This is a genomic window from Bartonella sp. AP150HLJHH, from assembly GCF_042196385.1.
Classification (GTDB): domain Bacteria; phylum Pseudomonadota; class Alphaproteobacteria; order Rhizobiales; family Rhizobiaceae; genus Bartonella.
Map to the genome: position 1 here is coordinate 1 of NZ_JBHIQC010000003.1, position 57,671 is coordinate 57,671.

Here is a 57,671-nt window from a genome sequence, read left to right on the forward strand (position 1 = left end):
CCGATGTAGCGTCCCGCATAACCAATTGCTAAGCACAACAGTATAACGGCAGCAGCGATAGGGATAATCACTTTTAAATCTGTCTGTAACTCTGTTAGAGCTTTCGATGCATTTGTTAAAACGGATGGTTGGGCTTGTGCATGAGCAGAACTGTTCATAAAGAACGCAGTCATAGCAGCAGAAATTGCGATGATTTTGTTGTTATTTTTCGATTTGAGATTAATTAATTTTTGCATATTTCACTCTTATTAGAATTTAGATAATATTTTATATAAACAAACATATTGTACTTTAAAATTTACAATTAACGCCATTATGGCTTAAACAGCAGTGAAACAAGCTGGGCTGCAGAACCTGCGATGACAACACCAATTGCCCACCGTACAAATGTGTCTTTTCCGATGTAGCGTCCTGCATAACCAATTGCTAAGCATAATAGTATAATAGCAGCAGCGATAGGTATAATTTTTTGAATATCGCCTTGTAAATCCTTTAGAGCTGTCTCCGCATTTTTTAAAGTTTTTGCTTGGGCTTGTGCATGAGCTGAACTACCCATAAAAAATATGGTTAAAGCTGCAGAAAATGCAGCAATTTTATTACGAGCTGTTGTGTGAAGAATATTTAATTGTTTCATGTTCTTTATCCTGATTAAGATTAAAACTCCCACAAATGACCCCTCTTTCATGAAGAAACTTAAAGAGATATTTTGGATCAGCCCAAGTTCTTAGTTTTCCTCTTTGTGTAAGTAATGTATATTTATTTGGCTTTCCGGTGATTGGATCATCGGAAATAAACGTGAAATACCATTCCCTTTCTGAAAGCATCACGACTGTAATCTCACGTGCTGCTTTTTGACTAAATGCTATATCAACGCTGTTTTGTTCTATCATTTTCATTATCTTTGCCCTCAATTAGAAGAGATTTTGTTCAATCTTACTAATTAGAGCTTTAACATTTTCTTATCTACCTTTCATTATAATATCCTATCAAATTTCTGGAGTTTCGTGAAAATATCAGTCCTCACTCCAGCGATCTTCTCGATGAAGAAAAATCTTCAGCGGAAAAAGCATCGCGGGCGCTACTTTCTTTATGTGTAAATGCATCTTCTTCTCCTTTTGAAGAGAGAGAAAGAGAATCTACTTTAGTTGTCTGTTCTGGTTCTTCTTTTTTAAGCTTTACAGGCTCCTGCAAGTCTTCATTTTCTCGTACAGCAGCTTTTACTCCAACATATGAAGTAACTTTTTGCATACGGGTGTGGCTTGAGTTTTCTGTATTGTAAAAATTCAGCACAGACTGCAAAGTCGCTTTTTCAAAGATGCACTTTGATGTTGTTTGTTGATAGCAGTAAGTTAAAGCACTTTGTGCAGCTGTAAGATTTCTGCAAAAATCAAATGCATCAAAAAGAGAAAACAATTTCATATTTCCAACATCAATTTGCCCTAAAATTATGTTAAAATTATGTCCACGCTGTTCAGCTGTTGTGATTGTTTTCTTAAGCTGAGATGATTGATAGAACAAGTTATCTTTATCATCTGTTACATAGACATTGTCCCGCGCTTCTTGTTCGGCGATAACTGAAAATGTTATGGGAGGCGTATTGGATATGTATGCAGCAGCAAAAAATGTGAAATCTGGAACAATCATTAGCAATACACCTTATTATAAAGAATTTTATTAATACAAATGCTAATTCTGTGTTGTGCTTTTTCTCGTTGTCTTTTGATTTTATAAATTTGCAGAATGAGATTGTTTAGCTTAGAATATTCCTTGTGATTATTGCTTTGTTTTCTTCTAAGAATATTTCTAATATATGCGAATATCCAACCAACAAGATAAAAGTGTGGAATAAAATAGAGCACATTACGCCAACCAATATTATTCGAATCACGAAGAAAGGCGCTGCTTTTAAAAAATAATAATCTTTGATACTGTATTGAAGCTGCTTGTTTTATATAATCCTCTAGTTGCAAAAATCTTTTCAAAAAAAATTTATACGAAGTAAAAAGCCGTTGTGTATGAGGGGAGGTTTTCTTGTCATAATGAACTACACTATCATTATACAGAGAGGGCTTGTTCTTTGTTGCGTATTGCCATAACTTATAGAGGGACGATTTATATTTACTTTTGACTACTGATTCATAAGATTCAGAGAGGTGTGATGGCGCTTGAGCACTGCATTTAGTAGTTTCAGCAATTGAACTGAAAAAAGATGCAGTGGTGGTAATTGATATACCAATAAACAGCTCTTTGTGGTTCAAAGCACATCTCCGTCAAAGTGATATATGTATCGTAATTTTAATTTCGATAATAAATAGACAGAAATTGTCTATAATTGTGTTTAAAATATGGCAAAAAGAAATTCTTTTTTGCAAGGGGAGTAATTAAGGTGAATGATCTCAAAAATATGAATTTTGATGAGCTACAAGAGATGCGTACACAAATCGATGTGGAATTAAAAAAACGGCAAGCAAAGGAAAAGCAAAATGCGCGACGAAAAATTCTTGAAATTGCTAATGCCCATGGAATTGATATCGCTGATCTTGTGAGCAAAGAGCGCCATTATAGAAATCCCAATAACCAATGGGAATTATGGAATGGGCGTGGACGTAGACCTAAGTGGATTAAAGAGTGGTTGGAGAATGGGTATACACTTGATGAACTCGAAGTAACGTAACACGTGTGCGATCTTTACAAGATAAGGGAATACCAAGGAATGTAAATGCAAGAAGTATGCTCTTTTGGGTAATTTAATTGTATAAATATACTGAACGAATATATTAAAGTATTGAGTTACCAAATACAATGATAGGGAGCGTGAACAATTTATTTAAATGCAAAAGGTCTTGTTGTCATAATCTGGCAAGAATAATGATGATGCCAGATTGGAATATTGTAATTGCTTTTGGCATGTGAGAGAGGGGGGATATTTTACTTCTTTTTATCGTTTCATTAACGTTGCTCTTTTTAGTCTATGTAAATAAATAGTTTTATTGTTTATTTACAAAAATGGTCGAAATGAGAATAATTTATTGCATAGGGATTTTAACTCAATATGTAAAATGATAATTTTATCAATTAATATGTTAATAAATTAGCATACTTATATTTTTGAAATACTGTTCTGTAGAACAAGCCTGATGTTATAGATTTTGTTTGGTATTTTTTCTGTAAGATTATATATGAGGCATTTACTTTATTTATCGTTCGTTTAGTTGAGATGAGTGAGTGTGTAGAAAATGGAAAATTTCTATGGCTGTTATGGGTTTTATAGAATTTATGACATATTTCTGAGCGTTTGTGATTAAAATTCATTTATGAGCGTTTATGAATAATGAATAAAGAGTGTATTTGAAAATAAAAGGATTGGATCATTTCTATTGCGGTTTATCTTCTTTTATGGTGTGAAATAGGGGGGTATGCAGGTTTACAATTGTGTGTGATGGTATAGAGTACGGAATACTTTGTTATATATTGGAATATTTTTTCTAAAATATTTTTTCTAAAGTCGTGTGGTATTCCACAATAAGTTAAAGAGTTTGTCTGAGAAGCAGAATGCCCCAAACGGAATACATTTATGTTTCCAATTTACGCGCTTTTTTAAAAGAAAATTTTTCAATGCAACTAAGCTTATTTTATGGCGCTTCTCATGAATAGTATAACGTAAAAGCCCCTATGATCATATAAAATTCATTGTACACCACCATTTTTACTTCAATAAAAAGTATAAGCCGGCGTCCTTATACACTTTACTCGCCTCCAATATTGCTAAAGTCCTTAGTTCTTGAGAGAGGGAGGCTTTTGTCGCTTTGTTTAATTGTTTTATTTATACGACACTTTCGCTTGTGATGTGCAAGCGAATGATTTTGATTGCTTCAACATGAGAGAGATTTGAAATAAGGGTATTTTATGATCTTTAGATTTCTCACTCAATATGAGAACAATGAACTTATTATTATAAATAAAAGTGTTGTGTGCTAAAAAGTCTTGTTTATTTTATTATGCCGTGAAATGGCTTCTTTTAAGGTGTGGTGATATAAAGCAACAACCTCTCTGAGATATTAAACGTTTTTTCAGTGTATGGTGAATATTCTTAGAATGTAGCTTGCTTGTCGAGTTTAATGTTAAGTGAAATATGGGAGGAGGAAGTCAAGAAAAAATTACTCGACAGGAATCCGGTTTGTAAACAGATTGGATGAGATAGGAATTTTTTGTTCTTTGAAGGAGGAAGGCAAAGGTTGTAAAAAAAGTGAAATAGTATGAATTTTTGCTTAAAGTGGGAAGCCGCGTAGAAGACGTGGGGCATTTGGAGAGAGTCCGGCAGCTTCTTGAATGAAGTATTTTTTTATTTTTGGTGCTTGATTAATGATTCCAAGGCCGGTATCGCGGAGCATCCGTAAAAGAAGGCTATCATTAGAAAAGAGTTTATTAAGCCAATCATTGCTTAAAGCCATACGGACAATTTCAAAACGTCTCCAGCTTTGATAGCGCTCTAAAGCCGTGAGGGAGCCAATGTCAAGACCTAGTCGTGCTGTTTCAATAATCACTTCAGCCAGCGCAGCGCTATCGCGTAATCCTAAATTGAGTCCTTGTCCTGCAATGGGGTGGATGGTATGGGCGGCATCGCCAACGAGAGCAAAACGTGGTTTAACGCATTGACGTGTTAAAGAAAGACTCAAAGGAAAAGCTTGACGTTCGCCATCCCAAGAGAGTTTGCCTAATCGATGGCCAATGCGTCTTTCGAGTTCTGTTTCAAAAATAAGTGTATCAGCTTTGAGATAATATTGCGCAGTTTTATGATCTTCATTCCACACAATGGCGGATCGGTTGCCTTTGAGAGGGAGAAGAGCAAAAGGACCGGCAGGTAAAAAATGTTGAATTGCTTGACCATTATGGGGTTTTTCATGTTCAACTGTGCAGATGATTGCTGTTTGTTTATAGGGATGAGAAAAATTTTTCAGACCAGCTTTTTGGCGTAATTTCGAATGGGCTCCGTCAGCTGCAATAAGCAATTTTGTTTGCCAAACCTCTTCATTATTTAAAGTGACGGTTGTATGTTGATCTTCTTGATGAAAATCAATGACACGGGTGTTTGTAATAACAGGGATATTGAGACCTTTGACACGTTTTTTTAAAGTGTTGATGAGTTCTCTATGCTCTACCATAGCAGCAAAGGGCTCGCCGGGATTAATGTCGCCTTCAAAGGTTAAAAGAGTGGGTTTGACAGGATCATTTGTGCTTGTATCTGTGATGATCATTGAATGAATGGGTTGCGCATAGAGTTTTATAGATTCCCAACATTGTAATTGTTTTAACATACGAATAGAAGCAGCAGCAAGGGCAATGGTTCGTATGTTAGAAGCAGCGGGATCTCCTTGTGGAGCAGCATCAACGATTTTTATTTTCAGATTAGGGGCTGTTTGCTTGAGTGCTATCGCTAGGGTTAAACCGACAGCTGCCCCCCCTGCAATGAGCAGATCACATTGTTTAGTTTTATGAGATTTAATTTTTTTATTGGGTTGTACATTTTTATTGCGATTAGAACACACAATACTTCTTCCATTGTTTATAGTTTGCTTTCTTTTAAAAAGAATATCTTTTTACATTGCTAAAATATCTTAACCTTTACTTTTCTCTCTGCTTTACAAAAACGAGGTTTCTTTTTAGCGCCAATCTGATGACAGATTGGTTTTTCAGAGTTTTTCTGCTTAATCATTTATGTGATTCATCTTACAGATTTATCGGATAAGCTTTTTTAAATATCTTCTTCAATTCTTTTTACACTTGGTTGATAAAAAAGAAAACTAAAAATAAACAAAGATGGTTGTGTATTTTTTTAGTTGTGTGAGTTTCTTCAGTATGCTTGTCCTGAAAGGGGCCATTTCGTTAGTATGATAGATAAAAATTGTGGTCATTCGTGATGGTTAAAACAGTATTCATATTTTGCCGTTATCATGGTGTAGCGTAAAAAATATTATTTGTTTAGGAAGGTGCCTATAGCACCCATGTAACACTTTACACATGAGGTGTTTTTTGGTTGATCGTTTGATAAATATTCAGGGAGAGCTTTTTGTGCGCCTTATGAACGATTGTCTCTTAGGGTGGTGGGTATATGAATGATATGAAGTGGTTAGAAGGTAGAACGCGCTAGATAAGAAGTCGGATTGTTTACAGGCGATTTGTTTACAAATCGGCACAGAGTTTAAGCTTCATTCTTTTTTAAGAGAGAGAGGGAGTTATAACTCTTTAAAATATGAAAGTTTTGTATTTGGAATTGATAGATGCACCGAAGTTCTTCTCCTTATGATTCATTAGAAGTGCGAAATTCTCAAGGTTCGCGTCTTATTGAGATGTTTTTACGTCAGATAGGAGTATTTATTGGGCTCGGGCTTTTGGGCTTTATTATTTTTTGTGTGTTTGCTTTGGCGACGTGGAATGTTGCGGATCCATCTTTAACCCATGCAAGTACAAATGAGGTTACAAACCTTATGGGGTGGATGGGGGCAATTTTTTCAGATTTTATTATGCAGTTTTTTGGCTTGGCAAGTCTTTCTGTTTTGTTGCCACCGTTATTTTGGTCTTTTCTCTTGTTGGCGCAAAAGAATATCTACAATTTGACTTTGCGCTTTTTTTTATGGGTGCTATCAACGATTTGTTTTTTAATTGCTTTTGCCCTTATGTCACCTGTTGCTTCTTTTACTTATTGGCCATTGCCAATGGGATTGGGAGGGGTTTTAGGAGATAAAGTTTTAAGTGTTGCTTCTTCAGTCTTTCCTCTTTTTCTTTCTCCTCCTTACACGGTGTTTTTCAGTGTTGTTTTTATTCTTTTAGGTTTTTTCACCGCTGCTTTTGCTGGTAATGTGATATGGCGGCGTCGAACAAAGAAAAGAAAAGAAAAAAGCATTCCAAAAGACGAAATCGTTAATCCAGTCTTTGAGTTGGAAGAAGATACGGAATATGCCGCAGAGGAGGATCGTGAAAATCATGGTTTTTTTGCGACAACTTGTGGCGCTCTTTTGCATCTTTTTTATTTTTTACAAGCGCGTTTTTTTCGTTTATTCTGTTTCAAAAGGCGTTTTCAGAGTAAAGGGCAAGGAAAGCCATTTGATCGGATTGAGCCAACTTTTTTAGGTGAAAAAGTAAAGTGTGAGGAAAATCAAAATAAAGCCTATGTTTCTCCTGTTAAAAATCGAAAGTCTTTAACAGCTTCTTCAAAGGGTGGTTTTGTTCTTCCTCTTGTAGATTATCTTTCGGTTCCACCACCGTCTGTTAAGGATGCAAAACTTTCTCCTGCTGTTTTAAGAGCAAATTCTCAGGAGCTTGAAGGGGTTTTGTTAGATTTTGGGGTCAAAGGAAAAATTATAGATGCTTGTCCTGGACCGGTGGTAACTTTGTATGAATTTGAACCGGCTGCAGGCATTAAGTCTTCCCGTATCATTGGTTTGGCAGATGATATTGCACGCTCGATGCGTGCGATTTCGGCGCGTGTTGCGGTGGTTCCAGGACGTAATGTTATTGGAATAGAACTGCCTAATGCAAAGCGTGAGATGGTTTATTTACGAGAAATGTTGCAGGCGCAAGAATTTATTGACAGCAAAGCAAAGCTAGGACTTGCTTTGGGTAAGACAATCGGGGGGGAAGCTGTTGTTGCAGATTTAGCAAAAATGCCCCATCTTTTGGTTGCTGGTACAACAGGATCGGGAAAGTCTGTTGCTATCAATACAATGATTTTATCATTGCTTTATCGTATGACACCTGAACAATGTCGTCTCATTATGGTGGACCCGAAAATGCTTGAGCTTTCGGTTTACGATGGCATTCCCCATTTATTAACACCCGTGGTGACAGATCCTAAAAAAGCCGTGATTGCTTTAAAGTGGGCTGTTCGTGAAATGGAAGAACGCTATAGTAAAATGTCAAAACTAGGCGTTCGTAATATTGATGGGTTTAATGCACGTCTTAGGGAAGCTGCAAGTCAGGGAGAGACAATGGTGCGGACAATTCAAGTTGGATTTGATCGCGAGACTGGTGAGCCTCTTTATGAAACGGAAACACTTGATTTTAGTCCTATGCCCTATATTGTTGTCATTATTGATGAAATGGCTGATTTGATGATGGTTGCTGGTAAAGATATTGAAGGAGCGGTTCAACGTTTAGCACAAATGGCACGTGCTGCCGGTATCCATGTAATTATGGCGACACAGCGTCCTTCCGTCGATGTTATTACTGGGACGATCAAAGCCAATTTTCCTACACGTATTTCTTTTTCTGTGAGTTCAAAAATTGATAGCCGAACAATTTTAGGCGAACAGGGGGCCGAGCAATTATTGGGACAAGGAGATATGCTCTTTATGATGGGAGGAGGACGTATTCAGCGTGTGCATGGGCCTTTTGTTGCGGATGATGAAGTGGAGCAGGTTGTTGCGCATCTCAAAGAGCAAGCACGACCTGATTATTTAGAAACAATTACGCAAGAAGTTGAAGAGGATGGTGCTGATGTTTCTTTGTCTTCTCCTTCAGAAGATGATCCCTATAGTCAAGCTGTTGCTATTGTGCTTCGTGATCGTAAGGCTTCAACCTCTTATATTCAACGCCGTTTAGGCATTGGTTATAACCGCGCTGCGACATTGATTGAGAGGATGGAAGAAGAAGGTATTATTAGTCCAGCAAATCACGCAGGGAAACGAGAAATTTTAGTGCCTGCTGAAGAAGAGCGCTTTTGAAAAATCTTTATAGTTGTTTTTTATAATACCTTATAAAATAAGTGTTTATCCTATTGTATCGTAGAAAGTCTGCATTTTCATATACCAGCTCTCAATTTGCGATAGCTCCTTGGTACTTAAGACTCCTTATAAGGGGATTCTTTATCTTATATAACTTTTATCCATACACCAACCTTGCTTGTAATGTGCAAGCAAATGATTTGAATTGATTTAATATGAGAGAGTATGTGATGAGAGAATCTTATTGTATTTGGCGTTATGATTTAAGTTAAAAAGATAAATTGTTATAAATCAATATCTTGGTATAAAATAATGTCATTGCGAGTGTAGAGGGGGTAAAAGCATGTAAGGTTTGGTATTTAAGTGTCTTTTTAAGTGCGCTCTAAATATTTAGGGCAAGGCTGATCTGTCGAGTCTTAATATAAATGAATTATATGGGGTGGGAAGCTAAGTGAAATTTGCTAAACTCCAAACTGTTTACAGAGTGGTTCGGATGAAGATTTTTATTCTTTTGGGTGGGAAGGAAGTCAAAAAAGCATTTTTGACACTTAAAAGAGCTTTCAGGTTCGCGAGTAATATGTTTAGTCCTTAATCCATTATGTCTTGACTATAATTTATGTTGCTTCATAGATTAGGGGTGGGAAAGAATATATTATGCGTTTAGAAAATCAGCAGAAAAGCAGGAAAATTTGATGATTTCGGAAACTTAAACGCAGACTGGTTATTTGGAAACGATACCGCAAGAAATAAAAAAGGATGTTTCTTTAGCTTTTTCTTTAGCAGATGATTCCTATTGTCAAGCTGTTGCTATTATGCTTCGTGATCGTAAGGCTTCAACTTCTTATATTCAATGTTGTTTAGGCATTGGTTATAATCGTGCCGCCACATTGATCGAAAGGATGGAAGAAGAAGGCACCATTAGTCCAGCTAATGATATGGGTAAGCGAAAAGTTTTGGAGACTGTCGAAGAAGAATACTTTTAAAAATCTTTTGATATTTTTTTCAAACAATATCTTTATCTTATAAAGAAGGGTATTTATTCGTCGTTGATCACTTAAGTTATGAATTATAAAGTCAATTAAGTATTGCTTGGGAGCATTTTTTATGAAAACGTCTTTTTTACTGCAAAGAAGAGTCTTTGGGTTGGTGGGAATTATTATCTTTTGGTGTTTAACTGTTCCTGTTTTTTCGCAAGCATCTAATAAAGTGATAAAGGCGCAAAATGTTGTGAATCACTTTGCGGCAATCAAAACAATGACAGGTGATTTTATTCAGTTTAGTCCAAAGGGAAAAATGTCTCAGGGGACATTTTATTTAGAGCGCCCAGGGAAAATTCGTTTCATTTACAAAAAAATGCCTTTACAGATTATTTCAGATGGCCAATTTGTGGGTATTAACAATCGGGCTTTGAATACTTGGAACTTTTCACAACTTTCGCAAACGCCAATGAAATTTTTGTTGGATGATAAAATTGATGTATCTTCTGGGCGCTTGTTCGCATTTCGCGAAGATCCAGGGGCTGTAACGATTGTTCTGCGTGATAAAACGATTGGGGCAGGGCAAATAAGGATGGTTTTTGATTCTAAAGGCTCTGCTTTGCGACAGTGGACAATTGTTGACCAACAAAATTTGGAAACTACTGTGCAGATTATGAATGTGCGGACAGACGTCCGGTTCGCTAATGGGATGTTTGCACTTCCTTCGAAGAAATGAAGAAAGAGTGTTACGTCATTGGGATTAAAACAAATGTTCTTTCGTATTGCGACTTGGAATATTAATTCTATTCGTTTGCGTCTTGCACAGGTTTTTCAGTATTTGGAACTCTTTTCCACAGATGTTTTGTGTCTACAGGAAACAAAATGTCCAGATGCTTTATTTCCAGTGGAGGCTTTTGAAGCAGCGGGTTATAAGCATATCGCATTGAGTGGACAAAAATCTTATAACGGGGTGGCTATTGTTTCTCGTTTGCCTTTTAAAAAGGTAGAAAAACGTTTTTTTTGTCAAAACCAAGATTGCCGTTATATCTCAGTTATTGTGGAAGCCCATGGGAGAAGCTTGCGGATTCATAATTTTTATGTTCCTGCTGGGGGAGATATCCCTGATGCTGATGTGAATGAAAAGTTTCGTCATAAGCTTGATTTTTTAGAAGGAATGTCCTCCATTCGTGCGGATCAAGGCGATGGTCTTTCTTCTCTTTTGGTGGGAGATTTAAATATTGCTCCTTTGGCAGAGGATGTTTGGTCTCATCAGCAATTGTTGAAGGTTGTAAGCCATACTCCCATTGAAACCGAGCGTTTACAGGATTTGTGTTGTCAAGGTGGATGGGTTGATCTGATGCGGTTGCATATTCCTGTTCCTACCAAGCTTTACACATGGTGGAGTTATCGTGCTCGCGATTGGGCATTTACCGATTATGGGCGGCGGCTTGACCATGTTTGGTCTTCTCAAGATTTAGCCCCTTTTGTTGTAGATCTTTCGATTTTTCGTGATGCGCGCGGATGGGAACGTCCTTCAGATCATATTCCTGTGCAAACTGTATTTGATTTTTCACGTCAAGTTTGAAATAAGAGGTAAATAAAGTATTAATATTAAATAATGATTCTGAAAGAATGCGGGAGACTGGATGTATATCAGAAATCTCAAATGGGGCGCTTCTCGTGGATTATTTTTTAGTGTCTTGTTGTGTTTGCTTTTGTCAGGATGTATGGTTGGTCCTAATTACCAGAAAACATCTTTTCGTGTTCCAGCAGTTTGGGGAGAAAAATCTGCACAGACTGCAGGGCAGCCCATTGCGCTTGCCGGATGGTGGCGGCATTTGAATGATCCTGTTCTAGATGCGTTAATGGATTACGCGATTTCTGGAAATAATAATGTTGCTGTTGCCAAAGCTCGGGTACGTGAGGCGCGTGCGGGTTTAGGACAGGTTGTGGGAACTCTTTTGCCAAATGTGTCCAATTCAATTTCAGGAACCCGTAGTCGTTCTGGACAGTCTGATGCATTGTTCAACCAGTATAGTAGTGGTTTTGATGCAAGCTGGGAGCTTGATTTTTTTGGTGGGCATAAACGTGCGGTTGAAGCGGCGCGTTATGGCCTTGATGCGGCTGTGGAAGATATGCGCGCTACCATGGTGACATTACTGGGAGATGTGGCAACAAATTATGTGCAAATGCGTGGCTGGCAACAAAAGTTGTTTATTGTGCGGCAAATTGCTGTATCACAACGTAAAACTTATGAACTGATGCGCGCTAGATTAACAGCTGGTGATGTTTCTGAGCTTGATGTTTCAAATGCGCAAGCACAAATGGCAAATACAGAAGCAGATATATCACAGATGGAAGCGAATTTAGCAATGAGCGTTCATCGCCTTTCTGTCTTAACTGGTCGTGTGCCTACGGCATTGAAGGATCTTTTACAAAAAAATGCTAAGCATGCAAAGATTCCACAACCACGCTGGCCGATACCAGCAGGAATTCCAGCCGATATTTTGTTAACACGTCCAGATTTGCGACGGGCAGAGCGTCAATATGCGCAAGCGACAGCACGGATTGGTCAACGTGAAGCAGATCGTTATCCATCACTTACTTTAACAGGTAATATTTCGACAGCAGCAACGGCAATTGATCAATTATGGAAAAATTCAACGATTGGCTGGTCTTTTGGACCTGGTCTTCGTTTTCCTCTTTTTAATGGAGGTCAGGTCGAGGCTTCTATTGCGGTAGCGCGCGCGCAGCGTGATCAAGCTTTTATTACTTATCGAGCTGCTGTGTTGGAAGCTTTAGAAGATGTAGAAAATGCGCTTGTAAGATTAACGAAGGAACATCAACGCTTAGAAAAGCTAATCGTTGCGAATAAAGCTTCTCTTCATTCCTTAAAACTTTCACGGAACCTTTTTGAGAATGGAAATACTAGTTTTCTTGAATTGTTAAATGCTGATCGCTCTTATTATTCTGCACAAATGGCGCTTAAAGATAGCCGTGTTTCTTTGGTTACGCAATATATCACGTTGATGAAAGCATTGGGGGGGGGCTGGGATGGCGTTGTTGATGTATCGCGTCCAGAAGTCGTTGATAATGCACCTCGTTCGCGTGCAAAGGTAGGGAAATGAAAAAAAACTTACTCAAAAATTTCATTACAAAACACAAAAAACTTTCCTTCTTTTTAACTGCTATATTTCTCATTCTCTTGCTGTTATGGTTACGTTCTGTTTTTTTTGGAACATCTACTCCAACTTATATAACAGCGGTGGTGAAACGTGGGGATATTGAGGAAAGTGTTTTAGCTTCTGGTCTTGTACGTCCTTACCGGTTGGTGGCTGTTGGTGCGCGAGCAACAGGGCGTGTGGTGTCAATGCATGTTTCCCCTGGGAGTGTTGTGAAAGAAGGCGATCTCTTGGCAGAAATTGATCCTACAGATCAGGAAAATGATTTAAAAAGAAAAAAAGCAGCATTATCGCATTATTATGCGAGTTTGGTAGAACAAGAAGCCTATCTTTCTCTTGCACAGAAAAATTTAGAGCGTCAGAAAAAAATGATTGAAACACGGGCGATTTCACGGGCGAACCTCGATGAGGCTGCGACACAGGTGAAAATACGCGAGGCGCAAATTGAACAACTTCGTCAGCAGATTGTGCAAGCACAAATTGATGTGGAGAGTGCAGAGGTTAATTTAGGTTATACACGCATCACTGCCCCTGCAGCGGGAACGGTTTTGGCAACAGTTGTGGAAGAAGGGCAGAATGTGAATGCGGTTCAGTCGGCGCCAACAATTGTTATTTTGGGTGATTTATCAAAGATGACGATTAAGGCGCAAATCTCAGAAGCAGATATTCTTAAAGTCCGAGCTGGACAACCACTTTATTTTACAGTTTTAGGTAATTCACAGCGTCGTTATGAAGGCGTTTTAGAAAAAGTAGAGCCGGCTCCTGAAACAATTCGTGCTGATGTGAGTATTAATCCTGGTATGGTGAGTGGTTCTAGTGCTTTAATATCATCGGCTATCTATTACAATGGAATTCTACATGTTGATAATGCGGACAATTTTTTGCGAACCTATATGACTGCTCAAGTTCATATTATCTTAGGGCGCGCACAGAATGTCTTGTTGGTTCCAAGTAATGCTTTACGCGATGAGACAAGAGAGCGTAAAGCATGGGTTTCTGTTTTGGTGGGGGAAAATAAGTTGGTTACTAAACAGGTGAGCGTTGGGTTGAATAATAAGGTTATGGCAGAGATTATTTCAGGACTTAACGAGGGTGATGTCGTCGTCACCAGTTCGTCTGATGGATTGATGCCCGAGTCTTCTAACATGCATAGCGAAGACGAGAGTTAAAGCATGAGCACAAATCAAGCAGATGCTGTCTTCGTCTTGGAAAATATTGTGCGCAAATTTCCTGCGGGCGAAGCGTTTGTTACCGTTTTGAAAAACATCAATCTTACCATTAAACGTGGTGAAATGGTGGCAATTGTAGGTGCTTCCGGTTCAGGTAAATCTACCTTGATGAATATTTTAGGCTGTCTTGACCGCCCAACTTCTGGCCGTTATTGGATCTCTGGTAAAGAAATAGCTTCCCTTTCTGCGGATGAATTGTCGGCTTTGCGACGTAATCATTTTGGTTTTATTTTTCAGCGTTACCATTTGTTGAATGAATTGACAGCTCTTGGTAATGTTGAAATTCCGGCTATTTATGCGGGAAGTGCCGTGGAAGCAAGGAAACAGCGGGCACAGGATCTTTTAACACGTTTGGGCATGGGTGATCGGATAAATCATCGTCCAAATCAGCTGTCCGGTGGTCAGCAACAACGTGTTTCTATTGCTCGGGCGCTCATGAATAATGCGGAGGTCATTCTTGCAGATGAACCAACTGGTGCATTGGACAAAAAGAGTGGGCAAGAAGTATTGCATATTTTGGATGAACTTCATCAAGAGGGACGTACTATTATCATTGTAACCCATGATATGCAGGTGGCTGAAAGAGCAGAGCGTATTATCGAAATTAGTGATGGGGAAATTATTGCTGATAAGCGGTCAAGGGTTGCAAAAACAAAAGTTGGTGGAAAATCTCTTCAGGAACAACAAAATCTAAAAGGCCAACAAAAACTAGGCTTTTTTCGTTCTTTTGTTGAGCGATTCCGTGAGGCGTTTGTGATGGCTCTGTTGGCAATGAATGCACATCGCATGCGGACTTTTCTAACAATGCTTGGGGTGATTATCGGTATTGGGGCGATTATTGCTATGGTGGCTTTAGGGAATGGTACACGAGAGAAAATTCTGGAAAATTTTAAAAGTTTGGGTGCTAATACATTAACCATTTTTCCTGGCAAAAGTTTTTCTGATCCACAAGCAGAAAAAATAACCAGTTTGGTTGAAGCTGATGCAGAAGCCTTGTCTGGGTTACCTTATGTTTCTGGTGTAACACCTCAGATTTCAACAAGCTCAAAAGTGCGTTTTGGTGCAGTTGAAGTCAATGCTGTCATTGTGGGGGTGGGAGAACAATTCTTTCAGATACAGGGGCTTAAAGTTTTCAAAGGACAGTTTTTTGATCAAAAAAGTGTCCATGATCGGGCGGTTGATCTCGTGATTGAAAAAGAAGCATTGTCTGTTCTTTTTCCCCATAGCCATGAAAGCCCTCTTGGCAAAGTGGTGCATGTGGGTAATGTTCCAGCGCGTATTATTGGTGTTGTTGATTCGCAAAATCACGCAAATGGAAATGCATCAAATACATTACAGCTTTATTTGCCCTATACAACAGTGCAAACGCGTTTTCTTGGTACAACAGAAGTTCGTGCAATTACTGTTAGGATTGCTGATGATGTCGATTCACATTTAGCGGAAAACATGGTGAAACGTTTTCTCATTATGCGGCATGGTGGAGAAGATTTTTTCATTAGAAATTCAGAATTCTTTCGTGAACGTATCATGGAGAGTACACATATCTTAACACTTTTAATTTCTTCAATTGCAGCGATTTCCCTGATTGTAGGTGGTATTGGGGTGATGAATATTATGCTGGTCACCGTTTCTGAGCGGATCAATGAAATTGGTGTGCGTATGGCAGTTGGTGCACGCCAAAGTGATATTTTGCAGCAGTTTCTCATTGAAGCGGTGTTGGTTTGTGTCATTGGTGGTGGTTTGGGGATCTTGCTTGGGCTTTCTATCGGTGGCTTGTTTCTTCTGTTTAAGGCACCTATCCATCTTATCTATACCATTGAATCGATCATTATGTCTCTTACTTTTTCAACCCTCATAGGAATATGTTTTGGCTTTTCTCCAGCGCGGCAAGCTTCACGGCTTGACCCTGTTGTCGCTCTTTCACGCGATTAAGCTTTATCAATTGGGGCATGTTTGTTCGTGATGCTTTCCACTGGATGAAGCATTTATGAAGCGAAACATGAATGGAAAAAGTTTGGCATTATTTGCTGCTCTATTTTAGAAAACGCTTTGTTCATTAAGTGGAGCGTACCACTAGAGGTGAACGTTTTATAGGGCACCCCATCATGTGAGATATGGTAGGCATATAAGCCTTATTGAGGCATTAAATGTTTTGAGAATGCATGATGAATATTTTTAAATCTTTCTTGTCGAGTCTTATGGAAGTAAATCCTATTAAGGAGAAGTTAAATGGAACCCGTTAGAATGAGATTGCTTGCAGACTGAATTTTGTTAAAAATTCTCGTCTTCTGAGATGTGAAGAGGAGAACAAATGAAATATACTGCGCGACGATTCTTAAGATTTAATCTAAAAAGAGGCGGGGGAAGTGAATAGTATATTTGCTAACAAACAAAAGAACAAAAAAGAAGGTTGATGCCAAAAACAGCTTAAACCTCCGTTCTTCCAAAAAAATGAACTGATATCGAGATAGTTGAGCAGTTTAAGAGGTTTCGTTTAGTCTTTTTAAGATTTTCGGAAAAGAGGTTATGAGGATTTCTCACTTTTAGTTTTGCAGAGGGTGGTGCAAATTATAGGTGTTTAGGTTTATGCAAATAAATTATGATCGTGCTCAAGTTTTAAAATGTGACCTAAGACACAGCCATTTTCTGTTCCTTTATGCGAGTAACTTAGCTTTCTTTAGAATATTTTGTTTAAGGCATCGCTTTTTTCTGCCTTATCTCATGATTTTGAAGCTGAAGGATAAACAAGCCATTTGAGTTTCTAGGGTAAGGATGCCGTCAGATACTCGGTAGGGGGCGTGATCTTAAGAACTAATACCGTGAGATGCGGGTTTGATTTCATGAGTTTGGTGAGGAAGACAAAAAGTTTGAGAGGCGGATAGCTTCTTATTTTGAATGATGTATGAATGAAAAGGGTTTTCATTCATTGAATAAAGAATAAGCTCATATTCAGCAGGTGTGAGATGAAGTAAGAGCATCGTAATACCAAGCTGCAGTTATGTTGCTAAAGAATATAATGGCCGCTAGTGATGAGCAATGGTATGTCTAGTTGGTATGGTATTCTCCCTCCTGCTACAAGTCCGATACGGAGCGCCATTGTGTTGCACATTGACACTCTTGTTTTAAAGAAACCTTTCTCAAGGTATCCAAGCCTATTTTGCGACGCTGTTCATGGTAAATCTATTGAGCACCTCCATCTTTACGCTTATGAAGTAATAAGCCGGACACCATCATTATATTTGCCAGCTCGTGGGTGTTGCGATAGACCTTGCATTAAGACGGTTCATAAGAGCCATTTTTAGTCATTTCTTGTACAGTTTTTCTCCACACACTCATCCCGCTTGTGATGTGCAAGCGGGTGGTTTTGATTGATTCAAGATAAACAGATTTGAAATGAGAAAATCTTACGTTATTCAGAGTTCTAATTTAATATGAATGACGCTATATTATCATTATAAATCAATATATTGTACATATAAAAAAGAATTCTAAAACCACCCGCTATAAAGTATAAGAAGCGAATAATTAATCTACGAAAGAACAAAAGACAAAAAAATATTTCAAAAATCAATATTTTGAATATCACAACTAATATTTTGCGTATTTATAGTGAAATTATATGCATGATCGTTCGTAAAATGCGCTGTTTTGTGTGTGGAGTTTCTTCCTTGGTATCTTGTGTGTTCGCAGGTGTCCTATCCATTTCCTCCTCTCATTCTTAAGCTAAATCCTAAAATTATTGCGCACTTTATTGTGTATTCTTAACAAAAGGCAAAAAATATTTTCAAAATCATCACGCCTTACCGTTTATTTCCATAGGGATATAGACATCAATAAATGCATCATATGATTTGGGGGATACTCAAAAAGATCAAAAGATTCTCTCTTGTTGATTTAATTAAGCATAGAAGAAATGTCTTAAAATCAAGCAATTTTAAGCTTTTTTAAGTTTTTTGGGTAGAACAAGAGGCATTGACGAATTGGTTTAGATTCGATAGTTGAAGGTATTTTTCATTGGGGAGAAGCATGACGCTGCAATCGCTTTTACAGACATATCGTGATGAAGCGCGTACCGAACGAGATAAAGGTACATATTTTGAGCGTTTTGCTCTTGCTTATCTGATACATGATCCTCTTCAGTCTGGGTGTTATGAGAAGGTTCAAACCTTTAAAGATTGGGCTCGTGAAAATGCTTGGGATGGTCGGGATACCGGTATTGATCTTGTGGCAAAGCTTCGTGATGAAGAGGGATTTGCAGCAATCCAATGTAAATTTTATGATGCAGCTTATCGGATTAGAAAAGCAGATATTGATAGTTTTATTTCGGCATCAGGGAAAGCTCCATTCAAGCGGCGTGTTATTATAGATAGTACTGAAAGTACTTGGAGTGATAACGCTGAAACAATGATACGGGGGCAGGATATTCCTGTTATACGGATTAATCTTTCCGATATACAACAAAGTCCGATCCGTTGGGAAACTTTTGCAGCCCAGGGCAAAGTTGTTTTGGAGGATAAAAAGAAGTTGCGTCCACATCAATTGGAAGCATTGCGTGATGTGCGTGCTGGGCTTGCTCAAGCAGATCGGGGGAAGCTTATTATGGCTTGTGGTACTGGTAAGACATTTACCAGTCTTAAAATTGCTGAGGATTTGGCGGGTGAAGGCAAGTTTGTTTTGTTTCTTGTTCCTTCCTTGGCACTGATGTCACAGACGGTTCGTGAATGGACAACGGATGCAGGAATCGGATTGAGATCTTTTGCTGTTTGTTCCGATACACAAGTAGGAAAGCGTCGTAAAAATAGTGATGATGTTGCTGAAATTGATGTGTTTGATCTTGCTTTTCCGGCGACAACCGATGCTGCTAAATTTGCAGAACAGGTGGCGAAGAGTGTTGCAGATAAGATGACCGTGGTGTTTGCAACCTATCAATCTATTCAGGTGATTGCGGATGCTCAGAAAAACTATGGTTTGCCAACATTTGATCTTATCATTTGTGATGAAGCGCACCGTACAACAGGGGCAACGCTGGTGGGCGAGGATGAATCCAATTTTGTTAAGGTGCATTCTAATGATGTTATTTGCGCCAAGAAACGCCTTTATATGACAGCGACACCACGCATTTTTGGTGATAACGCAAAAAGTCGCGCGAATGAAGTTAATGCCGTTCTTGCTTCGATGGATGATGAAAAGCTTTTTGGTAAAACACTTTTTTATCGGGGTTTTTCATGGGCAGTACAAAATGATCTTTTAACAGATTATAAGGTTATTGTCTTAGCAATGGACGAAAAATTGGTCAGTTCCGCTGTTCAGAAGCGCCTTAGTGATAGCGATACTGAGCTTATTCTTGATGATGCAACAAAGATTATTGGCTGTTATAAGGCTTTGACAAAACAAAATATGAAGGCTGATGTTGGTGCGGATTTATATCCTATGCATCGTGCTTTAGCGTTTTGTAAAACTATTAAAAGTTCTGAACTTGTGCGTGATGAGTTTTCTACGGTTGTTAGAGAATATCTTGATTATACGAAAGAGGATACAGAAAATGAGCATTTTCTGAAGTGTGAAATTGAGCATGTTGATGGCACTTTTAATGCGAAGGATCGTGGTGCATTACTTGACTGGTTGAAAGCTGATAGTGGTGAGGATGTTTGTCGTATTTTGACCAATGCTCGGTGTTTGTCTGAGGGGGTGGATGTTCCGGCTCTTGATGCGATCATGTTTTTAAATCCACGCAAAAGCCAGATTGATGTTGTGCAAGCGGTTGGGCGGGTGATGCGTCGCTCTGAAGGTAAAAAGATGGGATATGTCATTTTGCCAATTGGTATTCCTCCTGATACTCCAGTGGAACAGGCTTTGAACAACAATGATAAATATCGGGTTATCTGGCAAATTTTAAATGCTTTGCGTGCGCATGATGATCGTTTTGATGCGACGATTAATAAGGCATCCCTCGGGCAAGATATCAGCAATGTGATTGAGATTATTGGTGTCACGCAGAGCACTGAGTTACAGGCTGTTACGGCTGTTGTAGACAATCTTCCGGTTCGCTCACAGCCTGCACGAGCGGGAATTGGAAGTCTGGAGCATGATTGCTTTCTTACAGAGCAGGTAAACGAGGAGTTTTCTTTCTGCGTAGATGAACTTTCTCGTGCGATTTTGGCAAAGATCGTTAAGAAATGTGGGACACGTGATTATTGGGAGGATTGGGCGAGCAATATTGCTGAAATTGCTAAGAATCATATCACGCGCTTAACAGGCATTCTGGCAGAGCCAAATACTGAGGCGCGTCAAGCCTTTGACAGGTTTGTGGCAGAACTGCGTGATGACTTAAATGATGCTGTTACAGAAGCTGATGCGATTGAGATGTTGGCACAGCATATTATCACGCGTCCTGTCTTTCAGGTGTTGTTTGAAGGCTATCAGTTCACACGTGAGAATCCTGTCTCGCGTGCTATGCAGCGTATGCTTGATGTGCTTGATGAGGCAAATCTTGATAAGGAATCCAAAGATCTGGAAAAATTTTACGCAAGTGTAAAATTACGAGCCAGTGGCATTACGGATCCAAAAGCAAAACAGAGGTTGATTGTAGAGCTTTATGATAAGTTTTTTCGTTATGCTTTTCCACGCACTGTAGAAAAACTAGGCATTGTTTATACCCCCGTCGAGGTTGTGGATTTTATTTTGCACTCTGTCAATGATGTCTTAGAGCAAGAATTTGGGCAAACGCTTGGCTCACCGGGTGTGCACATCATGGATCCTTTTACTGGAACGGGTACTTTTATCACGCGGCTTTTACAATCGGGTCTGATAAAGCCAGAAGAAGTGAAACACAAATTTTGTCGTGAAATTCATGCCAATGAAATTGTGCTTTTAGCCTATTATATTGCAGCCATTAATATTGAGACGACCTATCATGGTCTGATGGGGGGCGATTATGTTCCGTTTGAGGGAATTTGTTTGACCGATACATTCCAGCTTTATGAGCAAGATAAAGACCTGATCAGTGATTTGCTGGTGGATAACAGTACACGTCGGGCGCACCAGAAGGAACTGGATATTCGTGTTATTGTTGGCAACCCCCCTTATTCTTCTGGACAAAAAAGTGAAAACGACAATGCGCAGAATATTGGCTATCCTAAATTGGATCGTCGCATTCGTGAAACCTATGCCGCTCAATCTAAAGCAAGCAATGTTAATGGACTTTATGACAGTTATATTCGTGCCATTCGTTGGGCAAGTGATCGCATAAAAGACTGTGGTGTTATTGGTTTTGTGACTGGTTCGGGTTATGTTGAAAAATTAGCAATGGATGGTCTCAGAAAAAATTTGAATGAGGAATTTTCGAGCATTTATGTTCTCAATTTACGTGGTGATATTCGCAAAAATATGTTGAGCAAAGGGCTTGCTCAAGAAGGACAAAATGTTTTCGGAAGTGGAAGCATGACAGGCATTGCTGTGACAGTGTTTATCAAAAATCCAAATGTCACTGAGCAGTGTGAAATTTACTATTATGACATTGGTGATAATCTCACGACAAAGGAGAAATTATCTCAACTTCAGCGGTTGGGTAGTGTTGGTGGTATCAAGCGTGAACACGGCTGGCAGATGATTACGCCAGATGAATATGGCGATTGGCTGAATCAGCGCAACAGTGATTTTAAAAAATTTCTGGCCTTAGGTGATAAGAAAGGCAGTGATAAAAAGCTCTTTGAAAATTTTTCTGGTGGGATACAAACTAGTCGTGATGCGTGGACATATAATTTTAGTCGTGAAGCTTTAGCAAAAAATATGAGCAATATGATTACTTTTTATAACAGTGAAGTAGAGCGTTTTAATAATGCCTACATACACGCTGATCGCAAGGCGCGTGCGAATGCTGTGAACGATTTTGTTGATACAGATACCCAAAAAATCAGTTGGAGCAGTAGTCTTAAAGAGGAATTGGTAAGAGGAAAGTTTTCTGAATTTGAAAGTAATTGCTTAGTTCAAAGTCTTTATCGTCCTTTTACACAGCAATGGCTCTATTATAATCGTATTTTTAACCATAGAGTTTTACAAATGCCGCGTATATTTCCATTAGAAAAAGCGGTTGAAAATAAGGTAATACAAGTTACAGGCAGAGGAGCAAGGAGTGGTTTTTCTGTTCTGATGACTAAGAATTTACCCAGTTTGGATGCAATGGAGAAAAATCAATGTTTTCCACGGTATGTTTATGAAGATGCTGTGTCCTTGAAAAATAAGGAGGGGGATCAGGTTCATTTGTTTGCAAATTTTGCAGAGGAAAGCAAAGAAACTGGTTTAGAGCGGCGTGATGCTCTTACGGACGAAGGGTTGGCTTATTTTAAGGCAGCTTATCCTGGTGAAATGATAACAAAGGATGATTTGTTTTATTATGTTTATGGGATTTTGCATTCTGAAGATTATCGTGCTCGTTATGCGCATAATCTGTCTAAACAATTGCCGCGTATTCCAACAGTTAAAAAGGTAGAGGATTTTTGGGCTTTTGTTACAGCGGGGCGCAAGCTTGGTGATTTGCATATGAATTATGAAGAGGTTGAACCCTATCCCGTTACCTATAAACAGGGTGATCCAAGAACTTGGGTGATTTCTGATGAGAAGGGTTTTTATCGTGTTGAAGCAATGAAATTTGCTGGTAAGCGTGGTGCTATTGACAAAACCACCGTGGTTTATAATGCGAATATCACGATGCAGAATATTCCTCTTGAAGCTTATGAGTATGTGATCAATGGCAGGCCTGCTCTTGAATGGGTTATGGAGCGGCAGGTTGTCAAAACGGATAAAGCGAGTGGGATTGTGAATGATGCCAATCGCTATGCTGTTGAAACGGTGGGTAATCCAGCTTATCCATTGGAATTGTTTCAGCGGGTTATTACTGTAAGCTTGGAAACAATGAAAATTGTGCGCAACCTGCCAAAATTGGAAGTGAGAGAAACTGAAAAGGTTAAATTATCCATTGTGCGGTAAAATAGCGCTGTGTCGTAACAAACTGGCACTATCACACACCTTGTCAGCTCGTGGGTATTGCGACAGCCCTTGGCACTTGAGACAAGTCCATAAGAGGCATGTCTTTCTTGTACAGTTTTACGCTGCGCAGGCTCTCTTCCTTTGTGATGTGCAAGTCCTATGTGATGTGCAAGAAAATGGTTTTGATTGATTTAATAGAGAGCAGATTTGAAATGAGAGAATCTGATGATATTGAGAGCTCTCATTCAAGTTGTAGCGTAATAAATTTTCATTATAAATCAATATATTGTATGTGATAAAGCACCTTAGGCAGTGAGGTCGCTAAAATTATGACGCATGAGCTTTAGCGGTAGTGATGAATATTCTCAGGCAGGGTTTTCTTGTCTAGCTTTATGTGAGTAAACCATATAAATGGGGAAGCTGAGTGGAACCTGTCCAGAGAAAGTGGATTGTTTACAAATCGTTGCTAATAAGAATCGTCGCCTTTTGAGATGTTGAGAGGAAATGAAAATTCTCATGAAATCTGTCTTTTGAGGTGTTCTGATATTGAAGTGAGCAGGTGGAACGCGTTAGACAAGAAGCTGAGTTATTATTGTTTACAGATCAATAGAGTTTAAAAATTTTCGTTCTTTTTGGGGATGAAACCAGACAAAAGGTGATCTTAGAGAGCGAAATGATTTCAAAAAAGATTGCGATAAAAAACGTAGGGTATTTGTCGCGGTGTGCGTTTTGAGCTTATTCCTATCTGTGATCTAAAATGCTCTTATGAAGACGCTTTGTATAATGAAGAGATTGTTTCTAATGTATTGATTTATAATGATAGTTTAACCTTCTCTCTGTTGAATGAGAAATCTAACTATTATAAATTTTCTTATTTTAAATCTATTAAAATTATTTTTTTGCATGTCATACAAGGTTGGTATGTTCGTGTTTAAGAAAGGGGTAATGCATGCCTCTTACCAATCATCCCAAGAGGTTTAAGAGCTATCGTAATACTTGGGGGGTGGCAAAATATAGGGTGAGGCGGTTTGCATTTTTTATGAAGGGTAAGACAGTGGTATAAATAGATTTTTATGACAAGTCTGGAAATCTTATGGCTGTCTGGGGGCTCTATTTACAAGAGCTTATATATTGGGATGGTATGTACAGATCCGCGCTGTGAGATATGTTTGGGATGTAAGAGATGTTTTGGGTGAACGTGCAAATACAGTGACACGTGCATTGGGATGTTCTGCGTTGTATGAGGGTAAGCTCTGTCGAGCTTTTATAGAGGCAACTCGTGTGGAAGGGTATGAAGCGGTTCGTGGGTGGCAAGGTTTTTAAAAAGTCAGAAGGATAAAGATTAGAATGCGGTTCTGATATAGACTTGGAGCGTTTTAATATATTGGAATATAAGAATGCGGATTTGATTGATCTGTTGTATTGCGCTTTCAGCATTGTTCTTTTTAACAGGATAGGCAATGAAATGGATATCAGGCATTAAATATTTAAGTTCTCGCATTGAGCGCCACACATGGTAATCATGGGTGACGATATAAAGGGTTCTATAGTGGTGTTTTTTGATCCAAGCGGCGCTTTCTTCGGCGTTTCCTCTGGTGTTAATCGCTTGATGCCCAATGTCAATACAACAGGAGATAAGCCGTGGGGTAATATGCATGTTGTGCATGAGACTTTTCAGATTGGTTGTGGTGTTTACGCCACTGATGAGGAGACGTGAACCAAACCCCCTTTGTAAGAGATTAAGTCCTGTCTCTATTCGGTTTTCTCCACCTGTAAGCACGATAATGGCATCCGCTTTGGGGAGAGGTGTTGGGGGAGAAAGTCGTTCAGTTTTTTCAGAAAAAATGATAAAACCGCTCCAGAAAATGAAAACAATGATTGAAAGAGTAAGGGTTGTCGGTGGAAAATAGCGAAATAAAAAGCAGGGAGACCAACTATTATAGTGGGGCCGTTTTGGAAGAGGACGTTCTAAATTTTTTTGCATCAATGAGTTGGGGCTGTTGTGAGTCATAAAATTAAAATAAACCGTTTTCACATTGATCGATTTTTTTCAGTTGCGCTAAAATAGTCATGCGGTTGGTAAGGGTGGTGAGAAAAGAAACGAAAATAATAAGAAAAATGATTTTTCCGTAGGGGATGGAACTTATGGAAAGATGTCCAAACAAAGCTGTTACTTGGCTAGCTTCTACTCTTCCCAAGTTATAATTCGTCCAGAGACAAAAGGCTGAAAACAGAAAGATGCTTGTGAGACCACCATATAAAGCACCACGCAGCGCAGTTTTAAAAAAATGCCAGTCAAATTGGCGCGCAATGAAAAGAGTTTCAGTACCAAGGAAATATAAGACATTGATAATATGTGTATTTTCTGCCAATGCATTGCGGGTGGCAAAAATGATGGTGAGGATAAGAGAGCCTAAAACCAATGCTAAAATTGAAAAACCAATGAAAACAGTGGTGTGTGCCATGGTCGCAAAACGATGAACCCAAACACGGTGATCATCAAATTGACCTCCTGGAATTTGGGTTTTAATGGCGTGATTAATGGCTGCAAAATTGATTTTTTCATCTCTCTTCAGGGTCACAATGATGAGGCGGGGAAGGGGTAGTTCATTGACATTGAAGCCTGTTCCAAGCCATGGCTCCAGTAACTTTTCTGTAGCTTTTTGGTCAACAATTTTTGCATCTTGTACACCAGAAAATGTTTTAACCAATTGTACGGCATCACGGAGTGCTTTGTTGATATCAACATTGTCAATGGGGCGTATTTGTATTGTTGCTTCATAGCTAATCTGATTACTCCAATTTTGGGCGGCACGTTGGACCAAATCAACACCGATTAAGGTGAGGCTTGAAAGAAATGTCATAATAGCAATCACGGCAACTAATGCTTTTCCAGAAATATTACCACTGGGAATAATCGCTGTTGTATTTTTTTTATTGCTTGTAAAAATGGGGAAAGACTTATTCATGAATCGTCATCCGTCCGTTATGGAGAAGCATACGCCGTGCTGCAACTTGTTCCATTAAGGCAATATCATGGGTGGCAATGATAACAGCCGTTCCAAAACGGTTTAATTCAATAAACAAACGGAGGAGGCGTTTTGCCAAGGGCGGATCGACATTTCCGGTGGGTTCATCGGCAAGTAGAATTTCAGGTTGATCAATGAGTGCGCGTGCAATGGCTACCCTTTGTTTTTCCCCACCGGAAAGAACCGGTGGTAAAACATGAATATGATCTCCAAGACCTACCCAACAGAGAAGATCTTCCACTTCACTGCGATAGGTTGCTTCTTCTTGTCCTTTAATGCGTAAAGGTAAGGAGACATTTTCATAAGTGGTCATGTGGTCGAGTAAACGAAAATCTTGAAAAACCACCCCAATACGTTGTCGCAGCGCAGGGAGCTCTTGTCGTTTGAGTAATGCTGTGTCTGTTCCAAAGAGATCAATATGACCGCGGGTGGGTTTGAGTGCCAAAAACATAAGACGCATCAGCGACGTTTTCCCTGCTCCAGAGGCACCTGTGAGAAATTGAAATGATCCAGGAGGAATATGAAAGCTAATATCACGAAGGACCTCAGGGCCCATTCCATAGCGTAGGCCGACATTTTCAAAATGAATCACTTTTTATTATTACTCCTGATTTTATATTGCATCATTTATTCTAAAAACTCTTACTTTCATTGCTTTAGATTTTTGTTGTAAGCTTGTTTATTTTAGATTTCATGGTTTTCAATATTTTTTATACACCCTCGTTATAGATAAATATTTTTGCTCAAGAATATTATCACTTATACTTTCTTTTTTTAGCCTTATTTATGATTTTAGCAGGAATTTCAAAGGGATTCTAGCATAAACATCAGAACTATTTTTCCTTCTTACTCAGAAGCTTTTTTTGCACTGAGTGGACATTGGGTGATTTTAAAAAGCTATGTTGCTCTTTTTATCTTACTTTCTTATTCTTGTTCGTATCCCAATCCTGAGGTTTTGGCTTAAATTATTTCTTACCTCTCATGAAGAAAAGCGTTTGTTGTTAGAATGATTGAGCTTTTCATGAATTGTTTTGTTTTTTATTATCCTCGGTGGTTTTCGTAATAATGCTGAGATAATTTTAGCAAAAAACAAAAACCACCGTATGTTGTATTTCGTCGTGTTTTTTAGTTTTGTCGGTTGGCAATCAGATCTTCAACAACTTGTGGTTCGGCAAGAGTTGAAATATCTCCGAGAGTATCAAAATCGTTTTCAGCGATTTTTCGTAAAATACGTCTCATAATTTTCCCTGATCGCGTTTTGGGAAGCTGCGGAGCAAACTGAATTTTATCCAATATGGCAATAGAGCCTATTTCTTGTCTCACATGCTTGATAAGGTCTTTTTGCAATTCTTCACTTGGCGCTGTTCCTTCCATGAGGGTCACAAAACTATAAATTCCTTGTCCTTTAATGGGATGCGGGTAACCCACAATAGCTGCTTCTGATACAGAGGGATGAGAAACAAGAGCCGATTCAATTTCAGCGGTTCCTAATCTGTGCCCCGAGACATTGAGAATGTCATCAACTCGTCCTGTGATCCAATAATAACCGTCGCTATCGCGCCTACAGCTATCGCCTGAAAAATATTTTCCTTTATAGGAGGAAAAATAAGTTTGAATAAAGCGTTCATGATCCTTATAAAGTGTGCGCATTTGTCCGGGCCATGAATCACTGATACAAAGAGTGCCTTCTGCTTCACCTTCTAAAACATTGCCTTGGGCATCAACAATTTGGGGTTGAACACCAAAGAAAGGACGTGTGGCCGATCCTGCTTTGAGGGGGGTTGCACCAGGCAAGGGTGTGATCATATGCCCTCCTGTTTCCGTTTGCCACCATGTATCGAGAATCGGACAACGGTCATTTCCAATTATATGATAAAACCATTCCCATGCTTCTGGGTTAATCGGTTCGCCTACCGTGCCTAAAAGACGCAACGACGTCCTGTCTGAGTGTTCAACAAACGAATTTCCTGCTCCCATTAAGGCGCGGATAGCTGTTGGTGCGGTGTAGAGTGTATTGACTTGATGCTTGTCGACAATTTCCCAGAATCTGCCTTTGTCAGGAAAGGTTGGTGTGCCTTCAAACATTAAAGTGGTCGCACCATTACATAAAGGTCCATAAACCAAGTAAGAATGGCCGGTTATCCAACCAATATCAGCCGTACACCAGTAAACTTCATCGGGGTGGTAATCAAAAACATATTGGTGAGTCATCGAGGCAAAAACAAGATAGCCTGCTGTGGTATGCAAAACACCTTTAGGTTTGCCGGTGGAGCCTGAAGTATAAAGAATAAAAAGCGGATCTTCAGCATTCATGGGTTCTGCTGGACAAGCTGTTTTGGCATGAGCTATCTCTTCGTGGTACCAAAAATCACGCCCCTCTACCCATTGAATGGGTCCACAAGTCCGCCGTATAACCATGACTTGGTCCACCTGCACGTTTTGGCGCGCGGCTATCTCAATGGCATGGTCAACGTTGTCTTTTAAGTTGATCCGTTTGCCGCCACGCAAGCCGTGATCAGCGGTAATCATAAAGGTTGATTCACAATCGACAAGGCGTCCTGCTATTGCTTCAGCAGAAAAGCCAGCAAAAATAACCGAATGAATAGCTCCAATGCGAGCACAAGCAAGCATGGCATAGGCTGCTTCGGGAATCATAGGAAGATAAATGGTTACTTTATCGCCTTTCTTAATGCCACGACTTTTCAAAAGATTAGCAAAACGACAAACATGTTCATAAAGCTCGTTATAGGTTATTTTTTTATCATGATAAGGATTATCTCCTTCCCAAATGAGCGCGATTTTGTCTCCATGGGTTTTCAGGTGGCGATCAATGCAATTATAGGTAACATTTGTTATCCCATCTTCGTACCATTGAATGGAGACATCTCCGTTAAAAGAAGTGTTTTTTACTTTTGTAAAAGGTTTAAACCATTCAATGCGTTGACCATGTTTTGCCCAGAAGCTTTCTGGATCATCGATGCTTTCTCGATACCATTGTTGATAAGTTTCCTCATCGAGTAAAGTATTTTTTTTGATCTCTTCTGATATTGGATAAATTTTTTCAGTCATGTTTCCCTCTTTTTATTGTTTGGAAAAATCTGCCTCTGTATTTTTGTATGGTTATATTTGTGGCAGAGTTTTCCCAAAAGCTTTTCATTGTGAGGTTAGACTAAATGACAAAGATTAGAATAGTCAATTTTTAAAATCTGATACGTTTTTCTTAAAAAGGTATTTTATGCTTTTAGGATATTCAAATATGGCAAAGACTATTGCGGTATAGAGCTTTTTATAAACGCACAAAGGCACTAAAAAATATCATATAAAAAGGGAGATGAAGGTGCTTTATTGATTATCGCTTTAAATGTTTTTTATTTTGTATTCCCTTATTAAAAAAAGAATAAGTTTATTAATAATTAATTAAACCAAAATATCAAAAATAATGAAAAGAATTACTGTATATAAAGTTTATTTTATAGTTACTTTCCAACTGTAACTACCACTTTTAAAAACCAATAGCATATATAGGGATAAAGACAATGAGAATACAAAACATTCTTACGATTTCATAACAAATATTCATTATAAAAAAATCCTGATTATAAGATGTGATCCACAATAGATATCTCTGAAAATTATTTTATGCACAGATGTAGATATTTAATTTTGGTATATTCTTACAAATATACTTACAAAATTATTTAATTTCAGAGATATCTTTGTCGCCATATGACCGAATGTGTTGAATGAACCAAAAATATTAATTCTCCTTAATTATCCACATTAAAAGTAGTATCACAATGATACATTTCAAATGGTTATTACGTATTTTAGATCATTGTCAAAGATAAATTTTAAAAATGGAAATAAAAATACTATATAAATCATATATATGTTATGTATATATTAATATTTTTCTTAAAAAGATAATAATATTATTTACAATATTTTAAAATATAAGAAATACCCCATGGTTTTTCTTAATTAAAGTTTAAAATCAGAAAAATTGCGCATATGAAAAGTTGAAGTTTTTCTCTTTGTTTACGAGAAAGATAAAGAAATATCGTTATTGGGATCGATCTCATTGCCATTGTTTTGCCTACATGTATTATGCGCACATGCGTGAGATTCGTTCTTTTATTTTTCAGGCGAATATTGACCGTATGTTATGCTTTGTAGAGCATGGAAAGCCTCTATGCTATCGTTGATCTTATAGATTGCTAGCATGTTGTTTAGCGCGGCTCTTGGTGCTCTATTGAGCATTTAAGATGTTTATTTTGCTCAAGTGACTTACATGAAAGAGTTTTGTTACTGTATTATGCAGCCATAAGCCTCTTTTGCCTGCTTTACGCCATTGGCATGCGGGGAAATTGTTTACGCATGTTGGAGAAGTTAAGAGAATGCGTGATTTTCAATGAAAATCATTGCGATAATCGTATTCAATATTCTTTTGCTATTAGTGATTTTGCGACAGTTTTTTCATTCATGCTCAACGCCCCTCTTATCATTTTGCTTTTATATAAGGATTTATTTTTTATGTTGCTTTTGCTGGAGAGGCGTTCAGAGGGGAGTAAAGTAGAGCCAATATGCGAGAATATGAGAGCCAAATTGTAATGCTATTTTGAAGCTATTGTACGTGTTGTGGATGTGCCGGTGAGAAATTTGAGAAGACCAGCTTTTTTGCTTATTTTGCTAACAGGATGAAAGAAGGACTGAAATCTTTTTTGCTAGAATTGCTCTTTTATTGATATTGAAGGAAATATTTTTTCTCATTTCTGCTGTTTTTGGCTTGTTCGTAGAATTTTCAATGGGAATTTATATGAGGGGAAATTGCTTTACACAGGGCGTTTTCCAAATAAAGCGGAGCCAATGCGAAGGACATTAGAGCCAAACTGTAGAGCGGTTTTGAAGTCACTGGACATACCCATGGAAAGCTTTGGAAGACCTGCTTGTTTTGCTAATTTTGCTAAGAGCGCGAAATAGGGGCCGGGGTTTTCGTCGACAGGGGGAATGCCCATAAGTCCGATGATATCAAGTCCATAATTGTTTTTGCATTGAGAAACAAAAGGGATCACTTCTTGTGGTGCGATACCACTTTTTTGCGGTTCTAAGCCAATATTGACTTGAACATAGCAGGGAAGATGCCTTTTTTGCTTTTGCATTTCTTCCATCAAAACTTTGGCTATTTTTTCACGATCAACCGTTTGGATGACATCAAAAAGTTTGACAGCTTCAGCGGCTTTATTCGATTGTAGGGGACCGATGAGATGGAGTTTAATATTTTCAAATTGTTGACGTAACCCGAGCCATTTTTGTGCTGCTTCTTGTACGCGGTTTTCTGCAAACAAAGATTGGCCTGCTTGCAAAAGGGGTCGTATATCAATAGCAGAAACAGTTTTTGAAACAGCGATAAGTTCAATTTCTTCTACAGGGCGTTGTAACTCTTGACATGTTTCAGCAATGTCTTTTTGAAGGTTTTGCCATGCTTCAATGGAAGGGGCATCGAGGGGCGTTTGTGTATTCATGTTTTTGTGCTTTACCTTTTTTGTTCAAGAGTTGGTCGTTTTTTTTTAAAGTTTTATAAAATACTTAGGGAAATATTTCACGAAAATGTTGACGATGAGGTTAATCCATGGTCAAGCATAATAAAACAAGTTTTTTGGTTCAGTTTTATTAAAAGAGTATAATGGGAATGACGATTGAGCATTATAAGATAGGCGAACGCTATAATCCACGTGCGAGAGAAAAAAAATGGCAAGAAATTTGGGATGAAAAGAAAATTTTTCAGACTGTCCAAGAAGATGCTCGTGAAAAATATTATGTTTTAGAGATGTTTCCTTACCCTTCTGGGCGCATTCACATGGGGCATGTGCGCAATTATGCCATGGGGGATGTGGTTGCACGCTATAAACGCGCCAAGGGGTTTAATGTCCTTCATCCCATGGGGTGGGACGCTTTTGGGATGCCGGCTGAAAATGCTGCTATGCAAAATAAAGTGCACCCTAAAACTTGGACTTATCAAAATATTGCGGTGATGCGTGGGCAATTAAAGCAATTAGGGCTCTCGATAGATTGGACTCGGGAATTTGCGACTTGTGATGTGGAATATTACCACCGCCAACAAATGTTGTTCCTTGATTTCTATCAAAAGGGGTTGGTAGCACGTAAAGTGGCTAAGGTGAATTGGGATCCTGTTGATCATACTGTTTTGGCCAATGAACAGGTTGTTGATGGGCGGGGATGGCGTTCTGGTGCGTTGGTGGAACAACGTGAGTTGACGCAGTGGTTTTTCAAAATTAGCGACTTTAGTGAAGATCTCTTGGCAGGGCTTGAAGAGCTGAACCAATGGCCGGAAAAAGTTCGCACCATGCAAAAAAATTGGATTGGAAAATCACAAGGTTTGCTGATTCGTTGGGCTTTAAAGTCGGCGGGTGATGCTGATGATGTTTGTGAGAAATTTGATGAGGTTGTTTGTTATTCAACGCGTCCTGATACACTGTTTGGCGCTTCCTTTTTGGCTCTGTCTGTTGATCATCCTATTGCACAAGCTTTGGCAAAAAAAGACAAAGCGTTGAGTGTTTTTATTGAAAATTGTCGGTGTGGTGGAACGACAACGGCAGCACTTGAAACAGCTGAAAAACAAGGGTTTCTCACGCCCCTTTTGGCTGTTCATCCTTTCGATTCAACAGTACATATTCCCGTTTATATCGCGAATTTTGTGCTTATGGATTATGGAACAGGGGTTGTTTTTGGTTGTCCAGCTCATGATCAGAGAGATTTCGATTTTGCGCGTAAATATGATCTTCCAATAAAACCCGTGGTTTTGCCAAAAGGAGAGCAAGCAGAAGATTTTGTTATTACTGAAACACCTTATACGGGTGATGGGGTGATGATCAATTCTAGTTTTTTGGATGGTTTGACACCCCGACAAGCTTTTGAAGAAGCTGCTAAAAAGCTTGAAAAACAAATGCTCAATGGGCAACCGCAAGGGAAGAAAACAGTGCAATTTCGTTTGCGTGATTGGGGGATTTCGCGTCAACGTTATTGGGGGTGCCCCATTCCGATGATCCATTGTACAACTTGTGGGGTTGTTCCTGTTCCACGTGCTAATTTACCGGTTGTGTTGCCTGATGATGTTACTTTTGATCAACCAGGAAATCCTCTTGCACGACATGAAACATGGCAGAATGTTACTTGTCCTTCCTGTGGTCAACCTGCCAAACGCGAAACCGATACCATGGATACATTTGTTGACTCTTCTTGGTATTATGCACGCTTTACGGCTCCTTTTGCGCAGGGACCTGTTGACAAACAAGCAACAGCTGAATGGTTGCCTGTGCAACAATATATTGGTGGAATTGAGCATGCCATTTTGCATCTTCTTTATGCACGCTTTTTTATGCGTGCTATGAAATTGGTCGGTCATGTGACGGTAGATGAGCCTTTTAAGGGGCTTTTTACCCAAGGTATGGTGGTGCATGAAACCTATCGAGATGGTAAAGGGTGGGTTTCTCCAGCAGAAATTTCGATTGTTGAAAAAGATGGAAAGCGGTGTGCTTATAAATTAACCGATCAAAGTGAAGTGACGATTGGTTTGATTGAGAAAATGTCAAAATCAAAAAAGAATGTCGTTGATCCTGATGATATTATTGCATCTTATGGCGCTGATACTGTGCGTTGGTTTGTGTTGTCAGATTCTCCTCCCGAGCGGGATGTCATTTGGACAGAATCTGGTGTTGAAGGTGCACATCGCTTTGTACAGCGTGTTTGGCGCCATGTGGCTGTGAGTGCTTCTATTTTAAAGGATGTGGCGCCTTGTGCAGGGCATCAGGGAGCGGCTTTGGAACTCTCAAAGGTCGCACATCGCACGCTTTGCGCTGTAGAAGATGATTTGGAAAAATTCGCTTTTAATCGGGCTATTGCACGCCTTTATGAATTCTTGAATATTATGGCGCCGTTGTTAAATAGGATAGAAAGTGTTGACGATGAAATGAAAGCTTCTTTACGTCAAGCTATGGATTTTTTTCTTGCTATGATTGCACCCATGATGCCCCATTTAGCAGAAGAATGTCATGCTGCTTTAGGGGGAAAAAATTTAATATCTGCGCTTGCTTGGCCTATTTATGATCCCACGTTAACCGTTGCGGAATGCTATACTTTGCCAGTACAAATTAATGGTAAAAAACGTGGTGAGGTGAGCGTTGCAGCAACTGCTGATGAGGTGATGATTAAAGAAGCGGTTTTGGCGTTAGATTTTGTAAAGGCGCAGCTGATTGAAAAGCCTGTGAAAAAAATCATTGTTGTTCCACAAAGGATTGTGAATGTCGTTTTTTAGAAGTTCTATTCTTGTCATTTTAGCTGGTGTATTCACACTGTTGTGTGGATGCAAAGTTGAACCGCTTTACCGTCAAGAGTTGCAGAGTGCAATGACAATGGATTCTGCTTCTTATGGGAATCCTGCTTCTGGGCACCCTTCTGGACAAGCTTCTTTGGGATTAGCGCAAAAGCTTGCTTCTATTGTTGTGGAAGAACCTTCGGATCGTTTTGGACAAATGGTGCGCAATCATCTTCTATTTCTTTTGTATGGAAATGGTGCTAAACCTTCTCTACCTGCTTATCAATTGGCATTGCAGATATCCGTCTTTACCAGAGAATCGATGCAGATAGAGGTTGATTTCGAGAAAAAGAGAAAGGGACGACCTTCTGTTGGAACTGTTATGAGCAGAGCTTCTTACACTTTGCAGGATATGAAAAATACTCTTGTTGCAAAAGGAACAGCAATGATGAATGCATCTTTTGAGCGACTTCGTCAAGAATATGCAACGCTGCAAGCAGAAGAAGATGCAAAAAAACGTGTTGCGGAAGAGTTGGCTGAACAGATCTTTTTGTTACTTTCAAAAGATCTTTCCAATAAAAATTCTAGATATTAAGCAATATTTTGTCCTGTTTTTTTCCAGTCGTCGAGGAATATTTGCAACCCTTTGTCGGTGAGAGGGTGTTTGACCAGTGCTTTTAAGATTGCTGGTGGAACTGTTGCAATGTCAGCACCACTGAGTGCTGCTTCTTTGACATGATTAACGGTGCGGATTGAAGCGGCCAAGATTTGTGTTTCAAAGTTATAGTTATCATAAATTGTGCGAATTTCATGAAGCAGTTCACTTCCATCATTTCCACAATCATCAAGTCTACCAATAAAAGGTGAAACGAATGTTGCGCCTGCTTTGGCGGCTAATAAGGCTTGATTGGCAGAAAAACAAAGTGTGAGATTTGTTTTTAGTCCTGCTGCTGTGAGGGCTTTACAGGCTTTTAATCCATCGAGTGTTAAAGGAAGCTTGATACAAATATTGTCGGCAACCTTTGCTAAAACAGCTGCTTCTTTCATCATGTTTTCAAATTCTGTTGCTGCAACTTCAGCAGAAACAGGTCCGCTAACGAGAGCACAAATTTCTTTTGTAACATCAAGAATATTGCGTCCTGATTTTAGGATAAGAGAGGGATTGGTTGTGACACCATCAACAAGGCTTAAATTCTGTAACTCTTGAATTTCTTCAATATTGGCGCTATCCACAAAAAATTTCATCTCTAACCTCTTCTTTTTAGCTTTATCCTATTTTTTGTTATGCGCTATTGTTGACTGCAAAAGCAAGAGAAAGAATTAATATCTGTGTAAAGAACAAGAATGCTATGGTGTTAATCATGTACCCGTTTTCGGTAAAGAAATATGATTTATCGTTTCCACACCTATTTCATAGTGTTGCTCGTGATAAGGCATAGAATTCATTGCGTACCAACATTTTTGCGTATTGGCATCTTTGCGTAGCGGTGTTTTTATATTTATGGAAATAAGCTAGCATTATCAAACACTTTGCTCATTTCCTATTTGCGATTGCTCTTGATATTTGAGAGTGCATCATAAGATACCTTCCTTTTTTAGGGGGTATGTTTAACTTTGTTTTTGATGAAAGCGGATGGATTTATTTTGTCGTAAAACACTGTTGAAGAACGCCTGTAAAATTTTACGCATGAAGGGTTTTTTATGGTCAATTACATTGATTTATTCTGTGTTCTCCATTCTTCAACAATACGCTTTTGTGCTGCTTGTATTGTTGCTTGATTCTCAATCAAGCTGAAAGATGTATACACGTGTTTTCACGTTTTGGCACAAAGCCAAGGTGAATATTGTAACGGCTCCATTTGCAATATTATTCTCCCTATAATTAAAATCATGGGATACTCTTTACATCAATAAGGATTTACAAATGTTCCTCGATGGGGTTGAAATGAGAAAAATTCATCGTATTGAGGGTTTTATTACAATAGGTAAAATGATGATTATATCTTTATAAATCAGTTTGTTGAAGATAAATTGAGATATGAGGCGGTAAAAAAATAAACGTGTGTGTTGGGAAGAGGTCACACTATGGGATCGCTTTGTTGAAGGATGCACTTAACCGATAGCATGTTGAATGCTTAATAGTGATGCGCTTTATTTACACAGAAGAATGGCGCTGGTTTTTTTGCTATAGAGTTTTTTGTTATAGACGATGAGATTGGTTCTTTTACTGGCACTTTGGTGATGAAATGAGTATTAAAAAGAATTTTTGTTAGAAAAGTGTTGTAATCGGGGGGATTGAATCCTGCAATGAATTTTATAAGAGTGTTTAAAGATTAAGGTTTAGGCCTGTTGGTGCTCAATAGGTCGTAGATTGGTTTAAAAGATGAATTCAAACATGATAGAGGAAAAGATTGTATCCGTATTGGTTCCTCTTCCTGTTGCTCACGCTTATAGTTATAAAGTTCCATCTTCTATGGAGGTGAACGTTGGTTCCTTTGTTCGGGTTCCGTTGATGGGGCGTGAGCTTTGCGGTTTTGTTGTGGATGTTGGAGAGCAGACAGCCGATGGGCAAAAGTCTGCTCCTGTGGCGCGTGAAAAATTACGCTTTCTTCTTCATGTTTTTGATTGTCCCCCATTAAAGGCAGAAATGATCACATTTTTGCGTTTTGTTAGTCGCTATACAATGGCACCTTTTGGTCTTGTAGCACGATTGGTTTTGTCGGTACCGGCTGCTTTAGAGCCGGAAGCGCAGATGCTGGGTTTGCGATATTGTGGTGGAAATGTAGAACGTCTCACACCAGCGCGATCACGGGTTTTGGAATTGGTGCGTAATGAGAAGATATGGACAGGTTCTGGTCTGGCACATGCGGCTGGAACTTCGGTTTCTGTTGTTGAAGGTTTAAAAGCGCTAGGAATTTTTGAAGATGTTAAGGTTCCTGCTCCTGATCTTGTGGCAATGCCTGATCCTGATTTTTGTCCCCCTCAGTTGCAGGGAGCGCAAAGTGAAGCAGCAACATTATTGCGGGAAGGTGTTTTATCTTCTCAGTTTCAAGTTTTTTTGCTTGATGGTGTTACGGGATCAGGAAAGACAGAAGTTTATTTTGAAGCGGTCGCTCAAGCTTTCAAAGGGGGCAAGCAGGTTTTAATTTTATTGCCGGAAATTGCTTTAACACAGCAGTTTTTAGATCGTTTTTATGCACGTTTTGGCGCTGTGGCAGCAGAATGGCATTCTGATTTGACGCCACGTCGTAGAGAACGCGTCTGGCGGCAAGTTGCAGAAGGGCGGGTGCGTGTCGTTGCGGGGGCTCGTTCAGCACTTTTTCTTCCCTTTCATGAGCTTGGCTTGATTGTTGTCGATGAAGAGCACGATAGCGCTTATAAACAAGAAGAGCGCATTTTTTATCATGCGCGTGATATGGCTGTTGCACGGGGCTCTTTTGAGCATTTTCCTGTTATTTTATCTTCAGCCACACCGTCGATTGAAAGCCAAGCCAATGTTTTAAAAGGGCGTTATCAAAAGGTGCATTTACCTTCCCGTTTTAAAGAAGCTGCACTTCCACAGTTGCGGGTGGTTGATATGCGCCAAGGAGGGGTGCAAAAGGGGCGCTTTATTTCCTTTGCTCTTGAAAGGGCTTTAAAACAAACGCTTGATAAGGGCGAACAAGCTCTTCTTTTTCTTAATCGTCGTGGTTATGCACCTTTGACTTTATGCCGAATTTGCGGACATCGTTTTCATTGTACCGATTGTTCAAGTTGGTTGGTAGAACATCGTGCGCAAGGGCAACTGAAATGTCATCATTGTGGATATCATGAACCACTTCCTGAAGCCTGTCCTGAATGCGGAACCTTAGATCATCTCGTGGCTTGTGGACCGGGTGTGGAAAGAATTGCCGAAGAAACACAAATGCTTTTTCCTCAAGCGCGATCATTGATCCTTTCAACAGATCTCAAAGGAGGGATTGGGAAGTTGCGAAGCGAATTACAAGCCATTGCAAATGGCGATATGGACATTATTATTGGAACACAGTTGGTTGCTAAAGGACATCATTTTCCCAAGCTCTCTCTGGTTGGCGTTATTGATGCTGATCTTGGTCTTGCCAATGGCGATTTACGCGCAAGTGAACGTACCTATCAGCTGCTTTCTCAAGTTACCGGAAGAGCAGGGCGTGTGGGATTGAAAAGTTTAGGATTATTGCAAACTTATCAACCAGATCATCCGGTCATCAAAGCCTTACTTGCATGCCAGCCAGAAGATTTTTACACACGTGAGATTGCAGCACGTCAGCATTATCATTTGCCTCCCTATGGGCGGCTTGCCTCTTTGATCGTGTCTGCACAACAGCGCCAAGCAGCAGAACATTATGCGCGCGCATTGCGTCAGGCAGCGCCACGGGAAAAAAATATCTCGGTTATGGGACCAGCAGAAGCGCCTTTGGCTTTGGTTCGGGGGCGTTATCGTTTTCGGCTTTTGCTGCAAGGACAGCGTTCTTTTGATATACAAGGGTTTATACGTGCAATGCTTAGCGGTACACCCAAAATGCCCAGTTCCGTTCGGGTTCAAATTGATATTGATCCGCAAAGTTTTTTCTAAAACCAGTATCGCATAAAGTGAAGGTCTCTTTGCTTAAGGTGCTTTACTTGAACTCTTATATTATTCAGAATAAGCATCCAAGCAGCAAAATATGATACATGTATTGCATTAAGTGGAGCCACGGGAAAAAATATCTTTGTTATAGAACCAGCAGAAGGGCCTCTCTTCTTCGAGGGCACTATCATTTCGGCTTTTACTTCTTTTTTGTATGAGGGACAGTATTCTTTTGATAGGCGGATTCTTTTTATAAGGGCTGAAAATGCTTAGCTGTACACCCAAAATACCCAATTCTATTCGCGTTCAAATTGATATTGATCTATGTTTCTTCTAAAATCAGTGCAATATAGTGCCATATAAAGTGAAGCTACGCGGGCTTAATGAAGGGCGTGATTTTGATAAAAAAATTTGAAAAGAGAGAATTTGTCGATATTTGAAGCTTGTCCGGTATGAAAAATGATATATTATCATTATAAATCAATGTTTTGTATATTTAAAGAGTGTGCTTACAAGAAAATATTACTTGGTGAAATTTTTTAAAAGGAGTGGGTATTTGAAGAAAAAAGAGCAATGTTTTCTTTAATTTTTAGGAGGATATTCATTATTTTTTCTTTCTTATCAGTTTGAAATAATAGACTTTTTCAATCGCAGCTGCATCTCATTAAAGGTCTTGTGGTGATAAAGGGAGTGTTTTTTTATGGTGACAAGAGCGTTTGGTGGCAAGGGCATTTGAAGAAAAATCAAAGAGAGTGAAAAAATCGCTCAGAGAATGTCAAAAAGAGGCATAAAAAAACTGTGATGCCATCCTGTATATCTAAAAAAAATGCTTTTCAAAAATATTTTGAATATTTTATTAAAATTTTTAAAAAGCAGCGATTTGTGGTGTTGCGAGTCGGCTATGTCTATGCTAGAAATCAAGTGATTTTTGTTCTAGGTTTTAAGAAAAAGATTCTTAAGATTGAGAATGTCTGTTTCATTTCATCTGATAACTATCAGAGAGTCGCTCAAGGGAAAGAGGCGGTATTTCGTGTCGGATTCATTTTCTCTCATACCGCTGCCGTTGGTAGATCAACGCTATGCGCAAGCGCTTTTTGATTGCGTTCAAGAAGCCGGAAACGTTGAAAAGGTTGAAAAGGCAGTAGAGGATCTTTTACTTGTTTTGGAGCATAAGGATTTAAAACGCTTTGTGCTTAGTCCATTCTTTTCAGTTAAAGAGCAAATTAAGGTGATGCAATCTGTTTGTGCAAACATCAAATTTGCTGATAAAAACGCAGGGCAGGTCATTGGTAATTTTTTACGCGTTATTGCAACAAACCGTAGGCTTAGTGCCGTATTTGGTATTTTGCGTGCTTTCCAGCATTGTGTTGCACGCGCTCGTAGGCAGGTTACTGCGCAAATTGTTTCTGCGCGCCCTTTAAGTTCTCAACAAAGACAAGAGTTGTGTGAGGCTTTGGAAGGTGTTGTTGGAGGAAAAGTCTTGCTGCACATCATTGTGGATCCAACAATTCTTGGTGGATTAATCGTTCGTGTGGGGTCGTCTCAAATTGATACGTCTCTTCTCACAAAATTGTCTTCACTTAAGCTTGCATTGAAAAAAGAGGTCAGCTGATGGATATTAGACCATCTGAAATTTCAAAAATTCTAAAAGAGCAAATCAAAAACTTTGACCAAAAGGCTGAGGTTTCAGAAATTGGTTGGGTTCTCTCTGTAGGGGATGGTATTGCTCGCGTTTATGGTTTGGATAATGTCCAAGCAGGGGAAATGGTCGCCTTTCCAAACGGTGTGCGTGGTATGGCACTCAATTTGGAAGTTGATAATGTTGGTGTGGTCATTTTTGGCTCAGATCGTGATATTCGTGAAGGTGATTGTGTAAAGCGGTTAGGTGCTATCGTCGATGTTCCTGTGGGGCCGGCTTTGCTTGGGCGTGTGGTTGATGCGTTGGGAAACCCTATCGATGGTAAGGGGCCCATTAAAGCAACAGAGCGTCGTCGTGTCGATGTTAAGGCTCCTGGAATTATTCCGCGTCAGTCTGTCCATGAACCGATGTCGACCGGATTGAAAGCGATTGACGCACTCATCCCTATTGGACGGGGGCAGCGTGAATTGGTGATTGGTGATCGCCAAACAGGAAAAACAGCAATTTTGCTCGATACATTTTTAAACCAAAAACCTTTTCATGAAAAAGGGGCTGGACGAGAGCAAGACAAAGTTTATTGTATTTATGTGGCTATCGGTCAAAAACGTTCGACTGTGGCACAATTCGTTAAAGTTTTAGAAGAACGTGGAGCGCTGGAATATTCTATTATTGTTGCAGCGACCGCTTCTGATCCAGCACCACTGCAATTTATTGCACCTCTTGCTGGGTGTGCTATGGGTGAGTATTTCCGTGATAATGGGCAACATGCTTTGATTGGTTATGATGACTTGTCAAAACAGGCGGTGGCGTATCGTCAAATGTCTCTTTTATTGCGTCGTCCTCCAGGTCGTGAAGCTTATCCGGGAGATGTTTTCTATCTGCATTCGCGTCTTTTAGAGCGGGCTGCGAAGTTGAATGCGGAAAATGGATCTGGGTCGTTGACAGCTTTGCCAGTTATTGAAACGCAAGCAAATGATGTTTCTGCCTATATTCCTACAAATGTGATTTCGATTACTGATGGACAAATTTTTCTAGAGACTAATTTGTTTTATCAAGGAATTCGTCCTGCTGTAAATGTTGGTCTTTCTGTATCGCGTGTTGGTTCTGCTGCACAAATTAAGGCGATGAAGCAAGTTGCTGGCTCGATTAAAGGTGAATTGGCGCAATATCGTGAAATGGCAGCTTTTGCGCAGTTTGGCTCTGATTTGGATGCGTCAACCCAGCGTTTGTTAAATCGGGGTGCGCGCTTGACAGAGCTGTTGAAGCAGCCACAATTTTCTCCACTCAAAACAGAAGAACAGGTGGTGGTTATTTTCGCGGGTGTGAATGGCTATCTTGATGCTTTGGCGGTTTCTGATGTTGCGCGGTTTGAGCAGGGGCTTTTGGTGCTTTTGCGGAGTGATTATCAAGATCTCTTAAAGGCAATTGCTGAGCAAAAGCAAATAACAGATGAGCTGAAAGATAAGTTGATAACTGTTCTTGATACTTATGCGAAAAATTTCTCGTGATGAATTGATGGAATGCTTGAATGGCTTCACTAAAAGATCTTAGAGACCGTATCGCTTCGGTTAAAGCAACACAAAAGATTACCAAAGCTATGCAAATGGTTGCAGCGGCAAGGTTGCATCGTGCTCAAGAGGCAGCGCAGTCTGCACGTCCTTATGCGAAGAGAATGGCTGATATTTTGACCAGTGTTGCTGCTGATGTAGATGGTGTTGATGCGCCTACTCTTATGCGTGGTACGGGGCGCGATGATGTACATCTTTTGGTGGTGTGTACTGCTGAGCGCGGTTTGTGTGGTGCTTTTAACGTGCAAATTGCTCGTCGTGCACGTGAACAGATTAAGGCATTGTTGGCGACTGATAAAATAGTAAAAATTATCACTGTGGGTAAAAAAGGCGCGGATATTTTATCGCGTGATTACAAAGGCTTGATAATTGATCATATCGATTTGCATGCTGTAAAGCGAATTGGTTTTGCAGAGGCAGTGATGATTAGTCAACGGATTGTTGATTTATTCAATGAAGGCGCTTTCGATGTTTGTACGCTGTTTTATTCTGAATTTGTTTCCGTAATTAATCAGCGTCCAACAGCTTTGGATTTGATTCCAATGGTTGCTCCAAAAGCAGCTGTTGGGGCAATAGATATTGTGGAGCAAATCGATCATAACAAAGGTTCACAATCGATTGTTTATGAATATGAACCTGATGCTGCGTCTCTTTTAGAGGCCCTTGTACCACGTAATCTTTCGGTGCAAATCTTTCGGGCTTTGCTAGAAAATGTTGCTGGTGAAATGGGCGCCAAGATGACAGCTATGGATAATGCATCGCGCAATGCGGGTGAAATGATTAGTAAATTGACGGTGGCTTATAATCGTCAACGTCAAGCACAGATTACGACAGAATTGATCGAAATTATTGCGGGCGCTGAAGCGCTTTAAATGGAGAAGGTAAAGATTGATGGTAAAAGCAGTAACCTCAAGCAAAGGAACAGAAAAAGGTGAAAAAAAGAAACCAGCTGCTCGTTCCAGCGTGAAAAAAGCCGCTTCGAAATCTCAAGTGGATGTAAAGGCTTCCTCTGTACCTGCGCGTGATGCAGCTAAAGATACACCTGTAAAAAAAGATACATCTGCAAAAAAAGAAGAGCATGCAAAAGGCGCTGTTGGTGAAATCAAGCAGATTATTGGTGCTGTCGTTGATGTGCAATTTGAAGGTGAATTGCCAAAAATTCTCAACGCTTTGGAAACAGAGAATTTAGGCAATCGCTTGGTATTAGAAGTTGCGCAGCATTTGGGTGAAAATACTGTGCGTACGATTGCTATGGATACGACTGATGGTTTGATGCGGGGCCAAAAGGTTGTGGATACAGGCACACAAATTAGCGTTCCTGTAGGAGAAGCAACGTTGGGACGTATTATGAATGTGATTGGAGAACCGGTGGATAATGTGGGACCAATCGCTTCAACCAAAACACGTTCTATTCACCAAGAGGCACCTGAATATGTTGAACAATCGACTGTTTCGGAAATTCTCGTAACCGGTATTAAAGTCGTGGATTTGTTAGCCCCTTATTCTAAAGGGGGTAAAATTGGCTTGTTTGGTGGTGCTGGTGTTGGAAAAACCGTTCTCATTATGGAGCTTATAAACAATATTGCAAAGGCACATGGTGGCTATTCTGTATTTGCTGGTGTGGGAGAACGTACACGTGAAGGAAATGATCTTTATTATGAAATGATCGAAAGCCGCGTGAATGTGAATCCAAAAGAGAATAATGGTTCAACGGAAGGGTCAAAGTGTGCCCTTGTTTACGGGCAAATGAATGAACCACCAGGAGCGCGTGCGCGTGTGGCTCTTTCAGGATTGACAATTGCAGAAAGTTTCCGTGATGAAGGACAAGATGTTCTCTTCTTTGTGGATAATATTTTCCGTTTCACGCAAGCAGGAGCTGAGGTATCTGCTCTTTTAGGGCGTATTCCTTCTGCTGTTGGGTATCAGCCGACTTTGGCAACGGATATGGGGGCGTTGCAAGAACGTATTACCAGTACAAAAACAGGCTCTATTACTTCCGTTCAGGCAATTTATGTTCCGGCAGATGACTTGACGGATCCGGCGCCGGCAGCGTCTTTTGCTCATTTGGATGCAACAACTGTTCTTTCGCGCTCTATTGCGGAAAAGGGGATTTATCCAGCGGTTGATCCGCTTGACTCTTTCTCGCGTATGTTGGATCCATTGATTGTGGGGGAAGAGCATTACACGGTTGCTTGTCAAGTGCAAACCATTTTACAACGTTATAGAGCGCTTCAGGATATTATTGCTATTCTTGGAATGGATGAACTTTCTGAAGATGACAAATTGCTGGTGGGGCGGGCGCGTAAAATTGAACGTTTCCTTTCGCAACCTTTCCATGTTGCGGAAGCCTTTACTGGTTCGCCGGGGAAACTCGTTCCTTTGGAAGAGACAATCAAAGGCTTTAAGGGGCTTTGTGCTGGCGATTACGATGATTTACCAGAAGCTGCTTTTTATATGGTTGGTTCGATTGATGAAGCACTTGAAAAAGGAAAGCGTCTCATGGCAGAGGCTTCTTAGTAAGAAGCTTCTTATTCAAGAGAAAACTGTCATGGGTATTTTTCGTTAAAAAGGACGAGTCGTTGGAGAAAACGGAGAGTCCTTATATCGGGTATTGTGGAGACTTTTGTGGAAAACAATAGAGAAGAGCATTTTTTATTTGAGCTTGTATCGCCTGAAAAAATTGTGTTTTCAGAGCAGGTCGTGTCTGTTGTTCTTCCTTCAGCCTCAGGTTATTTGACAGTTATGGCGCATCATGCGCCATTGGTGGCAAGTATTGTGTTGGGCAGTGTTCGTGTTCGCACCTCTGTGGGTGAAAAATTATTTGTTGTATGCGGGGGTGTTGCAAATATTACCTTTTCAGGCTGCTCTTTATTGGTAGAGCACGTTGTGGCTGTAGAGAATCTTTCTTTTGATGTATTAGAACAGCAGATTTTGCAGATTCAAGCGACGTTAGAAGGAGGGACAAGTGATGAGGACAATCATAAAATAGAGGCTTTTTTCCAGCAGTTGTCAGCTGATGGTGCTGTGTTGATAGAAGCGTAGCAGAGTATACAGGAAAAGATGACATGAGCGGAAAAAAGAGTACGGTTGTGTCTGCTAAAAGGAGTGCAAAACCTTTTCCTCATCCTGGTCGTGTCTTTGCGGGACCTTTGCCAAAGTGCTTTGTTTATATTTTTGCTTCTCTTATTTTGCAATGGGCTTATGGTTTAGGGGCTAATATTGTTCAGTCTAACATTGTCCATCTTACGGGTGATTTTCATGCAACTTTGGCCGAGACGACATGGCTGGTAGCGGCTTATATGGCGCCAAATGTGAGTGTAGCGATTATGTTGATCAAAATCCGCTATCAATTTGGGCTGCGCGCTTTTGCTGAATTATCAATTCTTGGCTTTGTTTTGGTTTGCGTGTTGCAGCTCTTTGTTACGGATTTGCGTTCTGCATTGATTATTCGCTTTTTTGCTGGGATTGCTGCTGCTCCTTTGGCTTCGCTTGCGCTGCTTTATATGATGGAGGCTTTTGCTCCAGCAAAGAAGTTTACTGTTGGTCTTAGTTTGAATTATATGAATGCGGCTTTAGCGGCACCTTTATCACGTTTGATTTCTCCTGATTTGCTGGAAAATGGTGGTTTTTCCAGTCTTTCCGCTCTGGAAATGGGGTTGGTTCTTATCAGCTTGGTCTGTATCTATACTTTGCCTCTTACTCCTGTTGTGCGTAGTAAGGTTATTCAAAAATTAGATTGGATAAGCTATGGTTTGATTGCTCTTGGTCTTGGATTAAATGCTGTGATCATGTCTGTTGGCATATTGTATTGGTGGTATGAAGCACCATGGATTGGTTGGGGGCTCGCACTTGCTATTTTCTCGTTGGCTATTGCTATTATTATTGAGCTTAATAGAGAAAAACCGTTGATTGATCTCCGTTGGATTTTCAGTAAAGAAATGGTCCAATCTGTTTTTATTTTATTTATTTTTCATGTTTTTTTATTGGAGCGGTCAAATTTGCCCGTAGGGTTTTTTAATCTTTTTGGTTTGCTCAATCGTGAGATGGCGCCCATGTATCTTGCGGTGACATTAGGGATTCTGTTAGGGGGGGCTGTTTGTGTCTTTTTTTTACGGGCGGGGCGTGAGGATTATTTTTATTTGTTGTCTTTGGGTTGTTTGGCGTTAGGAGCTTATTTAGATAGTCATGTAAACCATTTAACGCGCCCACAAGATATGATGTTGAGCCAAGGGTTGGTGAGTTTTAGTTATGCACTTTTTTTGCCTCCTGCTCTTTTCAAAGGGTTTGTGATCGCTGGTGAGCGAGGACCGCGTTACGTTTTAAGTTTTATTGCTGTTTTTTTGCTAACGCAAGTGACAGGGGGATTGATGGGGTCGGCTTTTTTTGGCAGCCTTCAGTTTTATTTTGCCCATAAGAACTTTGAGTCCTTAACACAAAATATTATTATTACTGATCCGCTTATTTCTGGTGAGATGAATACTTTATTTTCGCCTTCTTATGGTGTTTCTGTTCCCAATGGCTTGAGAAGTGAGCAGGGTACTTCTATGTTGATAGAGAAATTTAAGTTAACAGCAAATATTTTTGCTTATGATGACGTTTTTCGGCTTTATTTTTATATTTCAATGGTTGTATTCGTTATTTTTCTTGCCACAATGATTGTTAAGTCATGTTCTTTGCGTGCATTAGAAAAGTAGAGTAATGTCATAAAAAGAGGGGTGCAAAAAAAATGATAAAAAAATTACGGTCAAAAGCTACGATTGTTGCATTCCTATCGGGCATTACGGGTGTTTTGCTGATTTTGTGGGCTTGGAGGCTTCCTCCTTTTGTGAGTAACATTCAAATAACGGATAATGCTTCTATTAAGGGCAATGTTACTCTGGTTAGTTCACAGATCTCTGGGGTAATCGCACGGATTTATGTGCAAGATTATCAACGCGTTGAAAAGGGAATGCTGCTTTTTGAGCTCGATGATTCTCTTTTTCGGCAGCAGCTTGCACGGGCACAGGCTGTTCTCGATTCAAAAAATGCAAAACTGGCAAGTATTGAATTACAAGCACAGCTTTTGCAGGGCGAAATTAATACAGCAGAGGTGGAATTGGCGCGTTCACGAGCATTTTCCAATGTTGTTCCAGATAGTAAAAAGTTAGGTTTTGGTGATGCGGCAAGTTCTGTTTCGCGTCCTCTTTCACAACTCTTGACAGCTCTCGAAACAAAACGCCAATTGCAAAAACAATTGGATCTTGAACGGCAAAGTTTACAGTCAGAAATTGCGGGAGCGAAGGTGAGTGTTGAGTTGGCAAAACTTAATCTCGATCACACAAAGATTTTATCTCCTCGAACAGGCTATATTGGATTAGTTGGAGCGCGGGTAGGGCAATATGTTATGCCAGGGACACAATTGGTCTCTGTTATTTCTGATGATATTTGGATTATTGCTAATTATAAGGAAACGCAACTTTCTCAGATGCGTGTGGGACAACCGGTTGTTTTTTCTGTTGATGCATTGAACAACAAAAAGTTAACAGGGCGTGTGGTTCGTTTTGCACCTGCTACAGGCTCAGAATTTTCATTGTTAAAAACGGATACGACAATTGGTAATTTTATCAAAATTGCGCAACGTATTTCAGTACGGATTGCTTTAGATCCTGGGCAGGAAGGGATTGAAAAACTCATTCCTGGCATGTCCGTAGTTACCTATGTAGATACTTCGCAGCGAGTCGATTCTGGAGGATGAAATTTTGGGTTTTTTCAGTTTAATTTTTGCGTCATTTACTTATAGCAAGTGGTTGTTTACATTGGAAGATTTCGTTTGGTTTGCTATACTACATGTTTTAAAGCTCTTAGGCTTCTTATACTTTTATGTCATGATGTAAAATAATGTTCCTTAGAATATTAAAGCGCATGCATCTTTACTCACTTCCATTTCTTTTGAACTAACTCAGTAGGGGGGGTGGAGTATTGGAAGCTTTGCTTGTGGTTTTGCACAACACTGTCCTTTGAGGTGTGGTGTCACCGCATGTTTGGAAGATGGGGGTAGGGGGAAGCCAGATAAAAAATTGGATTATAGACTGGGTCGGATGGGAAACTTATCCTTTTGGGTGAGGGCGTAAAGTTAGGAGGAAGACGTAAAGTTTATATTTTGTAAACCATAAAAATGCCCGTTTTAAGGCGGGCATTAAAAGGGAAGGTTATTGGTTGTGTTATTAATTTTTACGGATCAGTAAGAAGCTTACTAAAACGACTCCTGCTGCTAATGCGAGGGTTTTTTTAGGATTTTCTTTCGCTTTTTTCTTTAATTCTGTAGCATGTTCGTTGAGGTGATAAAGTGCGTGACGGCCTTTTTGTTTCCATGTGTTAAACAGCTCAGAAATGTTTTCAAAGCTATCATTTTGAAAACTCCAATGATTTACGGGGACCAGCTCTCTTTTTAATTGTGCTATACGTTTTTTAATTTTAGCATTTTTTCTATGGGGTGAAAATAGACACATTTATTGACTCCTTCATGTGTTAAATTGTTGCGTGACAGTTGGAATTGTGTTTGGGGTTTTGCTATAACGGCTTGAACATTGAAAGGTTGCATTGATAATGCCGCGCGTGGGTGAGATAAGAATTAAAAGTTTGGGTTTAATGAGGCATTTCTTAATGTACTTGAGTTCATTTCGTGATGGTGTTTGTTAAGGATGTAAGGTAAAAATTTTTACAAAATGGTGTAAGATTCATTCATAAAGATGGTGGGCGATGTCTTCATTTTTTTGTTTGTTTAAAGTGTTGGGATAGCTTTTGGCACTTGAAATAGTTTATAAGGAGTTTTTATCTATCTATTCTCTTGTGGCTGTAGGGAGTGGTATTGATTGATTCAATTAAGAAGATTTAAAATGAGGAAATCTTACGATATTTGGGGTTGCTATTCAAATTTGTAAAAAATAGATTATTATAAATCAATATGTTGGATTAATTTGGCGATGTCTTTCATGCATTTTTAAAAATTGCGCTTTGATAGGCGTTATCTGTTGTGTTGTAAAACATTGTTTTGTGGTGACGTTGATTAAGGTATCGGCATGCAACTTAAAAATACAGTATTGTCTCTGTTTTGTTTCAGTTTCTTTTTGAAGCAACCAAGTGTAGAAGTATAAACTTGAACAGAAGTAGTAGAACTTATCCGGTGCGTCTATAGAATGAATCTACCTATGAATTGTATTGCATCAGTGTTAGTAGGTAGAACCTTTTGAGAGCAATCTGTTAAGATTGGTGGGCGGTGTAATTTTCGTCCTTTGAAGCGCGGAGGAAGTCAATGTAAATAATGATTGATAGCGCAGGTTTTAAAAATTTGAGGACTTGATGAGTACGACTTATTTTTTATCTAAACCACTTGAGCGTCGTCGATCTGTTGGTGTTGCTGTTGGTGATGTGATTATTGGGGGGCAGAGCCCGATAGTTGTACAGTCAATGACTAATACAGATACCGCTGATGTTGATGCAACTGTTTCTCAAGTAGCTGCTCTTTGGCAAGCTGGTTCACAATTGGTTCGAATTACTGTTGATCGCGATGAAGCGGCGGCGGCTGTACCAAAAATACGGGAGCGATTGGAGAGGTTAGGATTTTTTGTACCATTGGTTGGGGATTTTCATTATATTGGTCATAAGCTTTTATCTGAGCATCCTGCGTGTGCTGAGGCGCTTGCAAAATATCGCATCAATCCTGGAAATGTTGGTTTTGGCGCAAAAAAAGATCGTCAATTTGCAGAAATTATAGAGATTGCTTGTCGGTATCATAAACCTATTCGCATTGGCGTGAATTGGGGTTCTCTTGATAATGCGTTGTTAACACGGCTTATGGATGAAAATGCACAGCAAGAAAAACCCTTATCTGTGGCTGAAGTGATGCGGGAAACTGTTGTTCAGTCGGCTTTGCTTTCGGCTGCTTTAGCAGAAGAGTTAGGATTGGGGCGTGATAAAATTATTCTTTCTGCTAAAGTGAGTGATGTCCAAGATCTTATTGCTGTCTATACCACCTTGGCGGCGCGTTGTGATTATGCTCTTCATTTGGGATTAACGGAAGCTGGGATGGGAACAAAGGGCATTGTTGCTTCTTCGGTGGCTTTGGGTATTTTATTACAGCAAGGGATTGGCGATACGATACGAATTTCCTTAACACCAAAACCTGGTGGTGATCGGACACGAGAAGTAAAGGTGGGGCAAGAACTTTTGCAAGTGATGGGGTTTCGCCAATTTTTGCCTGTTGTTGCGGCTTGTCCTGGTTGTGGGCGCACAACTTCTACGGTCTTTCAACAATTGGCGCAAAAAATTGAAGCAGATTTATACAAAAATATGCCTGTTTGGCGTGAAAAATACCCTGGCGTTGAAAGTTTGAAGGTGGCTGTGATGGGATGTATCGTCAATGGACCGGGGGAGTCAAAACATGCGGATATTGGAATCTCTTTGCCTGGAGTGGGGGAAAGTCCAGCGGCACCTGTTTTTATTGAGGGACAAAAGGTAAAAACTTTGCGGGGTGATCACATTGCTGAAGAATTTGAAGCGCTTTTGAGTGATTATATTCATACACGCTTTGGGCAAGGTTGAGGTAAAAATCGCATAAGGTTGAAGTAAAAAGGGTGTGTCGTTTTTTTTAAACAAGCTGTCTTCAATGTGAAGAGGGTGCTGTTGTATGCTGCTTTAGCTATGGTCAATACTGTTGTTGGTTGCTTATTATTTTAGGTAAAACCAGATGATATGCCTGTTTTAGAATCAGAAGCTTATGAAGGATATTAATGAGTTTGAGTGTGTTAAGACTATTAAGCAAAACGATATGAATACTTTAAATGGATCCGTAAATGTTGTTGCTGGTTTTTGGCTGCTCTTGAGACAGTAAAATATTTAACGGATTCTTCAAATATCAAATTATAGAAAGAACATTGTTTATTGATTTTTCAGGCATTTTCCCAGCATTTTTTGGGGTATCAAATTGATAGGATTGGAAATCCTTATAGCGATTATAGTCCTATTTGTCGTAAAATGTAAGCTTTTATATGGATATAAAATGATGTATACGGGTGCCTTTTTTGGCGTTATTGGGGGAGTGCATGACAAGTATATTAGCGTTTGGCTTTTTATTTAATGGTATAAGGATTTTAACTGGCGCCTTTATTGTCTTTTATATGCTTGAAAAAGGCTTAACGCTTATTGATATTGGTGTCATTAAGTCGTTTCAGGCTTTTATTATGATGGTTACCGATATTCCTCTGGGATATTTTGCTGATCGAAAAAGTTACAAAATATCGATCGTTTTGGCAGCGGCTTTTGCTGCCACATGGCTCTTTCTCATGGGATTTTCTACAAGCTTTTATGGTTTTCTTTTGGCAGAAACTTTTAATGCCTTATCGCTGACATTAATTGCTGGAGCCTATAATGCTTTACTTGTTCAATATGCAAAAGAAAAATTGACATCTACTAAAAAAGTGCTTGGTTCCAGCTCTCAATATAATTACATCGGCATGTTTATATTCAGTTTAATCGGGGCATATTTTGCTGATTATTCTAGCCAATATATATGGTATATCGCGGCGTTTTTAATGTTGATGACGACACTATTTGGTTTGTTTTTTCTTGATGACTTGAAGGGGGAGAAAAAACCAAATAAAGTGAATTCTCTCATTTGTGAAGCTAAGGAGATGTTGTCTATTTTTATTAAAGTTCCTTATATCTCTTTATGCTTTTATTTTTCATTGATCTTTTTCAATATATTCTCGCAGTATTGGCAGTGGATATTTAAAGATCATAATATTAATGTCACTTATTTTGATCTTGGTGTGACATTTTCACTTATATTGTTCTCTCAGCTCTTGGCTAGTCTTCTCTTTACAAAACTAAGTGAAAGAGTGAATTTTATTTTACTGTTGTTTCTTTCGGCTTCACTGATTTTTACCGTTGCTTTCTTTGAACCAAGAAAAGAAATGGCTGTCATTTTAGTCTGTATGATTTTTTATCTCATTAAGTATACATATCTTCGTGTAGAAGTTGTTTTGCATGATAGTATTAGTGATTATTTCAGGGCTACATATGAATCTTTCTTGTCAACTGTTGGGAGATTTAGCTTATTGGTATTTTTTTACATGAGTGCGTATATGGTCAATATATTTGGCTTTTTCTCACTCGTTTATATTTTTGCTATTTATTTATTGATTTACTTGTTAGCAGTATTTTTTTTAGAAGGAACTCTCAAAAAAGTTCAGTGAAAATATTAACTTATTACGATACGTATTTTATAGGGTTTCATAGTGGGGCAAGGCTTTTATTTATTAAGGCGCATCGTTGTTTTTGCATGTTGAATGAGAAAGCTGAATAGTCTCAGTTATTCTTATTTAAAATCTATGTATGTTGAAGTAATCAAAGTCATCTGCTTGTACATTATAAGTGGGCTTGGCATAATAATCGTTAAAAAGGAAATAAAAATGCTGCTCATGAATATTGCACAAAGAGTTGCTGATAAGATTGGACGCTGATAAAGAAAATGATTGTGCCAGATTATATGCTTATTAAGGAATGGTGATGAAGCAGTTTTCCCCATTTTCATTGGTTCCTTGCTGGTAACCCTTTATCTCATTAGAGCTAATTTAAGCAGTCGGACAATTTATAGCCTGTCCTCATAAGAATTCCCGTATGATCGATTTTGATATTTTGATGATCTATTTTATTGTTGGTATATTTAGCGGATTTTACCATTGCCTCCTTTAAAATATCAATCATCTTGTTGAGATAATTTTTTTACGTTGTTCATTCTCGTTTTTGAGTATTTTCTCTTTGATTGTGGCGTTAGCTCTGTATTTTCTGATGTTAGAAAATTTCTGATCCAGATAATAAACTTATCTATGGAAACTTTGAATGATATCTCCCCTCTTTGAGAGGGAATAAAACCAAGTACAGAAATATTGTTGAGTACAATTTGCTACAAATAAGCCACAAGAAAACAGCATATATTGATATATTTGATAGGAATCTGTTAAGCCGTACAAATTATGGTCATTAAAAGGTAAAGCGATGAAATCGTTATCCATAACGCGTGTTGTAACATTGATAACTCTTTTTTTGTATCTGTGTTGTTGGGATGTACGCGCGTGGATAGTCTAGAACAGTACGATAGACTTTACGAAAAATATATCAGTGAAAATTACGGCGCTTTTGAACATTTTCAAAAGCATGAACAAGCAAAAAAATTTGTATACAGCCATGGCTATCAGAATATCGTACCAAAGTTTGACATTATACGGCATCGTCACATACTGATTGTTTTATGTGGACGCTTCGTTAATTTATTACGCGGTGATTATAATGAATGGATATCAGCAGATATGTTACTCAATGTCATAAGCAGTTTGCGTAATGACTATAACTGGAGAGAAAGCGATTTTATTTGGGCATATAATATGTCTATGAATGCTACCGACCCCATGATTGATTACGCGAAAAAATTTCTTAATTCTTCCAGCGGAAATGGCATCAGCCCAACAACACAAATTATTGACCTTGTGTCTAGTATGAGAGCTGGTCATGGTGACAACACTAAACAAATAGCGCGTTTTTGCATAGAGCTAAACACGATATATGACATGATGAAACCAAGAAGAATTTACAAATGACATTGAATGGATAATGAGAAAAATTCTCTCGAAGGATATTAAATGGCTATAATACTCTTGATAATCGCGGCATTTTCTTGGCCATGTTGCATGTTTTTTTATTATGGCTTCAAAAGGTGGACATATTTTCCAGCTTTTACAACAGGCATAGGTTCACTTACAATGATGCTTTTCATCTTAATAAGAAAATTGCACTTAAAGGAGGAAATTTGCACTTGGATTGAAAAAACTACTTATCACAAATTAGATTGCGCTATTATATATAATAATAAGGACTTTTTTTATCTTTCTGTTGCAATGATCATTCTCTGTTTAAGCTTATCAATTCTCTTTTTATGTGATGAATTGAATAAACGAGATAAAGAGCGTGATGAATTAAAGTTGTACAGTGATCAAGATTATTATTAAATTGAAGTTATTACACAATTTTGTAAATAAAAATGTTTCTGCTTTTGAAGGAGCATGCCGACACAATCATTCACTTTTCTCGCCCCTAATGTTGCGGATAGCCCTTGGCTTTTAAGACGGTTCATAAGAGGCATTTTTTTAGTTTTTTCTTTGATGTTTTGCCCCACACGGCTTTTCCCGCTTGTGACGTGCAAGCAAATGATTTTGATTGATTTAACATACACAGATTTGAAATGAGAGAATCTTACGGTATTCAGGGTTCTTATTCAAGTTGAAAAAATGCAAATTATCATTATAAATCAATGTATTATATATTTCTTGCTAAGAAAAGAGAGATCGGTAATAATATTTTTTGGTCTTTCGTTCTATTGAAATTAATGGCTTTATTTATCCTGTTATGCCGTAACATACTGTCATTTGAGGGGTGGTGAAGGTAGCCTGTTTGATACATTAAGTATTTTAAGAAGTGCATGGTGAATATTCTTAAGTCTGTTTATCGAGTCTTTAGTTTAAGTGAATCGCATGCGTGGAAAGCTAGAGGAACTTACTCGCTAGGAAACTAGACTGTTTACAGAGCAGATTGTATTAAAAGACTTTGTTCTTTGAGGGTGGCATAAAAATCAAAATAGCCATTATGTTCATTTTTTTCTGATATTTTAAATACGAGCTTCAAAAAAATGATGCTTAAACTAAACAACGAGAACTTTTGTAAAAGTGTTTTTAGAGAGCAAGCAATACACGACTGAATTTACAGAATGTAACCATATTTGATCTTTTACAACAAGATAGCGTGGAAAGGCATAAAAATTACGACTCTTTACTGAGGGCAGTGTACTCCTAGGGTTGGCAATAAACAACAGATGACTTTGATAAGGCTACAAAGCCAATCGGCATTTTTATTGTTTTTTGCGGGTTTATAAAATGCCTTGTTGTATACTTATTCTGTTTATTTTTGCCTTATCGTTAGAAGATTAAAGACATAAAGGAGAAAACGAGTTTTCCTCTTTCCGGTTGTTTTTTATTCGGCTTTAAAGCATCCACTGTAATATCTTTTAAAACATGGTGATTACGCATTGTTTTACATTTTGTTTCTTTTAGTCTTTAATGGAAGGCATTTTTCATGCAAAATAGGATACCTAGAATGCATTTGTGTTATAAATTTACGCGGCTTGTTTTAATGAAATTCCTCTTAAGATTTGTCGCACCCATTTCATGATAAGGACTATAATGGAGATTAATGGTAATGTTTCTTGGAAAAGTCTATTATGCATTCAATAAATATGACGGTGTACACTATGTACAATAGGGTGGATGAAGTTTAATTTTGGCGTATTGCACTAAAGTGTGCTGCTTGTTGGAGGGGGAGTGCTTTAGCGCCAAAAGGATGTAAGAATGCTTCTGCTTTACTGATGAGTGTATCTCGCTTTTTTTGGGTTTCTTTAATGCCGTAAAGATGAACAAAAGTGGCTTTTTGTGCCGTTTCATCTTTCCCAGCCGTTTTTCCTAGGGTTTGCGTGTTGGCGGTGACATCAAGAAGGTCATCGGTTAATTGAAAGGCTAAACCAAGATAGGTCCCAAAATCAGTAAGTTTTTCAGTTAATTCTTTAGATGCATTGCCAATGATGGCACCTGCTTGGCAAGCAAAGCTTATCAGGGCTGCTGTTTTCATGTGTTGTAGAGTGATGATGTCAGTACTTTCTTGCGGTCTTTTTTCAGCTTCAAGGTCCAGCATTTGTCCACCTAACATACCGCCAAGTCCTGCCGATTGTGCAAGAGATGTGATCAGCTTGATTCTAATATCTGTAGATAGATTACTAGCTTTATGGGCAATGATTTCAAAGGCAAATGTTAAGAGGGCATTGCCTGCTAGAATTGCTGTTGCTTCATCAAATGCTATATGGACGGTGGGTTTTCCACGCCGGAGTGTATCGTTATCCATAGCGGGAAGATCATCATGAATGAGCGAATAACAATGGACACATTCTAAGGCACATGCAACATCAAGAGAATGTTCTACAGGGACGTCAAAAAGTGTAGCACTTTGAATTACAAGAAAAGGACGCAAGCGTTTTCCACCGTTCAGCACACCATAGCGCATGGCTTTGATTAAATTTTTAGGGCGTGAAATTTCACCATTTTGGATTTGATCACTTAACAGGGTATCAAGCCGCTTTTCAACGGTATGTCCATGTTTTGCAAGAAGGGTGGTAAATTCGTGCATTCTTGCTTCCTTTGTTTTTACAAAAATGAAATTATGAAGTTTAAAGAGAAAGGTTGTCGCTTTTTCTTGTTTTCATAAATTGGCGTCGTTTTTTATTAAAAATCAACTTCTCTTTTTATCCGTATCTCTACTGTATGCGCAAATCCCTTTTTAAACCAAATAAAAATTGAATGAAGGGCTTATAAAAAAGCTTTCATTGGTGTATAAAATTCTCAAATTTTGCAGTGTTTTTGATATTCATTTGATTATTGTGACACCATTTTTGATAATAAGAAGGTCATTTTTAGTAAGAGGGGGATCATTTTGACATTGCCTCTTCTTTTTTATCAGTGTATAATATCTTCAAATTTTATGGTGTTTTTAAATGAAGCATTGTCATTTTTGACATTGCTTTTTCTGTTTTAATGGATTTGGAGTGTCTTTTTATGGCTGTACCTAAACGAAAAACCTCTCCAGCGAAGAGGGGCATGCGCCGTTCGGCTGATGCTCTGAAGGCGCCGACTTATATCGAAGATAAAAATTCTGGTGAATTACGTCGTCCTCATCACATTGATTTGAAAACGGGAATGTATCGTGGGCGTTCCGTTTTAGTAGTTAAAGACTGAGCGTTTTCTTTCTTTTCCAGAGGTCAACTTTTTTATTTCATCGATCAATGCACGCTTGGGGCGTGCATTTTCGCTTTAAGATGAATGTTGAGGCTCCCTTGCGTCGTCTTCTATCGATGTGGAATAGGGAATGTATCGTGGATGTTCCGTTTTAGTGGTTAAAACTTTAGCGTTTTCTTTCTTTTCCAGAGGTCAACTTCTTTTATTTCATCGATCAATGCACGCTTGGGGCGTGCATTTTCGCTTTAAGATGAATGTTGAGGTTCCCTTGCATCGTCTTCTATCGATGTGGAACAGGGAATGTATCGTGGATGTTCCGTTTTAGAGGTTATAAAACTTTAGCGTTTTCTTTCTTTTCCAGTGGTGAACTTCTTTTATTTCATTAGTGAATGCATTGGGTAAGATGCGTTTTTCACTTTTTCTTGAGAACATGTGTGGGATAAAGTTTTGCTGTAGAGAAATGATTCTATTGTGGGAGATGATTTTCTTGTTTTCTTGAGAGGCTATAAGGGATTGCTTGTATCAGTGTCTTTTATGATGACTTCGTTAAGAGCTTGG

General features: G+C 39.0%; 37 protein-coding genes and 1 pseudogene. 24 read left to right on the forward strand and 14 right to left on the reverse strand.

The window, feature by feature from the left end:
• The 5 genes from trwL (ACFING_RS02385) to ACFING_RS02405 all read right to left on the reverse strand — a co-directional run.
• Window positions 1-236 (reverse strand): VirB2 family type IV secretion system major pilin TrwL (trwL, locus tag ACFING_RS02385; protein ID WP_375629633.1); only part of this gene is annotated, 236 nt, incomplete at its 3' end.
• Between the two features lie 77 nt (window positions 237-313).
• Window positions 314-634 carry a VirB2 family type IV secretion system major pilin TrwL gene (gene trwL, locus ACFING_RS02390; protein WP_375629635.1) on the reverse strand — a complete coding sequence of 107 codons (321 nt, stop codon included), beginning with the start codon at window positions 632-634 and terminating at the stop codon, window positions 314-316.
• Window positions 597-896: a KorA family transcriptional regulator gene (gene korA, locus ACFING_RS02395; RefSeq protein WP_015857010.1), complete on the reverse strand. Its 300-nt coding sequence runs from the start codon at window positions 894-896 to the stop codon at window positions 597-599. Before korA ends, trwL (ACFING_RS02390) begins: the two co-directional genes overlap by 38 nt.
• A gap of 124 nt (window positions 897-1,020) precedes the next feature.
• Window positions 1,021-1,644: a TrwN protein gene (locus tag ACFING_RS02400; protein WP_375629637.1), complete on the reverse strand. Its 624-nt coding sequence runs from the start codon at window positions 1,642-1,644 to the stop codon at window positions 1,021-1,023.
• Window positions 1,644-2,258, reverse strand: coding sequence for a hypothetical protein (locus tag ACFING_RS02405; protein ID WP_375629639.1), 615 nt, complete (start codon window positions 2,256-2,258; stop codon window positions 1,644-1,646). The genes ACFING_RS02400 and ACFING_RS02405 overlap by 1 nt, the downstream gene beginning before the upstream one ends.
• Window positions 2,259-2,386: 128 nt before the next feature.
• On the opposite strand from ACFING_RS02405, the gene ACFING_RS02410 reads away from it, so the two are divergent.
• Window positions 2,387-2,674: an H-NS family nucleoid-associated regulatory protein gene (locus ACFING_RS02410; protein WP_015857007.1), complete on the forward strand. Its 288-nt coding sequence runs from the start codon at window positions 2,387-2,389 to the stop codon at window positions 2,672-2,674.
• A 1,594-nt stretch (window positions 2,675-4,268) separates the two neighbouring features.
• Here ACFING_RS02410 and ACFING_RS02415 read toward each other — a convergent pair.
• A complete protein-coding gene (locus ACFING_RS02415; protein ID WP_375613161.1) occupies window positions 4,269-5,546 on the reverse strand; it encodes a ubiquinone biosynthesis hydroxylase in 1,278 nt (425 codons plus the stop codon).
• Window positions 5,547-6,278: 732 nt separating this feature from the next.
• On the opposite strand from ACFING_RS02415, the gene ACFING_RS02420 reads away from it, so the two are divergent.
• The 9 genes and pseudogenes from ACFING_RS02420 to ACFING_RS02460 all read left to right on the forward strand — a co-directional run bounded on the left by ACFING_RS02420 (window position 6,279) and on the right by ACFING_RS02460 (window position 24,416).
• Window positions 6,279-8,720 carry a DNA translocase FtsK 4TM domain-containing protein gene (locus ACFING_RS02420; RefSeq protein ID WP_375629642.1) on the forward strand — a complete coding sequence of 814 codons (2,442 nt, stop codon included), beginning with the start codon at window positions 6,279-6,281 and terminating at the stop codon, window positions 8,718-8,720.
• Window positions 8,721-9,442: 722 nt separating this feature from the next.
• A pseudogene (locus ACFING_RS02425) lies at window positions 9,443-9,703 on the forward strand (DNA translocase FtsK); the annotation flags it as partial.
• A 121-nt stretch (window positions 9,704-9,824) separates the two neighbouring features.
• On the forward strand, window positions 9,825-10,433 hold the full coding sequence (locus tag ACFING_RS02430) for an outer membrane lipoprotein carrier protein LolA (protein WP_375629645.1): 609 nt from the start codon (window positions 9,825-9,827) through the stop codon (window positions 10,431-10,433).
• 33 nt (window positions 10,434-10,466) lie between these two features.
• Complete coding sequence (locus tag ACFING_RS02435; protein ID WP_375621032.1) at window positions 10,467-11,282, forward strand: exodeoxyribonuclease III; 816 nt, start codon at window positions 10,467-10,469, stop codon at window positions 11,280-11,282.
• 61 nt (window positions 11,283-11,343) lie between these two features.
• Complete coding sequence (locus ACFING_RS02440) at window positions 11,344-12,825, forward strand: efflux transporter outer membrane subunit (RefSeq protein ID WP_375621031.1); 1,482 nt, start codon at window positions 11,344-11,346, stop codon at window positions 12,823-12,825.
• The gene (locus ACFING_RS02445; protein WP_375621030.1) at window positions 12,822-14,048 is read left to right on the forward strand and encodes an efflux RND transporter periplasmic adaptor subunit; all 1,227 of its coding nucleotides are present in this window, start codon (window positions 12,822-12,824) and stop codon (window positions 14,046-14,048) included. The genes ACFING_RS02440 and ACFING_RS02445 overlap by 4 nt, the downstream gene beginning before the upstream one ends.
• A 3-nt stretch (window positions 14,049-14,051) precedes the next feature.
• A complete protein-coding gene (locus ACFING_RS02450; RefSeq protein ID WP_375621029.1) occupies window positions 14,052-16,040 on the forward strand; it encodes a MacB family efflux pump subunit in 1,989 nt (662 codons plus the stop codon).
• A gap of 2,094 nt (window positions 16,041-18,134) precedes the next feature.
• On the forward strand, window positions 18,135-23,093 hold the full coding sequence (locus ACFING_RS02455; RefSeq protein WP_375629648.1) for a DEAD/DEAH box helicase: 4,959 nt from the start codon (window positions 18,135-18,137) through the stop codon (window positions 23,091-23,093).
• Between the two features lie 1,188 nt (window positions 23,094-24,281).
• The gene (locus ACFING_RS02460) at window positions 24,282-24,416 is read left to right on the forward strand and encodes a hypothetical protein (RefSeq protein ID WP_375611713.1); all 135 of its coding nucleotides are present in this window, start codon (window positions 24,282-24,284) and stop codon (window positions 24,414-24,416) included.
• Window positions 24,417-24,435: 19 nt separating this feature from the next.
• Here ACFING_RS02460 and ACFING_RS02465 read toward each other — a convergent pair whose 3' ends face one another.
• The 5 genes from ACFING_RS02465 to ACFING_RS02485 all read right to left on the reverse strand — a co-directional run bounded on the left by ACFING_RS02465 (window position 24,436) and on the right by ACFING_RS02485 (window position 31,644).
• Window positions 24,436-25,104 (reverse strand): YdcF family protein, encoded by a 669-nt coding sequence (locus tag ACFING_RS02465; RefSeq protein ID WP_375621027.1) that lies wholly within the window; start codon window positions 25,102-25,104, stop codon window positions 24,436-24,438.
• Window positions 25,105-25,108: 4 nt separating this feature from the next.
• Window positions 25,109-26,062, reverse strand: a complete 954-nt coding sequence (locus ACFING_RS02470; protein ID WP_375611715.1) for a cell division protein FtsX — start codon at window positions 26,060-26,062, stop codon at window positions 25,109-25,111.
• On the reverse strand, window positions 26,055-26,714 hold the full coding sequence (gene ftsE / locus ACFING_RS02475) for a cell division ATP-binding protein FtsE (protein ID WP_273723097.1): 660 nt from the start codon (window positions 26,712-26,714) through the stop codon (window positions 26,055-26,057). The genes ACFING_RS02470 and ftsE overlap by 8 nt, the downstream gene beginning before the upstream one ends.
• Before the next feature lie 533 nt (window positions 26,715-27,247).
• The gene (acs, locus tag ACFING_RS02480) at window positions 27,248-29,191 is read right to left on the reverse strand and encodes an acetate--CoA ligase (protein WP_375629650.1); all 1,944 of its coding nucleotides are present in this window, start codon (window positions 29,189-29,191) and stop codon (window positions 27,248-27,250) included.
• Window positions 29,192-30,954: 1,763 nt separating this feature from the next.
• On the reverse strand, window positions 30,955-31,644 hold the full coding sequence (locus tag ACFING_RS02485) for a YggS family pyridoxal phosphate-dependent enzyme (RefSeq protein ID WP_375621023.1): 690 nt from the start codon (window positions 31,642-31,644) through the stop codon (window positions 30,955-30,957).
• A gap of 167 nt (window positions 31,645-31,811) precedes the next feature.
• Here ACFING_RS02485 and leuS point away from each other — a divergent pair, with 167 nt between their 5' ends.
• Both leuS and lptE read left to right on the forward strand, forming a co-directional pair.
• Window positions 31,812-34,454 carry a leucine--tRNA ligase gene (leuS, locus tag ACFING_RS02490; RefSeq protein WP_375629750.1) on the forward strand — a complete coding sequence of 881 codons (2,643 nt, stop codon included), beginning with the start codon at window positions 31,812-31,814 and terminating at the stop codon, window positions 34,452-34,454.
• A complete protein-coding gene (lptE, locus tag ACFING_RS02495; protein WP_375613171.1) occupies window positions 34,441-35,049 on the forward strand; it encodes an LPS assembly lipoprotein LptE in 609 nt (202 codons plus the stop codon). Before leuS ends, lptE begins: the two co-directional genes overlap by 14 nt.
• Here lptE and fsa read toward each other — a convergent pair.
• Window positions 35,046-35,699: a fructose-6-phosphate aldolase gene (fsa, locus tag ACFING_RS02500; protein ID WP_375621021.1), complete on the reverse strand. Its 654-nt coding sequence runs from the start codon at window positions 35,697-35,699 to the stop codon at window positions 35,046-35,048. The genes lptE and fsa overlap by 4 nt on opposite strands.
• Before the next feature lie 1,150 nt (window positions 35,700-36,849).
• Between fsa and ACFING_RS02505 the strand changes: the two genes are divergently transcribed.
• The 8 genes from ACFING_RS02505 (at window position 36,850) to ACFING_RS02540 (ending at window position 47,980) form a co-directional block, all read left to right on the forward strand.
• Entirely contained in the window at window positions 36,850-39,045 is a 2,196-nt protein-coding gene (locus ACFING_RS02505; protein ID WP_375629653.1) for a primosomal protein N', read from the forward strand.
• 1,024 nt (window positions 39,046-40,069) lie between these two features.
• Complete coding sequence (gene atpH, locus ACFING_RS02510; RefSeq protein ID WP_375621019.1) at window positions 40,070-40,651, forward strand: ATP synthase F1 subunit delta; 582 nt, start codon at window positions 40,070-40,072, stop codon at window positions 40,649-40,651.
• Window positions 40,651-42,186: a F0F1 ATP synthase subunit alpha gene (atpA, locus tag ACFING_RS02515; RefSeq protein ID WP_273790513.1), complete on the forward strand. Its 1,536-nt coding sequence runs from the start codon at window positions 40,651-40,653 to the stop codon at window positions 42,184-42,186. Before atpH ends, atpA begins: the two co-directional genes overlap by 1 nt.
• A 20-nt stretch (window positions 42,187-42,206) precedes the next feature.
• On the forward strand, window positions 42,207-43,118 hold the full coding sequence (locus ACFING_RS02520) for a F0F1 ATP synthase subunit gamma (protein ID WP_375629656.1): 912 nt from the start codon (window positions 42,207-42,209) through the stop codon (window positions 43,116-43,118).
• Between the two features lie 19 nt (window positions 43,119-43,137).
• Window positions 43,138-44,763: a F0F1 ATP synthase subunit beta gene (gene atpD / locus ACFING_RS02525; RefSeq protein WP_375613176.1), complete on the forward strand. Its 1,626-nt coding sequence runs from the start codon at window positions 43,138-43,140 to the stop codon at window positions 44,761-44,763.
• A gap of 108 nt (window positions 44,764-44,871) precedes the next feature.
• Window positions 44,872-45,288 (forward strand): ATP synthase F1 subunit epsilon, encoded by a 417-nt coding sequence (gene atpC, locus ACFING_RS02530; protein WP_375611725.1) that lies wholly within the window; start codon window positions 44,872-44,874, stop codon window positions 45,286-45,288.
• 23 nt (window positions 45,289-45,311) lie between these two features.
• Window positions 45,312-46,940 (forward strand): MFS transporter, encoded by a 1,629-nt coding sequence (locus ACFING_RS02535; protein WP_375613177.1) that lies wholly within the window; start codon window positions 45,312-45,314, stop codon window positions 46,938-46,940.
• Window positions 46,941-46,972: 32 nt separating this feature from the next.
• Window positions 46,973-47,980: an HlyD family secretion protein gene (locus tag ACFING_RS02540; RefSeq protein ID WP_375611727.1), complete on the forward strand. Its 1,008-nt coding sequence runs from the start codon at window positions 46,973-46,975 to the stop codon at window positions 47,978-47,980.
• Window positions 47,981-48,449: 469 nt separating this feature from the next.
• Here ACFING_RS02540 and ACFING_RS02545 read toward each other — a convergent pair whose 3' ends face one another.
• Complete coding sequence (locus ACFING_RS02545) at window positions 48,450-48,734, reverse strand: hypothetical protein (protein ID WP_375611728.1); 285 nt, start codon at window positions 48,732-48,734, stop codon at window positions 48,450-48,452.
• 850 nt (window positions 48,735-49,584) lie between these two features.
• Here ACFING_RS02545 and ispG point away from each other — a divergent pair.
• The 3 genes from ispG to ACFING_RS02560 all read left to right on the forward strand — a co-directional run bounded on the left by ispG (window position 49,585) and on the right by ACFING_RS02560 (window position 53,879).
• Entirely contained in the window at window positions 49,585-50,826 is a 1,242-nt protein-coding gene (ispG, locus tag ACFING_RS02550; RefSeq protein ID WP_375629659.1) for a flavodoxin-dependent (E)-4-hydroxy-3-methylbut-2-enyl-diphosphate synthase, read from the forward strand.
• Window positions 50,827-51,326: 500 nt separating this feature from the next.
• The gene (locus ACFING_RS02555) at window positions 51,327-52,478 is read left to right on the forward strand and encodes an MFS transporter (RefSeq protein ID WP_375629662.1); all 1,152 of its coding nucleotides are present in this window, start codon (window positions 51,327-51,329) and stop codon (window positions 52,476-52,478) included.
• Between the two features lie 879 nt (window positions 52,479-53,357).
• The gene (locus ACFING_RS02560) at window positions 53,358-53,879 is read left to right on the forward strand and encodes a hypothetical protein (RefSeq protein WP_375629665.1); all 522 of its coding nucleotides are present in this window, start codon (window positions 53,358-53,360) and stop codon (window positions 53,877-53,879) included.
• Between the two features lie 1,726 nt (window positions 53,880-55,605).
• Here the strand turns inward: ACFING_RS02560 and ACFING_RS02565 are convergent.
• On the reverse strand, window positions 55,606-56,508 hold the full coding sequence (locus tag ACFING_RS02565) for a polyprenyl synthetase family protein (RefSeq protein ID WP_375629668.1): 903 nt from the start codon (window positions 56,506-56,508) through the stop codon (window positions 55,606-55,608).
• Window positions 56,509-56,933: 425 nt separating this feature from the next.
• On the opposite strand from ACFING_RS02565, the gene rpmF reads away from it, so the two are divergent.
• Entirely contained in the window at window positions 56,934-57,113 is a 180-nt protein-coding gene (gene rpmF / locus ACFING_RS02570) for a 50S ribosomal protein L32 (protein ID WP_005774555.1), read from the forward strand.
• Window positions 57,114-57,671: the final 558 nt, after the last annotated feature.

What these genes read in the sequence shown, in the direction of transcription:
- ispG (WP_375629659.1), top strand. Translation starts at nt 49,585, where the DNA reads ATGAGTACGACTTATTTTTTATCTAAACCACTTGAGCGTCGTCGATCT.
- ACFING_RS02505 (WP_375629653.1), top strand. Translation starts at nt 36,850, where the DNA reads ATGATAGAGGAAAAGATTGTATCCGTATTGGTTCCTCTTCCTGTTGCT.
- korA (WP_015857010.1), bottom strand. Translation starts at nt 896, where the DNA reads ATGAAAATGATAGAACAAAACAGCGTTGATATAGCATTTAGTCAAAAA.
- lptE (WP_375613171.1), top strand. Translation starts at nt 34,441, where the DNA reads ATGTCGTTTTTTAGAAGTTCTATTCTTGTCATTTTAGCTGGTGTATTC.
- ACFING_RS02520 (WP_375629656.1), top strand. Translation starts at nt 42,207, where the DNA reads ATGGCTTCACTAAAAGATCTTAGAGACCGTATCGCTTCGGTTAAAGCA.
- atpD (WP_375613176.1), top strand. Translation starts at nt 43,138, where the DNA reads ATGGTAAAAGCAGTAACCTCAAGCAAAGGAACAGAAAAAGGTGAAAAA.
- ACFING_RS02400 (WP_375629637.1), bottom strand. Translation starts at nt 1,644, where the DNA reads ATGATTGTTCCAGATTTCACATTTTTTGCTGCTGCATACATATCCAAT.
- ACFING_RS02540 (WP_375611727.1), top strand. Translation starts at nt 46,973, where the DNA reads ATGATAAAAAAATTACGGTCAAAAGCTACGATTGTTGCATTCCTATCG.
- ACFING_RS02565 (WP_375629668.1), bottom strand. Translation starts at nt 56,508, where the DNA reads ATGCACGAATTTACCACCCTTCTTGCAAAACATGGACATACCGTTGAA.
- ACFING_RS02420 (WP_375629642.1), top strand. Translation starts at nt 6,279, where the DNA reads ATGCACCGAAGTTCTTCTCCTTATGATTCATTAGAAGTGCGAAATTCT.
- ACFING_RS02555 (WP_375629662.1), top strand. Translation starts at nt 51,327, where the DNA reads ATGACAAGTATATTAGCGTTTGGCTTTTTATTTAATGGTATAAGGATT.
- fsa (WP_375621021.1), bottom strand. Translation starts at nt 35,699, where the DNA reads ATGAAATTTTTTGTGGATAGCGCCAATATTGAAGAAATTCAAGAGTTA.
- ACFING_RS02435 (WP_375621032.1), top strand. Translation starts at nt 10,467, where the DNA reads ATGTTCTTTCGTATTGCGACTTGGAATATTAATTCTATTCGTTTGCGT.
- ACFING_RS02465 (WP_375621027.1), bottom strand. Translation starts at nt 25,104, where the DNA reads ATGACTCACAACAGCCCCAACTCATTGATGCAAAAAAATTTAGAACGT.
- leuS (WP_375629750.1), top strand. Translation starts at nt 31,812, where the DNA reads ATGACGATTGAGCATTATAAGATAGGCGAACGCTATAATCCACGTGCG.
- acs (WP_375629650.1), bottom strand. Translation starts at nt 29,191, where the DNA reads ATGACTGAAAAAATTTATCCAATATCAGAAGAGATCAAAAAAAATACT.
- rpmF (WP_005774555.1), top strand. Translation starts at nt 56,934, where the DNA reads ATGGCTGTACCTAAACGAAAAACCTCTCCAGCGAAGAGGGGCATGCGC.
- ACFING_RS02545 (WP_375611728.1), bottom strand. Translation starts at nt 48,734, where the DNA reads ATGTGTCTATTTTCACCCCATAGAAAAAATGCTAAAATTAAAAAACGT.
- ACFING_RS02445 (WP_375621030.1), top strand. Translation starts at nt 12,822, where the DNA reads ATGAAAAAAAACTTACTCAAAAATTTCATTACAAAACACAAAAAACTT.
- atpA (WP_273790513.1), top strand. Translation starts at nt 40,651, where the DNA reads ATGGATATTAGACCATCTGAAATTTCAAAAATTCTAAAAGAGCAAATC.
- trwL (WP_375629635.1), bottom strand. Translation starts at nt 634, where the DNA reads ATGAAACAATTAAATATTCTTCACACAACAGCTCGTAATAAAATTGCT.
- ACFING_RS02430 (WP_375629645.1), top strand. Translation starts at nt 9,825, where the DNA reads ATGAAAACGTCTTTTTTACTGCAAAGAAGAGTCTTTGGGTTGGTGGGA.
- ACFING_RS02485 (WP_375621023.1), bottom strand. Translation starts at nt 31,644, where the DNA reads ATGAATACACAAACGCCCCTCGATGCCCCTTCCATTGAAGCATGGCAA.
- ACFING_RS02455 (WP_375629648.1), top strand. Translation starts at nt 18,135, where the DNA reads ATGACGCTGCAATCGCTTTTACAGACATATCGTGATGAAGCGCGTACC.
- ACFING_RS02470 (WP_375611715.1), bottom strand. Translation starts at nt 26,062, where the DNA reads ATGAATAAGTCTTTCCCCATTTTTACAAGCAATAAAAAAAATACAACA.
- ACFING_RS02440 (WP_375621031.1), top strand. Translation starts at nt 11,344, where the DNA reads ATGTATATCAGAAATCTCAAATGGGGCGCTTCTCGTGGATTATTTTTT.
- ACFING_RS02450 (WP_375621029.1), top strand. Translation starts at nt 14,052, where the DNA reads ATGAGCACAAATCAAGCAGATGCTGTCTTCGTCTTGGAAAATATTGTG.
- ACFING_RS02535 (WP_375613177.1), top strand. Translation starts at nt 45,312, where the DNA reads ATGAGCGGAAAAAAGAGTACGGTTGTGTCTGCTAAAAGGAGTGCAAAA.